General features: G+C 49.8%; 50 protein-coding genes (2 of these 50 running past the window's edge). 12 read left to right on the forward strand and 38 right to left on the reverse strand.

Annotated elements, in window-relative coordinates; all coding sequences use genetic code 11:
- Window positions 1-439 carry the beginning of an exo-alpha-sialidase gene (locus tag QUE64_RS06560; protein ID WP_286225038.1) on the reverse strand. It extends 836 nt beyond the left edge of the window, so 439 of the gene's 1,275 nt are visible here — the first part of the coding sequence; the start codon lies at window positions 437-439; its stop codon lies beyond the left edge, outside the window.
- Complete coding sequence (locus QUE64_RS06565) at window positions 430-2,127, reverse strand: ArnT family glycosyltransferase (protein ID WP_286225039.1); 1,698 nt, start codon at window positions 2,125-2,127, stop codon at window positions 430-432. Before QUE64_RS06565 ends, QUE64_RS06560 begins: the two co-directional genes overlap by 10 nt.
- 220 nt (window positions 2,128-2,347) lie before the next feature.
- Here QUE64_RS06565 and QUE64_RS06570 point away from each other — a divergent pair, with 220 nt between their 5' ends.
- Complete coding sequence (locus QUE64_RS06570; protein WP_286223277.1) at window positions 2,348-2,686, forward strand: c-type cytochrome; 339 nt, start codon at window positions 2,348-2,350, stop codon at window positions 2,684-2,686.
- A gap of 14 nt (window positions 2,687-2,700) precedes the next feature.
- Entirely contained in the window at window positions 2,701-3,978 is a 1,278-nt protein-coding gene (locus QUE64_RS06575; protein ID WP_286223278.1) for an NAD(P)/FAD-dependent oxidoreductase, read from the forward strand.
- A gap of 48 nt (window positions 3,979-4,026) precedes the next feature.
- Here QUE64_RS06575 and QUE64_RS06580 read toward each other — a convergent pair whose 3' ends face one another.
- Genes QUE64_RS06580 through bchF form a run of 15 tightly spaced genes read right to left on the reverse strand, consistent with a single transcriptional unit; the run spans window position 4,027 to window position 18,259 of the window.
- Window positions 4,027-4,524 carry a TspO/MBR family protein gene (locus tag QUE64_RS06580; RefSeq protein WP_286223279.1) on the reverse strand — a complete coding sequence of 166 codons (498 nt, stop codon included), beginning with the start codon at window positions 4,522-4,524 and terminating at the stop codon, window positions 4,027-4,029.
- Window positions 4,521-5,726, reverse strand: coding sequence for a geranylgeranyl diphosphate reductase (locus tag QUE64_RS06585; protein ID WP_286225040.1), 1,206 nt, complete (start codon window positions 5,724-5,726; stop codon window positions 4,521-4,523). Before QUE64_RS06585 ends, QUE64_RS06580 begins: the two co-directional genes overlap by 4 nt.
- On the reverse strand, window positions 5,723-7,081 hold the full coding sequence (locus tag QUE64_RS06590; protein ID WP_286223281.1) for a BCD family MFS transporter: 1,359 nt from the start codon (window positions 7,079-7,081) through the stop codon (window positions 5,723-5,725). The genes QUE64_RS06585 and QUE64_RS06590 overlap by 4 nt, the downstream gene beginning before the upstream one ends.
- A gap of 1 nt (window position 7,082) precedes the next feature.
- Window positions 7,083-7,991: a chlorophyll synthase ChlG gene (chlG, locus tag QUE64_RS06595; RefSeq protein ID WP_286225041.1), complete on the reverse strand. Its 909-nt coding sequence runs from the start codon at window positions 7,989-7,991 to the stop codon at window positions 7,083-7,085.
- Window positions 7,967-8,728 (reverse strand): putative photosynthetic complex assembly protein PuhE, encoded by a 762-nt coding sequence (gene puhE / locus QUE64_RS06600; protein ID WP_286225042.1) that lies wholly within the window; start codon window positions 8,726-8,728, stop codon window positions 7,967-7,969. The genes chlG and puhE overlap by 25 nt, the downstream gene beginning before the upstream one ends.
- Window positions 8,729-8,734: 6 nt before the next feature.
- Window positions 8,735-9,823: a magnesium-protoporphyrin IX monomethyl ester (oxidative) cyclase gene (gene acsF, locus QUE64_RS06605; protein WP_286223284.1), complete on the reverse strand. Its 1,089-nt coding sequence runs from the start codon at window positions 9,821-9,823 to the stop codon at window positions 8,735-8,737.
- A gap of 14 nt (window positions 9,824-9,837) precedes the next feature.
- Window positions 9,838-10,293 (reverse strand): photosynthetic complex assembly protein PuhC, encoded by a 456-nt coding sequence (gene puhC, locus QUE64_RS06610; RefSeq protein ID WP_286225043.1) that lies wholly within the window; start codon window positions 10,291-10,293, stop codon window positions 9,838-9,840.
- Entirely contained in the window at window positions 10,290-10,985 is a 696-nt protein-coding gene (puhB, locus tag QUE64_RS06615; RefSeq protein ID WP_286225044.1) for a photosynthetic complex putative assembly protein PuhB, read from the reverse strand. Before puhB ends, puhC begins: the two co-directional genes overlap by 4 nt.
- Before the next feature lie 5 nt (window positions 10,986-10,990).
- Complete coding sequence (gene puhA / locus QUE64_RS06620) at window positions 10,991-11,761, reverse strand: photosynthetic reaction center subunit H (protein ID WP_286225045.1); 771 nt, start codon at window positions 11,759-11,761, stop codon at window positions 10,991-10,993.
- A gap of 26 nt (window positions 11,762-11,787) precedes the next feature.
- A complete protein-coding gene (locus QUE64_RS06625; RefSeq protein WP_286225046.1) occupies window positions 11,788-13,218 on the reverse strand; it encodes a BCD family MFS transporter in 1,431 nt (476 codons plus the stop codon).
- Window positions 13,219-13,226: 8 nt separating this feature from the next.
- Window positions 13,227-13,925, reverse strand: coding sequence for a magnesium protoporphyrin IX methyltransferase (gene bchM / locus QUE64_RS06630; protein ID WP_286225047.1), 699 nt, complete (start codon window positions 13,923-13,925; stop codon window positions 13,227-13,229).
- Between the two features lie 13 nt (window positions 13,926-13,938).
- On the reverse strand, window positions 13,939-14,844 hold the full coding sequence (gene bchL, locus QUE64_RS06635) for a ferredoxin:protochlorophyllide reductase (ATP-dependent) iron-sulfur ATP-binding protein (protein ID WP_108508824.1): 906 nt from the start codon (window positions 14,842-14,844) through the stop codon (window positions 13,939-13,941).
- 18 nt (window positions 14,845-14,862) lie between these two features.
- A complete protein-coding gene (bchB, locus tag QUE64_RS06640; protein WP_286225048.1) occupies window positions 14,863-16,461 on the reverse strand; it encodes a ferredoxin:protochlorophyllide reductase (ATP-dependent) subunit B in 1,599 nt (532 codons plus the stop codon).
- An 8-nt stretch (window positions 16,462-16,469) separates the two neighbouring features.
- A complete protein-coding gene (locus tag QUE64_RS06645; RefSeq protein WP_286225049.1) occupies window positions 16,470-17,774 on the reverse strand; it encodes a ferredoxin:protochlorophyllide reductase (ATP-dependent) subunit N in 1,305 nt (434 codons plus the stop codon).
- Window positions 17,771-18,259 carry a 2-vinyl bacteriochlorophyllide hydratase gene (bchF, locus tag QUE64_RS06650; RefSeq protein ID WP_286225050.1) on the reverse strand — a complete coding sequence of 163 codons (489 nt, stop codon included), beginning with the start codon at window positions 18,257-18,259 and terminating at the stop codon, window positions 17,771-17,773. The genes QUE64_RS06645 and bchF overlap by 4 nt, the downstream gene beginning before the upstream one ends.
- 284 nt (window positions 18,260-18,543) lie before the next feature.
- Between bchF and QUE64_RS06655 the strand changes: the two genes are divergently transcribed.
- The 5 genes from QUE64_RS06655 to QUE64_RS06675 are packed head-to-tail and all read left to right on the forward strand — an operon-like array spanning window position 18,544 to window position 23,978.
- Window positions 18,544-19,440, forward strand: a complete 897-nt coding sequence (locus QUE64_RS06655; RefSeq protein WP_286225051.1) for a cobalamin B12-binding domain-containing protein — start codon at window positions 18,544-18,546, stop codon at window positions 19,438-19,440.
- 25 nt (window positions 19,441-19,465) lie between these two features.
- Entirely contained in the window at window positions 19,466-20,881 is a 1,416-nt protein-coding gene (ppsR, locus tag QUE64_RS06660) for a transcriptional regulator PpsR (RefSeq protein WP_286225052.1), read from the forward strand.
- A gap of 1 nt (window position 20,882) precedes the next feature.
- Window positions 20,883-21,569 carry a spheroidene monooxygenase gene (locus QUE64_RS06665; RefSeq protein ID WP_286225054.1) on the forward strand — a complete coding sequence of 229 codons (687 nt, stop codon included), beginning with the start codon at window positions 20,883-20,885 and terminating at the stop codon, window positions 21,567-21,569.
- The gene (gene crtD, locus QUE64_RS06670) at window positions 21,562-23,109 is read left to right on the forward strand and encodes a 1-hydroxycarotenoid 3,4-desaturase CrtD (protein ID WP_286225055.1); all 1,548 of its coding nucleotides are present in this window, start codon (window positions 21,562-21,564) and stop codon (window positions 23,107-23,109) included. The genes QUE64_RS06665 and crtD overlap by 8 nt, the downstream gene beginning before the upstream one ends.
- Window positions 23,110-23,135: 26 nt before the next feature.
- Window positions 23,136-23,978: a carotenoid 1,2-hydratase gene (locus QUE64_RS06675; RefSeq protein WP_286225056.1), complete on the forward strand. Its 843-nt coding sequence runs from the start codon at window positions 23,136-23,138 to the stop codon at window positions 23,976-23,978.
- A gap of 11 nt (window positions 23,979-23,989) precedes the next feature.
- On the opposite strand, the gene QUE64_RS06680 is transcribed toward QUE64_RS06675, so the two are convergent.
- From QUE64_RS06680 to QUE64_RS06745, 14 genes are all read right to left on the reverse strand, one after another.
- Window positions 23,990-25,057, reverse strand: coding sequence for a phytoene/squalene synthase family protein (locus tag QUE64_RS06680; RefSeq protein WP_286225057.1), 1,068 nt, complete (start codon window positions 25,055-25,057; stop codon window positions 23,990-23,992).
- Complete coding sequence (locus QUE64_RS06685; RefSeq protein WP_286225058.1) at window positions 25,054-26,583, reverse strand: phytoene desaturase; 1,530 nt, start codon at window positions 26,581-26,583, stop codon at window positions 25,054-25,056. The genes QUE64_RS06680 and QUE64_RS06685 overlap by 4 nt, the downstream gene beginning before the upstream one ends.
- Window positions 26,584-26,647: 64 nt before the next feature.
- Window positions 26,648-27,709 (reverse strand): photosynthetic reaction center cytochrome PufC, encoded by a 1,062-nt coding sequence (pufC, locus tag QUE64_RS06690; protein WP_286225059.1) that lies wholly within the window; start codon window positions 27,707-27,709, stop codon window positions 26,648-26,650.
- Window positions 27,710-27,718: 9 nt separating this feature from the next.
- Window positions 27,719-28,717: a photosynthetic reaction center subunit M gene (pufM, locus tag QUE64_RS06695; protein WP_286223301.1), complete on the reverse strand. Its 999-nt coding sequence runs from the start codon at window positions 28,715-28,717 to the stop codon at window positions 27,719-27,721.
- A 21-nt stretch (window positions 28,718-28,738) separates the two neighbouring features.
- On the reverse strand, window positions 28,739-29,563 hold the full coding sequence (gene pufL, locus QUE64_RS06700; protein ID WP_286223302.1) for a photosynthetic reaction center subunit L: 825 nt from the start codon (window positions 29,561-29,563) through the stop codon (window positions 28,739-28,741).
- Between the two features lie 79 nt (window positions 29,564-29,642).
- Window positions 29,643-29,849 (reverse strand): light-harvesting antenna LH1, alpha subunit, encoded by a 207-nt coding sequence (pufA, locus tag QUE64_RS06705; protein WP_108508839.1) that lies wholly within the window; start codon window positions 29,847-29,849, stop codon window positions 29,643-29,645.
- 10 nt (window positions 29,850-29,859) lie between these two features.
- Complete coding sequence (locus QUE64_RS06710; protein ID WP_199908496.1) at window positions 29,860-30,084, reverse strand: hypothetical protein; 225 nt, start codon at window positions 30,082-30,084, stop codon at window positions 29,860-29,862.
- Window positions 30,085-30,114: 30 nt separating this feature from the next.
- Window positions 30,115-30,264 (reverse strand): light-harvesting antenna LH1, beta subunit, encoded by a 150-nt coding sequence (pufB, locus tag QUE64_RS06715; RefSeq protein ID WP_108508840.1) that lies wholly within the window; start codon window positions 30,262-30,264, stop codon window positions 30,115-30,117.
- Window positions 30,265-30,375: 111 nt separating this feature from the next.
- The gene (bchZ, locus tag QUE64_RS06720) at window positions 30,376-31,854 is read right to left on the reverse strand and encodes a chlorophyllide a reductase subunit Z (protein WP_286223303.1); all 1,479 of its coding nucleotides are present in this window, start codon (window positions 31,852-31,854) and stop codon (window positions 30,376-30,378) included.
- Entirely contained in the window at window positions 31,854-33,389 is a 1,536-nt protein-coding gene (bchY, locus tag QUE64_RS06725) for a chlorophyllide a reductase subunit Y (protein WP_286225060.1), read from the reverse strand. Before bchY ends, bchZ begins: the two co-directional genes overlap by 1 nt.
- Window positions 33,390-33,393: 4 nt before the next feature.
- The gene (locus tag QUE64_RS06730) at window positions 33,394-34,416 is read right to left on the reverse strand and encodes a chlorophyllide a reductase iron protein subunit X (protein ID WP_286223305.1); all 1,023 of its coding nucleotides are present in this window, start codon (window positions 34,414-34,416) and stop codon (window positions 33,394-33,396) included.
- The gene (bchC, locus tag QUE64_RS06735; protein ID WP_286223306.1) at window positions 34,413-35,363 is read right to left on the reverse strand and encodes a chlorophyll synthesis pathway protein BchC; all 951 of its coding nucleotides are present in this window, start codon (window positions 35,361-35,363) and stop codon (window positions 34,413-34,415) included. Before bchC ends, QUE64_RS06730 begins: the two co-directional genes overlap by 4 nt.
- Before the next feature lie 147 nt (window positions 35,364-35,510).
- Entirely contained in the window at window positions 35,511-36,695 is a 1,185-nt protein-coding gene (locus tag QUE64_RS06740; protein ID WP_286225061.1) for a methyltransferase, read from the reverse strand.
- Window positions 36,682-37,602 (reverse strand): polyprenyl synthetase family protein, encoded by a 921-nt coding sequence (locus QUE64_RS06745; RefSeq protein WP_286225062.1) that lies wholly within the window; start codon window positions 37,600-37,602, stop codon window positions 36,682-36,684. Before QUE64_RS06745 ends, QUE64_RS06740 begins: the two co-directional genes overlap by 14 nt.
- 131 nt (window positions 37,603-37,733) lie before the next feature.
- On the opposite strand from QUE64_RS06745, the gene bchO reads away from it, so the two are divergent.
- A complete protein-coding gene (gene bchO, locus QUE64_RS06750) occupies window positions 37,734-38,606 on the forward strand; it encodes an alpha/beta fold hydrolase BchO (protein WP_286225063.1) in 873 nt (290 codons plus the stop codon).
- A 6-nt stretch (window positions 38,607-38,612) separates the two neighbouring features.
- On the opposite strand, the gene QUE64_RS06755 is transcribed toward bchO, so the two are convergent.
- Both QUE64_RS06755 and bchI read right to left on the reverse strand, forming a co-directional pair.
- The gene (locus tag QUE64_RS06755) at window positions 38,613-40,412 is read right to left on the reverse strand and encodes a magnesium chelatase subunit D (RefSeq protein WP_286225064.1); all 1,800 of its coding nucleotides are present in this window, start codon (window positions 40,410-40,412) and stop codon (window positions 38,613-38,615) included.
- A gap of 3 nt (window positions 40,413-40,415) precedes the next feature.
- Complete coding sequence (gene bchI, locus QUE64_RS06760) at window positions 40,416-41,435, reverse strand: magnesium chelatase ATPase subunit I (protein WP_286225065.1); 1,020 nt, start codon at window positions 41,433-41,435, stop codon at window positions 40,416-40,418.
- A 95-nt stretch (window positions 41,436-41,530) separates the two neighbouring features.
- Here bchI and QUE64_RS06765 point away from each other — a divergent pair, with 95 nt between their 5' ends.
- From QUE64_RS06765 to QUE64_RS06775, 3 genes are read left to right on the forward strand one after another with little or no spacing between them, the layout of a single operon-like run.
- Window positions 41,531-41,989 (forward strand): phosphate-starvation-inducible protein PsiE, encoded by a 459-nt coding sequence (locus tag QUE64_RS06765; RefSeq protein ID WP_286223312.1) that lies wholly within the window; start codon window positions 41,531-41,533, stop codon window positions 41,987-41,989.
- A 2-nt stretch (window positions 41,990-41,991) separates the two neighbouring features.
- Window positions 41,992-42,720, forward strand: coding sequence for a class II aldolase/adducin family protein (locus tag QUE64_RS06770; protein ID WP_286225066.1), 729 nt, complete (start codon window positions 41,992-41,994; stop codon window positions 42,718-42,720).
- 28 nt (window positions 42,721-42,748) lie between these two features.
- Window positions 42,749-42,937 carry a 4-oxalocrotonate tautomerase gene (locus QUE64_RS06775; protein WP_286225067.1) on the forward strand — a complete coding sequence of 63 codons (189 nt, stop codon included), beginning with the start codon at window positions 42,749-42,751 and terminating at the stop codon, window positions 42,935-42,937.
- A gap of 48 nt (window positions 42,938-42,985) precedes the next feature.
- Here QUE64_RS06775 and QUE64_RS06780 read toward each other — a convergent pair whose 3' ends face one another.
- Window positions 42,986-43,201 (reverse strand): addiction module antidote protein, encoded by a 216-nt coding sequence (locus tag QUE64_RS06780; RefSeq protein ID WP_286225068.1) that lies wholly within the window; start codon window positions 43,199-43,201, stop codon window positions 42,986-42,988.
- A gap of 78 nt (window positions 43,202-43,279) precedes the next feature.
- The gene (locus QUE64_RS06785) at window positions 43,280-44,254 is read right to left on the reverse strand and encodes a cobalamin B12-binding domain-containing protein (protein ID WP_286225069.1); all 975 of its coding nucleotides are present in this window, start codon (window positions 44,252-44,254) and stop codon (window positions 43,280-43,282) included.
- A gap of 250 nt (window positions 44,255-44,504) precedes the next feature.
- Here QUE64_RS06785 and QUE64_RS06790 point away from each other — a divergent pair, with 250 nt between their 5' ends.
- Window positions 44,505-48,323: a magnesium chelatase subunit H gene (locus tag QUE64_RS06790; RefSeq protein WP_286225070.1), complete on the forward strand. Its 3,819-nt coding sequence runs from the start codon at window positions 44,505-44,507 to the stop codon at window positions 48,321-48,323.
- A 12-nt stretch (window positions 48,324-48,335) separates the two neighbouring features.
- Here QUE64_RS06790 and QUE64_RS06795 read toward each other — a convergent pair whose 3' ends face one another.
- The 3 genes in view from QUE64_RS06795 to QUE64_RS06805 are tightly spaced (at most 29 nt apart) and all read right to left on the reverse strand, a layout consistent with a single transcriptional unit that may run on beyond the window.
- Window positions 48,336-49,175, reverse strand: coding sequence for an aldo/keto reductase (locus QUE64_RS06795; RefSeq protein WP_286225071.1), 840 nt, complete (start codon window positions 49,173-49,175; stop codon window positions 48,336-48,338).
- Window positions 49,176-49,182: 7 nt separating this feature from the next.
- A complete protein-coding gene (locus QUE64_RS06800) occupies window positions 49,183-49,995 on the reverse strand; it encodes a peptidylprolyl isomerase (protein WP_286225072.1) in 813 nt (270 codons plus the stop codon).
- A gap of 29 nt (window positions 49,996-50,024) precedes the next feature.
- Window positions 50,025-57,671, reverse strand: partial view of an autotransporter-associated beta strand repeat-containing protein gene (locus QUE64_RS06805; protein ID WP_286225074.1) — the end only. The gene runs 38,370 nt beyond the window's last position; only the last 7,647 of its 46,017 coding nucleotides appear in the window; its start codon lies off the right edge, out of view; it ends in the stop codon at window positions 50,025-50,027.

Genomic DNA, 57,671 nt, shown 5'->3' on the forward strand with positions numbered 1-57,671 from the left:
CAGGATTACCAAGCTTGGCAATGTATCGTCCGAGACTTGCTTGCGCGCCCTCTCGATCGAGGACCACGCTCGCTGGACCCCATTGCTTGTTTGTTGAATCCCACACCGCACTCTGAATCACCACATCGGCCGCGCCCTCTCGCGAACCAGCAAACCAAAACGCACGCCAGTTTCCGTCTTTTAATGGAATGACACTTGCCGCATGCACCGAGGGTCTTGTGGTATCAGGTAACCACTCCGCTAAGCCCTGCAATGTGGGCGCATTAACGATGGTCTTCGTTTTCGATGGGCTTGGAATGGACGATAGGATTGGATCGGTATTGGTTAACTCGGTAGGAACTTGAAAATCAGCCCAAGCCGGATGATCGTCCAACTGAAAATACGCCATTGCGATCGCAACCACTAAGAATACAAATGCCAACACCCGCATCATCGACATGCATCTTTCTCGGTGGAGGTATCTTTACCGATATTGAATGGGGCAAACACGATGTACTCTTTCACAAAGAGATTGTCGCTCACTTGGCCCAACAGCATCGCCTTAATCTCATCAGACGAGTGTCGAGCACGCATCTCAAGGCGCTCACCAATGACCTCACAATCAGGGCATGGGGCAAACTTGGTATTCACCGGGGCCTGAACTGCAAAATAGGCATAGCGATTAGCCAACTGGGTGAGATTTTTAGCCTCGCTCGCGGGATAGCCCTTAATTTCAGCGCCTGGAATCAAAAAGCGATACTCCTCGTCTTTAGCTCGAAAGTCGCAAGGGAACCACACCGTTTTACCTTGGAGTGCGGTAATGGTTTTGGTATCAAACCGCCCTGCCACGCCATCAAGCGGCATGATGCTACTACTTAAACTCAGCATCGTGAGAAAACAAGCCAGTAATGTTGCTGTCTTGGTAAAACGGGTCTGAACTAGCCCAGCTAGAACGATGCCGATTGCACCAAGCAGTAAGAACCAATGCCATACGGGATAGGACCAAAGATAGATGTTCCAAGAGAGCCATGCCAAAGCCACCAAGACAATGCCCTGTAATACCAAGCCAATCCATAAGGTCCAGCGATTGAGTTGCTGCCAATGAATAGCCAGTAAGATCGCAATCGCTGGCATGATCGGTAGCAGATATCGGCCTGAGCGCTGACTTGGAAGAGAAAAGATAATGAAGAACACTGCGATCCAAATCCATAGTAACTTCTCTTCGGTGCTCATTGGCTTGCGATCACGGATTGCCAGATAAAAGAGGTTGAATACCGCGAATGTTAAAAATCCGGCATTAGCTACTCCCGTCACTAAGAGCATGCCTACACTATCACCACCCCAGACGAAGTCTTTTAAATAACTCGTATTTCTGGCTGCGAACTTACCTGCATTTTCACCAATCACGAACTCATTCCAGATCGCCAGCGGGTCCGGATCCAACACAAACCACAGTGCAAATAAGCCTAATGCAATCAGGCCAATCGAGATCACTTTGAGGAGGTCGCGCTGGATGCACTCCATCACCCGACGATCGCGCCATTGCCAGTACCACAGGGATAATACGAGGCAGGCAGGAACAATGTAGGCCACCGATTTATAAAGCAATGCGCAACCAAAGGCAAAGCCCGTGATTAATGGGAATAAGAATCTAGAGTCAGCCAGTCTTTTGCCAACGATGAGTAACAGAAAAAATGGAAGGGAGAGCCAAAAGATCTCTGGGGGCTCGGCCAGGTAGGGGCGCCCATAGCGATAGGTATTAAAAAAGGCAAGCCAAATAACCCCTGCCAATACTCCAGCCGAGAGATTTTTACTCATTGCGACTGCACTCAACACAATTAGGAGGGTAGTAAGTGCGGTGTACACCAAACTGGGCCAGCGCAAATTAAATAGCGACCATGCATTGCCATGCTCGCTTGAGAGCATGCCCTGCCAGAACAACAATGGCGGCTTGGTATTTTTAATACCGATCATTTCTGATTGCAGCGGCAACCATGCATCGGATGCATTGGTCATGCGGACAATATGGGTATAAGGGTATTCATCGCCATTCTTGGGAGCAAAGCGACTATCAACCCCATACAGATAAGTAATGCATGCTAGAACGAGCCCAAACAGAATCGACGGAATAGAAATGGGCGTTTGCATAGTCGCTAGTTTATTAGTCTGGCGTATAGGCCTCTTCATTTCCCAAATAGATTTGCACAAAACCTAGGGAAAACCTTAATCCCAGGGGATCCCTTGGGTTATATCATTATGACTAATAAGTATTGAATTCGTGAGACATTCTTTTAAATATTGCCCATCAATCATTTAATATCACTAAAGCTTTTTGTTGTTCGCATTAAAACCAATGGAGATTATTAAAATGCACTTTCCATCTGCACGTCAGCTCAAGCTCGTAGGGCTTAGCATTGGCACCACAGGTTTGCTGACCTTTAGCGGTATTGCCGCGAGTCAGACCAGTCCAGCTAATATCAATCAACTTTCCTTGGCAGCTACTTGTGCTAATTGCCACGGCACCAATGGCGTTGGCGTACCCAATGCAGGGATGCCACAAATTAATCATTTAACGCCCGATGCGATGTTCACCCAACTCAAGGCCTTCAAGAGCGGCGCCAGAACTGGCACCATCATGCATCAGTTGGCCAAAGGCTATACCGATGAGCAACTTCAAACCATTTCCAATGTACTTGGCAAAAAATAATTGAGGATAAAAAAATGGATCGTCGTCACTTTCTAGGTGTTAGTTCAGCTGCTTCTCTCGGCGTATTAGCCGGTTGCGCAAGCAGTCCTCCTGTCAATATCAGTAAAGCCAATGTGGTCGTGGTTGGGGGTGGCTATGGTGGAGCAACCGCTGCCAAGTATGTGCGGATGTTCTCAAACAATACCGCCCAAGTTACCTTAATTGAACCCAATCCTGAGTTCATTTCTTGCCCACTCTCCAATCTCGTGATTGGAGGCCATACCACCATCTCGAATATCTCAACCCCCTATGACAACTTGACGAAGCGTCACGGCATTAAGGTTGTGAAGGATATGGTGGCCGCCATTGATCCAAAGCAAAAGACTATTCGTCTTGCCTCCGGCGGCTCAATGAAGTATGACAAGCTAATCCTGTCACCTGGCATTGGTCTCATGATGGATACCATCAAAGGCTTAGATAAGGCCAACCAAGAAGGGGTTACGGTTCAGGCATGGAAAGCTGGTGCTGAAACCGTCCTGCTTCGCAAACAACTGGAGTCTATGAAAGATGGTGGCGTCTACGCAATCTCCATCCCAATGGCACCCTATCGCTGCCCTCCTGGGCCTTATGAGCGGGCCTGCCAAGTGGCCAGTTACTTTAAGCAATTTAAGCCCAAGTCCAAGGTATTGATCTTGGATGCGAATGATGATGTGACCTCCAAGGGCGGTCTATTTAAGAAAGCTTGGGCATCGATGTATCCCGGCATGATTGAATACCGCCCCAAGCACAACGTGGTTGAGGTTGATAGCAAAACAAGGACTCTCAAATTTGATGTACAAAACGATGTTAAGGCTGATGTATTGAATGTTCTACCCCTCATGCGTGCAGGTGATATTGCGGTGAAGACCGGCATTGCCAACTCGAATGCCCGTTGGGTCAATGTGAACTACATCAACTTTGAATCCACTGCCGCCAAAGATATTCATGTTCTTGGTGATTCGATTCAGATTGCGCCAGCAATGCCTAAATCAGGCCACATGGCGAACTCGCATGCGAAGGTTGCAGCAGCAGCTGTGGTTGCTGAGCTCGGCGGCTTTGAGATTAATCAAGCACCTGTACTCACCAACACCTGTTATAGCTTCGTCAATGCAGACGAGGTGGTCCACGTTGCTAGCGTCCACCAGTACGATGCTAAAGATAAGACCTTCAAGACTGTTCCTGGGTCTGGTGGCTTATCGTCCGAACCCACCAAACTTGAGGGTGTTTATGCCTGGGGTTGGGCTCGTAATATTTGGGCGGATAGCTTGGGTTAATAAGTACCCTGCCCCGAGAAAAGCCAAGCGCAATGCTTGGCTTTTTTATTAACCCCGACCAAATGGGCCGTTTAATTGAATCGTGGTCCAGTTCAAAAGCATGGCCACCGAGACCCAAGCCAAGTATGGCAATACTAAGAGGCTAGAGATCGGCGAATACGAACGGGTGGCCAGCACAATCGCTAATACAGAAAGCCATAACCCAACCGCCTCAATCAGAGCCCAGTCCGGTCGTTCCATCCGAAAATACAACACGCTCCAGATGAAATTAAATAAGCCATTCACAATAAAGAGAATGACCAACATGCGAATGGTCTCTTGATTAGGAGCTCGGTGATAGGCCATCACAAAAGCGATGCCCGCAAGAATAAAGATAGTCGACCACATGGGACCAAATACCCAATCGGGTGGTTTCCAGGCGGGCTGCTGAAGACTTTTGTACCACTCACCGATATCGGTAGCCCAGGCCCCAGCCAATGCGAGCACTAAACCCCAAACAACAGCAAAAATGATCGGCTTATAGTGTGCAAACCACTCCGCACTCATACCTTAGCCATACCCAATAGGTGGGCCATGTCTTTAAAGAAGATTTTGATGTGGGCCATGGGGTCTTTGCGGACTAATTTCTTATGCATGTACGACTCAAAAGTTAGACGTTGAACGTCTTTATCTTCGCACATTTTGACAAAACGCTCACGCCGCTTATCGTTGCCGTACCAAAAACGTTGCATGATCCCAAGTACCAAAAAGACGGTACCGTGCTCTTTCATGAAACGCTTACGTGCTTGGGCTAGTGCTTTGACATTTCCTGTCACCAATAACTCATGCACCGATTCTGCGGCTAGGCGGCCACCCACCATGGCGTAATAGATCCCCTCTCCGGAGGCGGGAGCAACGACTCCAGCGGCATCGCCAGCTAAAATCACATCCCGATTGTTATCCCATTTTTTAAGTGGCTTCATCGGTAACGGTGCACCTTCATGACGAAGAAGCTCGGTGTTCTCTAAATTGGTCAATTTCTTTAATTGGCCAACGGCACCACGCAATGAAAACCCTTTGTCAGCACTGCCGGTCCCAATGCTCATGGTATTGCCATGAGGAAAGATCCAACCATAGAAGTCAGGGGATAGCGTCCCTTGATAAAACACGTCGCAACGCGATCCGTCATAACCTTGAGGAGGTGCCTCGGGTACTCGAACAATCTCATGGTAGGCAAACACATAGTCCACATCTTTGGCCCCAGGGATGGCTTGACGCCCGACTCCTGATTTCGCGCCATCAGCACCAATAATCGCCTTCGCTCGGACTGCGCCGGTCTTCTCTGGCTCAGATCGATTCGTTGAGTGAATCCGATAGTGAACAATTGCAGTGCCATCGGTATCGCGTGTAATCTTCTCAAAAATACCAGTGCGACGCCTAGCGCCATCATTGGCTGCTCGGACTCGAAGCCATTCATCGAATTGATCGCGATCGACCATTCCCACAAAGCCACCCTCAATCGGAATATCCACTTGATTATTTTTGGGAGAGATCATGCGGGCCGAGCGGGCTTTAGCCACCAATAACTCATCGGGAATCTCAAAGTCTTTAATCAGACGGGGTGGGATTGCACCACCACAGGGTTTGATACGCCCTGCACGATCGAGTAATAAGACGGTATGCCCCATTTTGGCAAGATCGCCCGCAGCAGTCGCCCCCGCGGGCCCGCCACCAACGACCACTGCATCAAAGGTTTCTAGGGTACTCATGATGATCCTCCATGGGAAATAAGCTGACGAGGGATTGATGATTCAATCGACTGGGACTTGGTAATTCGTTCAATTGGTCGGATATAAAAGGACAAGATGGCAGCAGCCATAAATAAAATGGCTTCAATGAAAAACACACTCGCGTAGGCGGTCACTGGGTCGCCTAATAAATAACGCGCAAGATCACTCGCTCCAGTTCCTAAAATACCACCCAGACCAAAGGCAATCGCTTGCGCTGCGCCCCAAACTCCCATTCGCACACCTTCGCGACGCTCCTTGCCCATGCCAGCAAATTGCATCATGGAGCCAATCGCAGCGATTGAAAACGCACCGTTGGATACGCCCAATATAAATACCGTGCTAAAGAATGGCCAACCTGGGCCCACTAATCCAGACATCACCAAACTCAACATGGCGAGTGACGAGGCGATACAACCGCCTACCGTCCACATCCGCAAGGACGATAAGTTGGGATTCTTACTTCTACTCGTAACAAATCCACACAAAAGCATCCCGCAAAGCACGCCTGCATGCTGAAGGCCTGATAGGCTTGTCGTTTCTCCAGGCGTTAAACCAAACGCAGTACCTGCAAATGGCTCTAAGATCAAATCTTGTGAGCTATATGCCAACATCGAAATGAAGACGAATACGGTAAAGCGGCGCACCCGGGACTCTTGCCACACTTCGGCTAAGGCCTCTTTAAAGCGCAGCTTGGGTTCATTGGCGTTTTGTGCCGCTTGCGCCAATGATTTAGGCTCAAGCCCATGCAGCGCAATGAAGCTGATGACTAAGGCCAAACACGACACCCCAAGCGACACCATGATGAGGCGTTCAAAAGAAAATGGGTCGAGCAGTTTTCCGCTAATTCCTGCGGTCATGGCAAAGCCAAAGATCATCATCAGCCAAACACAACTTGCGGCCGCGGCTTTACGTTTCTCATCCACGCGTTTTGCCAGGAGTACCAGTAAGGCAGTACCGCTTGCACTCACTCCCAAGCCAATCATCATGAAGGCAATAAAAGCAAGACCAATGCCCCAACTGACATCACGACTCATGAGAGCGACAGCACTTGCTGCTAACACACCCCCACTCGCCAGAACTAACATCCCACCCTGAATCCAGGGCGTTGAACGACCGCTGCGATCCGACCCAAAACCCATACGGGGTCGGATAAATTGCACCAGATAGTGCATCGCCACTAGCAATCCAGGTAATAAAGCAGGAAGCGCGAGTTCAATGACCATCACTCGGTTCAAAACCGATGTGGTTAATACCACCACCGCACCCAAGGAGGCTTGCACCAGACCTAAGCGAGCGATTCCAAACCAATTGAGGGTGGTCGTATGTGACGTCATCTTATCGACCTACTGCAAAGGCACTGACCATCATGCCGCTCACAAATAATGGGACACCAAAACCGCTTAGGAATAAAGCGCGCTTTACGGGGTCCTCCAAGAAATACTTCATCATGAGCAATTGCGCAATGATTAAGACCAGGATCGCCAATGCATGAAATGAACTGCCATGCCAATACAAGAATCCAACCACTAGATATTGCGGGATGATCATCATCAAGCAGGCATTCCAAGCCGCTCCGTTGATACCCAATTGCACTGGTAATGAACGCACACCCATTTGGCGATCACCCTCAATCGACTTAAAGTCATTTAAGGTCATGATGCCGTGTGCGCCAATGCTATAAAGCAAGGCTAAGATGATCGATGCGGTTGAGGGAAACACGTCCCCCAACATCACCGCGGAACCGGTGAACCATGCAAGACCTTCATACGATAAGCCGCAAGCTGCATTGCCCCACCAACCATTTTGTTTGAGGCGTAACGGTGGCGCACTATAAGCCCAAGCTAAGAATAGGCCAATTAAGGTAGCAACAAATGCCCAAGGACTTATCCACCAACCCACTAGAAGCGATAATCCAGTCCAAAGAATGGCAATGTACAGACCCCAACGTCCAGGCATACGTCCCGATGGAATCGGACGATTGGGCTCATTAATCGCATCCACATGTCGATCAAACCAGTCATTGATCGCCTGACTAGTGGCACACACCATCGGACCAGCTAGCAATACACCAGCGAGTAATATCTGCCAACGCTCGGTGATGGCGACACCAGTTGCAATCACTCCGCAGGCAAATGCCCACATGGGTGGAAACCACGTAATGGGCTTGAGCAACTCCAGAATTGCAAATGGAGTTGGCCAAGACCGTTGCGAAGTTTGGTTTAAGACCGAAGTCCCCATTTCCATAATCCGTCAGTTGAAAATGGTAGGACCATCATGATGTGCTCCAAGATGGCAAGCGAGAGTAAGGTCGCCAAAATGGTCGAGGACGCAATTTGATATGCATTGGCATTAATGGCAAACGCATGCTGCCAAAGTGGTAAGGCCACTAAACCTGCCAAGAGAATTGAAATCGGTAATAAGGGGTTCATAGACCGCTTGGTAAAGTAGCTATGCATGTATTGCAGATGCACAGGCAAGAACTTCTCATTTAGATTCAATACCCCTAAAAACACATTGAGCTTGGCGCTTTGCCGCATCGCCCAGAGGATGAGAAAGGTCCATAAACCGACTAAATTACTGCCACCCCATGTAGCGACCGCAACAGCAATTCCGAGAATGATGAGAGCCAACTCATGATGCGAGATGGTCTGAAACGCATAAATCGCTTTGCGTACACCCCTGCAATCGGGCGGGCATGGGCTTCGGCGCGAGCCAGTCACATACCCTAATAAGAATCCAATCTCTTGCCAAGCCCAAACCAATAAAGCGCACGTAAACCCGCAATACGCTCCAGCCACTGTATTGAGATTAGCACTGGTCTTTAGGCCCACTAAAGCAAACAGCAAAACCATGCCGCTCATCCAAAAGGTCGCCTGATGGGTTGAACGCGGACGTTGATTGAGTAACAAAATGATTCCGGTGCCAAACCACCATAAGAAGATGGTGTAGAGCATTGGAAAAAGAAAGCTACTCAGACTCATCGTTCGTTACCAACTAGGGACCAAGCGGACATTACGGGGTAGCTCATGGTTGTGTACGGGTAAGAAATAGGCGCGGGCAAAGACTAGACCAGCACGCACCCCTAAGAGCGGCACCATCACTTTTGCTATGAAACCTCCGCGGGCTTTATACACATCCATTTTTTGGAATAAGGCCAGCATGCGGTTCATGCACTCATAAAAACGGGGGTCATCTAAGTTCAGGGAGATGGGGAATACTTGTTTGGTAATCTCATTGGTAATTCGCAAGACCTTTTTGTCATAGTCAGTGGGTGAAATTTGCATCGCTTTATACAACTGTGGTCGTGAATGATCACGGACATACATCGTGCTGTAGACCGCTAAGCAGAAGAACCGAATCCAATACTTATTGAGCCCCGTTAATAAGTGGGGGTTGGCGCGCATAATTAATGCAAACGCTTCGCCATGGCGAAACTCGTCGTTACACCATCTCTCAAACCACAAGAAGATCGGATGAAAACGGAGTTCTGGTTTTTTCTCAAGCTCTCGAAAGATCGTAATGTACCTGGCATACCCAATCTTCTCTGAAAGGTAGGTCGCATAGTAAATAAATTTGGGCTTGAAATACGTGTATTTTTTAGCCTTCGCTAAGAAACCAAGATCAATTCCGATATCAAAATCTTTTAACCACTGATTAATAAAGCCAGCATGGCGCGACTCATCTCGCGCCATATAGCCATAGAGCAATTTCATATCCTCATTCTTGACCTTACGCTTGATCTCGGCATACAAAATGCATCCTGAGAACTCCGAGGTAATCGAGCTAATCAAGAAATCAACAAACTCGTCATAGAGCTCCGGATCCACATTGGAATAGTTCTTGCTCATATCAGCAGGCCGCTGAAAGTGATCAGAATTAATATCGGCTGCAAACTCAGCCATTAGAACATTCCACTCCGAGCGCAATGCATCAATATTAGTCCGATCCACTTCGGCAAAGTCGGTGGTGTAAAAACGCGGACTCAACATGGCATCTTGCAATGCCTTCTTCGTTGAATCATTAATTTGCGGGGTCGCCGGAATCTGGTCTCGTAATAGGCTTTCTGCGGATTCCATCTAGTTCTCCAATATCAACGTTGTTGGGTTTGATTTGCATCCGTCCGAAGAAGGCGTGCAAAATGCTGTGAATTAATAACCCCAAAAGATTCCAAATCAATCATGCGTCCGGTGCTGGGGTCGGCAAGGGTTAAGCGCCCATCTTGACGGGCAATTAACTCAAAAGGTGGCTCGCTTCCGATCTCGCGACGCTTGCGCTCTTGCGCCAAGGTCCGTAATGCTCCGCGCACAAAGCCAGCCTCCCCAATAATCACATCAACTTGCTGCTTCGATTGATAGTCGACTACCGCAATTGAGCCATCGGGACGATCTTCAAATCGGAGTTGCTTAATCATTTTTGCTGGCGCATCGGGATAGCGCGCGATCTGTTGAGACTGCGTAATCACCCAAGCAATGAACGCGGCAAACACTCCGAGTGCGAGCATCAGAACCGTTGTTTTGCTGAGAAGGGGTGACGATGAGCGGCTCATGGACGCGATTGGGATACCTTTGCGATCGCCATTCCCTGTCCATAAGAACTTGCGGACGACTCGGGCTGATTGATGGGTTGGGGGCGCAACTCAACTTGATTCATGGTTGCCCAGGTATCTGCAAATAACTTAGCTACCTTGGCACCGTCCGGTACGCATCGCATCATGGGCTCGGGATGCGCCAACTTCCAAGCGCGGGCATGGGGCCATAAATGCAAGAATGGGATTTTGTCATCCGCATTGAGTTTGATGGGAATATCCGCACTACCATCTGGATAAATGTGGACACCTGCTTGAGCCAAACGCTTGAGGGGTAAGTTAAATGTAATCGTCAGCACAATCCCAATGCGCATCACTAGACGTCGATTAGTTAAGGTATACATCGTTGCATTCACCGACCAATAGGTGAGCAAGGCCAACAAGGTCAATGCGCACAGAGACAGTCCCAGAGCCCAGGCAAAGCCAGGCCATTCCTCAGCCCATCCGCCCGTAGAGCGACTAATCGCAATAATCTTGAGAACCACCATGGCAGAAAAGTAAAGTGCAAACCATTGCAAATGTGCCGCATGAAGTGCAAATGATTTGAGGTCTGGCTTTCCTTGCCAAAGAATACGCTCATCTTGAGGCAATGGCTCGGGCAATCCGGGCTGTGCCTCGAACTCATGCTCTGGGGATTGGTAGATGGTGCTCATTCCAATTACACCAGTGGCTCACTGCGCTCAGGAGTGGCGTACAAGGTACCTGCCCCAAAGTACGCCATAATTTTTTCCTCTTCGAGCAAGGTGATTTGCTCCATGCTCTTGGTCGCGGGTACTTTAGCAAAGTGCTTACCCAAGACTGCTTTCACAGATACCTGATTGCGACCGACCCGAGCAAAGTTCATGGGCAATAGCACACGACGTGCACCTGCTTCAGGGGTGGTCTCAAGCTCCAGATACCGAATCATCATCTCGAGGCGATCAACCCAAATCTCTTTAATGGTGCCACCACGTACGCCATCGGCACCCACTACATTGAGACCACGCGGATCAATGTCTTGTCTGGCTACACTGAAGTCACCCAACAAGCGCATTGGGACAATGCGCGGGCCGCCTTCTGGCATGTGATCGGGCACATCAGCGCGATTGGCATATGCGCCTGGGCCAATACCATCGAGCATTGGGTTGCCGGTTGGCTCAATCGGTGCGCCATTCATCCCGTTTGCTGGTCTAGCAGCCAAACGTTCTAAGGGCTCATCTCGTGGCACCGTGACATCGCCACCAAATTGGGTCTTAAAGGTTTTTGGCTTAGGCATCGCTGCAATGCCTTCGGCACGACGCACCTTGCCGGCTTGATCGTACTCAAGCGGAAATCCCTCACGCTTACTCTCAATGGTGAGGTAATAAATGAGGATGGCGAAGAAAACCCAAAATGCATACAGGGCTAATTGCGCGACATCCACGTATTGTGTAATTGCTCCAGTTCCCATAACGTACTCCCCTCTTTAACAATGAATTAGCTTGGAAACTCTGCTAATCCAAACTTCGAATCTGACAGCGATGGCTTTGGACGTTTCATCACAACCAAAGGACCAATCGCAACTAAGGTTGCAAACAACAAAAACAGTTCAATGTGATAGACAAAGCTGTACCCCGTTCCCGGTGAGACCAAAACGGATCCGAGTGACCCAGATACTGCTAAGGTCGAGACCACATCCCGAATCACCCCACCAAGTCCAATTGCTAGACCAGCTGCAGTAGCGCTCACCGCACCCCACGCACCAATGACCAAACCATTCATGCCCAAGGAATCAAAACTCATGGCGGTTGCGAGAGTGCTAACTGCGAACAATCCCCCACCAAAACCAATCAAGAATGCGCCGACTCGAAATAAATTAGGCGCCAGTAATGGCTCAGAGAAGATGACGCAAGTAAAGGCAAAGATCCCGCAGAGCGCCCCAATCGCAGCTAAGCGATGCGAATCAATCCGACGATTTAAGACCTTGGCCGCCAACATAAATGCCAATAAGGCTCCAATCGAGGTCAAGCCGGTTAACAAGGTGGTAGCGCTCACTGATAAGTGAAGTACTTCCGCTCCATAAGGCTCCAAAATGATGTCTTGCATGCTAAAGGCTGCGGTTCCCATCCCTAGCGCAACCAGGAATCGAATCACCTTGTCTTGCTTGGCAAATCGGCTCCAAGACTCTTTAAAGCGAGTGATTGGCTCTTGATTGAGCTGCTCCTTAGTCTTTGGTTGGCGTGCCTCTTGTTTCCACAGCGCCATCAGATTCAGTACCATCGTTAGGGCTGCGGCGCCCTGCACCACTTGAATCAAACGCAGTGGTGAGAAGTTTGTTAGCAATAGTCCAAATATCACGCTACTAAAGACCATACCGATTAGAAACATGACATACATAAGGGCTACCACCCGTGGACGGGATTCTGTCGTTGCTAAATCGGAGGCGAGCGCTAAGCCGGCGGTTTGGGTAATTTGCATCCCAGCGCCCACTAATAAAAATGCCAGCGCTGCGGCAATGTAACTAAACCAATGAGGCCAATTGGAATCCCCTGACAACAGAATCAGAGAGAATGGCATGATGGCGAGACCGCCAAACTGCAACCAACTACCCAACCAAATGTAAGGAACGCGCTTCCAGCCCAAAAAGGAGCGGTGGTGATCACTCTTAAATCCCACTAAAGCACGAAACGGGGAAAACAATAAAGGTAGCGCCACCATCAGCGCGACCAGGCTCGCGGGTACACCCATTTCAACAATCATGACGCGATTGAGGGTACCAATCAGCATCACAGTCGCCATCCCCACCGATACTTGAAACAATGCCAAGCGTAGCCATTTACTTAAAGGCAAATCCTTGGTTGCCACATCAGAAAATGGCATAAACCGTGGCGAGATTCGTCGCCAGGCCGAGAATAGATTAAGGTTCATCACTCGCATCATCGACTTAGCACCATCGCCTGCGAAATATAAAACCCGCGTGCAATCTTTTGGGTCGCATCAATCTTCCAGGTACTCAGATCAGGCTCGCGTGTAATTAACTTCGCCAGCGTTTGCTCAGCAACTGGCTCAATAAAAGGTGCACGATCACCGCGTGGAAATAAACGTCCAACGGCAATCATGGTGGATAAAAATGGGTTCTTAGGCGCAAAAGTAAATGCAATCCGTTGCCGCGTCCGTTGCGCAAGCCCCGCTAGTGCCTTGGTAATATCGCGGCGATGGTAATGAATCATGGAGTCCATACAAACCACGTGATCAAAATCTCCCAAGGCCGGATCTAACATATCGCCAGCAAAGAACTCGATTGACCCCCGACCCAAATCGGTCGGTAAGCGCTCGCGTGCTAGATCAATCAAGGTTGGTGAGATATCGGTGGCCATCACTTGCGCGCCGCGCTTGGCTAACTCGACCGCGAGTGCACCAGTCCCGCAACCCGCATCCAGAACCCGCTGTCCATGAAGATCATTAGGCAGGTAGCCTAAAAGGACATTACGCATCTCATCGCGCCCTGCCCGTACCGTTTTACGAATACCACTTACCGGTGCAGTGGACGTTAATTTTGCCCAAGCGTCAAAGGCAGTTCGATCAAAGTACTGCTGCAACTGACTGCGTTTTTCGAGATACGAATGCTCTTGCATGCTGATGCCTTAATTAATCAAATCCCAAGAGATCAAAAATGTCACGATCCTTCATGGGTACTGCTGGCAGGGGATCTGCGCCCGCCCAGAGGGCTGCCGCTAAACGGAGATACTCTTGCTGAACTTTATCGAGCTCTGGCGATTGCTCCATCTCAAAGAGCGTTGATTTTTTTAAGCGACTGCGACGGATCACGTCAAGATCTGGAAAATGTGCCATTGTCTTAAGGCCCACTTTTTCATTGAACTTATCAATCTGATCGGTACCAGCGCTGCGATTAGCAATCACGCCGCCTAAACGCACGTTATAGTTTTTGGCCTTAGCTCCAATCGCTTGCACAATGCGATTCATCGCAAAGATCGAATCAAAATCATTAGCGGTCACAATCAGTGCACGATCCGCATGTTGCAAGGGTGCTGCAAAGCCACCACACACCACATCACCCAAGACATCAAAAATCACCACATCGGTGTCATCGAGTAAATGATGTTCTTTCAGTAGCTTCACGGTCTGGCCTACCACATAGCCGCCGCAGCCCGTACCTGCCGGAGGGCCACCGGCTTCGACACACATAACACCGTTGTAGCCTTCATAGACAAAATCCTCGACGCGCAATTCTTCCGAGTGAAAGTCAACCTTCTCTAAGACATCAATCACGGTCGGCATTAATTTTTTGGTGAGCGTGAAGGTGGAGTCATGCTTTGGATCGCAACCAATCTGAATCACACGCTTTCCTAACTTAGAGAACGCCACCGAGAGATTCGAGGAGGTCGTGCTCTTACCAATTCCACCCTTGCCATAAACCGCAAAGACTTTTGCCTTCCCAATCTTTAAATTAGGATCAAGTTGTACCTGAACACTGCCCTCTCCGTCAGCTCGTCGTGACTTCATCTCACTTACGGGAATATTGACTACGTTCATAACATGGCTCCAGTGCGCTTAGCGTCCAAAATGGGCTTTTGCGTCATACAAAGTTTCTAAAGAAATCGTTGATAAACCGCGCTCAATCGCAAAGCGCTCGGTATTGCGCTTGGCTTTACCGCGCACAAAGAATGGGATCTTATTGAGCTCTTTCTGTGCTTCTGGCTCCCACACACTCTCAGTAACAGGGGCGCCATTAGCTACTGCCACCTCAGGAACCGGTGTGGGCTCAGACGCGACATTCGCCTCATTCGCGGGGGTGCGCTGATGTCCATGGCCCAAATGAGATGGAGCTGCGCCATCATGAAACTCAAAGTCTTCGCGGAACATACCAATCAAGTGCTCTTCTAATCCCATCATCAATGGATGGACCCAGGTATCAAAGAGAACATTGGCTCCCTCAAATCCCATTTGTGGCGAGTAGCGTGCTGGGAAATCTTGCACATGAATTGGTGCTGAGATAACAGCACATGGAATCTTAAGGCGCTTGGCAATATGGCGCTCCATCTGACTACCCAGAATCAACTCAGGCTGTAGTTCGGTAATGCGTTGCTCGACCTCTAGGTAATCATCCGTAATTAAGGCTTCAATGCCATACTGACTTGCGGCCTCTCGCACTTCCCTGGCCAACTCTCGGCTGTAGGTACCAAGACCAACGACCTGGAAGCCCATTTCTTGGGATGCAACTTTTGCAGCCGCAATTGCATGAGTTGCGTCACCAAAGATGAAGACACGTTTATTCGTTAAATAGGTTGAATCCACCGATAAGGCATACCAGCGTGCGCGTGAGCGTTTTGTCAACTCATCGATATCGCAATGGATTTGCGCTAGGGTGCATACCTCTTCGATAAAGGCACGTGTTGCATTAAATCCGATTGGGATGGTTTTAGTACTGGGCTGCCCAAAGTTTTTACTTAACCACTGGGCTGCACTATTAGCCACCTCGGGATAGAGCACCACGTTAAAGTCTGCCTCATGCAGTCGTGAAATGTCTTCAGGTTTAGCGCCCAAGGGTGCGACAACATTGACTCTCACACCAATCTGTCGTAGTAGCTTCCGAATTTCCACCAAATCATCGCGATGCCGAAATCCTAAAGCGGTTGGTCCCAAAATATTGCAACTTGGTGGCAATCCAGCAGGCCGTGGTTTACGTTTCTCTCCAGGGGATAAAACGTAGTCTTTACCTAACAAACGTACCATTTGATAAAAAGTTTCTGCGGCGCCCCAGTTTTCTTTCTTCTGATAGGCGGGCAATTCCAATGGCAATACCGGGACTGACAGTTGCAATGCAGCCGCTAATCCACCCGGATCATCCTGAATCAATTCAGCGGTACATGACGCACCCACCATGAGTAAGTCGGGCTTAAAACGTGCGTAAGCAGAACGCGCTGCATCTTTGAACAACTCAGCGGTATCACCACCAAGATCACGTGCCTGAAAGGTGGTGTAGGTCACTGGTGGGCGCTTGTTCATGCGCTCGATCATGGTGAAGAGCAGATCTGCATAGGTATCGCCCTGTGGTGCATGCAAGACGTAATGCACGCCCTCCATTGCCGTTGCGATACGCATCGCACCAATATGAGGCGGTCCTTCGTAGGTCCAGAGCGTTAATTTCATGAGCTCTCCTAAGCCGCAAATTTAGTTCTGCGCACCAATGGCCGCGCAAAGAGTTCAGCCAGATCAGCCGCTTGATCAAACCCTTGAATCGGTGTGAACACCAACTCAATCGACCACTTGGTGGTCATGCCCTCAGCCTCCAATGGATTTGCCAAACCCAAGCCGCAAACCACCATATCGGGACGATAATTACGACAGCGATCGAGTTGCTTCTCCACATCCTGCCCCTCGGATAAGCTCACTTCAGCTGGCAGTAAAGCTAGTTCCTCCGCCAGATGTTGGCGATGGATATAAGGCATCCCGATTTCAGTAAGCTGCATGCCCAGTTCGCGGTGCAAAAATCTCGCCAGCGGGATTTCCAATTGTGAATCTGGAAAGAAAAAGATTGAGCGGCCATTGAGTACTTGCCGTTGGCGCTCAAGCGCCAGGTTTGCGCGTTGACGTTTAGGTGCAATCACCTTCTCAACATGATTTGGATCAATTCCAAATGCCTTCGCTGCGGCAGCAAACCACCCCTCTGTACCCTCCACACCAAGTGGGAATGGGGCTGGAATTCGCTTTGCGCCCATATCATCGAGGACTCGAGCAGTTTCGGTTAAAAATGGTTGTACAAGCAAGTACCGAGTATTTGGTCCTAGGCAGGGAATATCACCAGACCGTCTGGGCGGAAAGAATGCATATGACTCAATGCCCAGCTCATTAAAGATTCGGGAAAACTGATCTTCCACAACATCGGCTAAGCAACCAACAATCAATAGATCCACTTCCCTCTGTGCCGGATGATCTTGTGCATGCCGCGGAATTTCTTTGGCAAGTGCGGCCAGGCAAGCATCCTCACCCTGTGTGAAGGTGGTTTCAATGCCACTACCCGAGTAGTTGAGAATACGCACGCGTGGCGTATAGGTTTTACTTAAACGCTCAGCAGCGCGTGAGAGATCGAGTTTGATCACTTCCGATGGACATGAGCCGACCAGGAAGAGCATTTTGATATCGGGTCTGCGAGTGAGGAGCTGATCAACCACGCGATCGAGTTCCTCGTTGGCATCAGCCAATCCCGCCAAGTCATGATCATCGATGATCGCCGTAGCAAAACGGGGTTCCGCAAAAATCATCACGCCCGCAGCCGATTGCACCAAGTGTGCGCAAGTTCGAGAGCCAACCACTAAGAAAAATGCGTCCTGGATTTTGCGGTGCAGCCAAATAATGCCGGTTAGACCACAAAATACCTCGCGTTGACCACGTTCTTTGAGGATTGCGCGATCTTGCGAATCGCACGCAGCGGCAGCGGACTGTAAAGGGATGACACGGTTCATGCCATCACCCGCTCTGTTCCTTGACTTGACTCTTGCAAACGAGCCTGGCGCAGTTTCCATAAAAACTGGGCGGCATTAATCACATACGCCAAATAAGCCGATAAGGCCAACACCATCAGTGCGCGGGGCTCTAAAACACCAAATACAAGCGCGATTAAGTAGGCAGTGTGCAATGCCAAAACCAGCATGCTGAACACGTCCTCCCAATAAAAAGCGGGGGCAAAAAGATACTTACCAAATACCTCTTTCTCCCAAATGCTGCCGGTGATCATGATCGTGTAGAGAATCAAGGTCTTAATCACGATCGAGACATTGGCGGCAAACTCGCCCTGCCCCGTGATTAAAAATCGAATCACGAAATACAAACTCACCAAAAAAATGACAAATTGCACAGGCGCCAAGATCCCCTGAACCAAGGTCCACTTCGAACGATCTCGTCGAATTCGCTCTTCGGGTGTATAAAGGGGGTGAATTTGACTTGCCATGTGCTTTTTTCCTTACGCAGCCTGGCTCCTATATAAATATGTAAACCTAAGTTTACGCTTTTTTATGTAGACAAATCTAGGAATAAACCCTTATATATGTCAAATTATTTTGACAGTTTAGACTCCTAGTGGTAAACCTTAGGGAAATTGGTCAAAAAAGGAAGGTTTTTGGCCTGGATTAGCCTATTTTTAGTTGGATTTCTGAAAGGAGTCATCTAAAAAAAGGTGCTTGGAATGCGATAAATATTGCATCGCAACATATGTAAATGGCTTAGGGGTTAAGAGTGGATCAATTTAATCTACCGAGAAACAATAATCAGGCATCAGAAGGCAAGGAAGGCCAACCATGGCACGAAAAACCGCGCTTCAATACCAAGATTTCCCAAAAGGTGGATTCGCTACCATCCCATGAACTCAATAATCTACTGAATAAAACCATCGAGGCACAAATTATTCCCCGCCTTCTGATGCAGCACGGCAATAAGCACACGGACCTTGATTCCGGAAGTGCTGAGGAGCCAATATCAAGCGATGAGGTGAAACACTTTGCTGAATTGCTCATTCATAGCTCGAATGATATTTGTCTTGGATATATTCAAGCCATGCGCCTTGAAGGTCGGGATTTAAACGAGATCTATCTTGATTTAATTGCACCAGCCGCAAGGCGCTTAGGCTGTTATTGGGAACTCGATGAGCAAAGTTTTACAACCGTGACCCTTGCCCTCGGTCGAGTTCAGCGCATCATGCAAGAACTTAGCCCTGATTTTCGAAACACTCAAAATGAGCAGCAAGGTCTATCCGGAAGAGCGCTACTGTTTGCAATGCCCCACTCCCAACACACGATGGGGGTATTAATGTTGAGCGAATTCTTTATCCAAGCAGGCTGGGATGTCACAACAGTAGCCAACCCCTCTGGTGAGGAAATCCTTAGGCTTTGCCGCGAACAAACATTTGATATTGTTGGGATCTCAATTTCGTATGAGCTGCAATGGGACGCCATGCAGGATTTGGTCCAAGCGATTCGGAAATGTTCAGCTAACTCCCAAATTGGGATTATGGCTGGGGGCGCACTCTTTAATGCTAAGCCAGAATTAATGGATCAATGCGCTGCAGACATTTGCACTTTGAGCGCCCCAGATGCGGTAATTGCCGCTGAGAATATCTTAAAATCGCGAGTTTAAGAAAAACGAATAAAAGATCGAGACCGTGACCAATATTGCCAGCACCGCTCACACTTTTGGGCAGCTCAACCCCGAAGAGATTGCCAATCTCATCGAGGCTTCGGCAGATATCTCGCTCACCCTGAACTCAGAGGGTGTGATTCAAAGTATTGCGTTTGGTAACCCCGATTTACGAAGCCCCAACTTAGAAAACTGGGTTGGTAAATCTTGGATCGATGTGGTCACTGTAGAAAGCCGTCCGAAGATTCAGGCGCTCTTAACGGATGCCAATGAATCCTCCCTCTCGCGCTTTCGGCAAATTAATGTTGCGATGCCGGGCGCCAGTGATTTGCCCCTCCTCTGCGCAACACTGAAAATTGGAAGTACAGGGCAGATTATTGCGCTCGCTCGTGATTTACGCGAGATCTCCCTCCTACAACAACGCTTAGTCGACGCACAGCAAGCGATTGAGCGTGATTACACTCGCCTGCGCCAACTTGAAACGCGGTATCGCGTTTTATTTGAAATGGCCTCCGAGGCCGTATTAGTGCTTGACGCAAATACGTTCAAGATTGTTGAGGCCAATCCCCGTGCTGCTAATTTGTTAAGCGAGTCTATTAGAAAGCTCAATGGCCGTTCCTTGATTGATTATTTATCGAAGGGCGATCGCATTCAGGCTCAGTCATTACTGAGTAAAGTTGCGTATACCAGTACTGCGGCTGACCTCAATACCCACCTACTTAATGGCCAAGAGGCATTTTTATCAGCCGCACCGTTTCGCAATGAAAACCAATCCCTACTATTAATCACGATTAAGCGCTCGGGTGAATTTGTTGACCGTCAAGATGCAGGCGCACAATCATTAGTGATTCAAGCGCTCGAAAATGCGCCCGATGGCTTTATTGTGACCAACTCAGCCGGGAAAATATTAACAGCGAATCAAGCATTCTTGCGTCTGATCATGGCTGATAAGCTCGATCAAATCTTAAATGAGCCTCTGGAGCGCTGGCTTGAGCGTTCGAGTGTCGATTTACGTGTCATGCTCTCCAATCTTCAAGAAAAGGGATCTATTAAGTTATTTGCAACCTCGATTCGAGACTCGTTTGGTACTTTGCATCCGGTTGAGATCTCTGCTGTATCGGTTGCCTACCCACATGCATGCTTAGGATTTACGATTCGTGAGGTTGGCTCACGCATTCGCTCAAAGATCCAACCCGAAGAGTCAATTACACGCTCGAGTGAAGAACTCACACAACTGGTTGGCCGCTTACCTTTAAAAGAAATTATTAACGAGACGACTGATTTGATTGAGCAGCTTTGCATTAAAGCCGCACTCGAGCTCACGCGTGGCAATCGAGTCTCTGCTTCTGAGATGCTTGGTCTCTCTCGGCAAAGTCTCTACATTAAATTACGTAAATATAATCTGAGCGATCAAAGCAAAGATAGCGACATCGAGGAATAAGATGTCTTCACAGGTAGCAGTCATGAGCTTGGTCAGCATCCAACCGCAAGCCAAACTCGCCGGCATTGCGCGTCTGATGTTCAACCGATTTAGCACCTATCGACCAAGCGGCTTATTGCTCCAAAAACACATGGGGTCTGGGAAGAATGCCGGGTTCTCGGTGAGCCCCAGTGGAACCCATCAAGGTTTATTTAGTCTCTTTGATTCTTTGGAGCATGCAAATGCATTTGTTCGCGAATCCCCCTTGCTAAAGTGGTATCAAGAACATGCCCATGAACTATTTACCGTCAAACTGCGTGCTTATTCAGTTAAAGGCCAATGGTCTGGCCATCAATTGAGTGAGTCGATTGCTCCACCAAGCTCAGGGCCAATCGCCTCACTTACGCGGGCATCGATTAAGCCCTCAAAAGCAATATCGTTTTGGACCAAGGCACCACCTGCAGAAGTCGATTTATTGCATACCGAGGGTTGCCTAATCTCTGCAGGTATTGGTGAGGCGCCGATCTTACGGCAAGCAACCTTTACCATCTGGGAATCTCAGGCAGCGATGGATACTTACGCGCGCTCGGGCGCACACTTGGCAGCCATCAAATCCGCCATGCAAGGTCAATATTTTTCGGAATCCATGTTTGTGCGCTTTCAACCATTTGACGCAACCGGTTCATGGAAAGGAAGAACGCTTGCCTAAATCCCTTGGTAATCAACCCATTGTGGTGATCGGTGGCGGCATCGGTGGCTTAGTGAGCGCTCTTGAACTTGCTAGCGCCGGTCTAGAGGTCATCGTGGTTGAGAAAGAGCAAAGCCTTGGGGGCAAAATCCGACAGATTGATTGTGCTGGTCATGGAGTGGATTCTGGGCCAACCGTATTTACCATGCGCTGGGTCTTTGACGGCATCTTTGCCAATGCAGGCACACGACTAGAAGATGTGCTGCGAATAGAACCTCTCAAAATTTTAGCCCGCCATGCATGGAGCAAATCCGAGCGTTTAGATCTTTTTGCCAATCGTGATGAATCGGCTAAAGCAATTGAAGATTTTGCCGGTGCTGCAGAGGCAAGGCGCTTCATTGATTTTTGCGAACAAACCCGCAAACTCTATCGCGCCTTAGAAAAACCCTATATGTTGTCGCAACGGCCCTCGATGATGGGCATGATGAGTGATTTAGGACCAACTGGCTCAAAAGCACTGTATGAAATTGGTTTATTTAATGATCTTTGGAAAAGTCTAGGTCGCTACTTTAAAGACCCGCGCTTACATCAACTCTTTGGGCGCTACGCCACCTATTGCGGTTCCTCACCGTTTCAGGCGCCTGCGACCCTGATGCTCATCGCAGATGTGGAAATGCAAGGAGTCTGGGCCGTGCAAGGCGGCATGATCGCCATTACTCAAGCACTTTCAGATCTGGCGCGCTCCAAAGGAGTACGCTTGATCTGCGGCATGAACTGCGAAGAGATTATGCAACGCAACCGAAAGGTCTCAGGGGTGCGTTTAAGTAATGGCGAAACGATTCAGACGCAAGCCGTTATCTTTAATGGCGATGCCATGGCACTACAAGCTGGCTTATTGGGCGAAGCCAATCGTCAAGCCTCTCCAATTACCCAAACCACCCGCTCGCTATCCGCAATTACCTGGTCGATGTTTGCGAAGCCTCAGGGTTTCCCACTGATTCGGCACAATGTATTTTTTGACTCAGACTACGATAGCGAGTTCACGGATATCTTCTACCGCAAGCGTTTGCCACAAAAGCCAACGGTTTACATTTGCGCCCAAGATCAAACCGACCATCATCTTTCGCACCCCGAAGGAGAGCGACTCCTATGTTTAGTCAATGCGCCAGCCACTGGTGATCACCAACAACCCACTCAAGCCGAGATTGAATCATGTCAAGAAAAATCCCTTTCCCTACTCGAACACTGTGGCCTCAATCTCTCCTTAGCGGATGCAACGGTAACGCGCACTACGCCACAGGACTTTCATCGCCTCTTTCCGGCAACGGGTGGGGCTCTTTATGGCCAAGCCAATCACGGCTGGATGGATACCTTTCGTCGGCCAGCAGCTCAAACAGCGATACCGGGTCTTTATCTAGCGGGGGGCAGCGCGCATCCGGGGGCGGGAGTGCCCATGGCGGCCCTCTCAGGTCGTATGGCGGCCGCAACCCTGATGGGTCACCTCGGTTTGACCAAGCGGTCGGGTCGGGTGCTTATCTCTGGTGGTACGTCGATGCCTTAAGTGATGATGGCCAGCATGGTCTGGTCATGATTGCATTTGTGGGGAGCGTGTTCTCCCCATACTATGCCTTAGCACGCCGTCGCCATGCCCATGTTGATCCAGAAAACCATTGTGCGATTAATTTAGCGATCTATAGTCCGGGTAATAAGCGCTGGACCATGACCGAGCGCAGCGCAGCGAGTATTTCTCGCAATCAAACCGAGTTTGTAATTGGGCCTAGCAGCCTCCATTGGAATGGTGACCATTTGCGGGTTGATTTTGTGGAACGCGCCGTCCCATTTGGTCAACGCGTCGTTGGGCACTTCAAACTATACCCAAAACAATTATTTAATTTCTCAACCCATCTAGATGATCAGCATAAGCATCGCTGGGGACCCTTAGCCCCTGCCGCGCGTATCGAGGTTGAACTAGAGTCACCCAACATTCAATGGAAAGGTAATGCTTATTTTGATTCTAATGAGGGAGATGAACCGATTGCAATTCCGTTTAAAGATTGGGATTGGTCACGTGCACAATTAAGTGGTGAGCGTACTGCAGTCATCTATGATGTGCGCCAGCGTAATGGGATAGAACGAGTCTTGGGGCTCATTTTTACTCCGGATGGTCGCATTGAGCACTTTGAACCCCCTCCTCGTCAAGCTCTTCCCAAAACAGGTTGGCGGATTCAGAGGCAAATGCGTAACCCGAAGGATGCCCAACTCAAGATCTTGGAAACACTGGAAGATACGCCTTTTTATGCACGCTCGGTTCTCAGCAGCGAGCTACTCGGTGAGCGTGTGACTTCATTTCATGAGACGCTCGATGTTCCAAGACTCTCATCTTGGGCAGTGCAGTTTATGCTTCCTTGGCGGATGCCGAGGGTGAAGTAATTGATTCGCGGTTAACGCAGTGGTTGAATAAAACGATCGGCCACAGTCATTTCCGCTTCTCGCTTTCGCTCCTCAACTCGCTCGAGTAGATCAACGACCCAAGTCAGTCTTTCGTGAATAGTTCCACCGTAATGACGGATGTGCGGTGTTTTATTCACCGCCTCAATCAAGAACTGAATCGAGGGATGTGCTTCTGGGTTAAAACGTCGGATCGAGAACTTCGCAATAATGGCTGAAGTGGCATGGGTTAATAAGACCAGTTTGCGTTGCTTTGAGACCACCGCCCGAACTGATACAGAATCCAGGTTCAAGCGCTCGACTTCACGACCAATCTCCGCATAAATCAGACGTGCTGCAGCAATCGCTGGGCGACAGTCCCACGGCAAGTCACTAATTCCGATCTCGGCTTGCGTATAGAGTTTGTCGGCCTCTTTGAGAAGCCGCGCTACTACGCGTGAGATTGCCTCATTAAATTGTGGGTTTGCTAACCACTCCTTGGGTTCAAGCCCCTCCTCCCTCATCCACTCGATGGGCAGGTAGATCCTGCCGTTCATCGCATCTTCACCCACATCACGCGCAATATTGGTTAATTGCATCGCAAGGCCAAGTTCACAAGCACGCGCCACGGTCTCGGACTCACGCTTTCCCATGATCAAACACATCATGGCGCCAACCGTACCAGCGACGCGTGCACAGTAATCGAGTAACTCATCAAAGGTCTCGTAGGTGCGGTACTGCGTATCCCATGCATATCCCTCAATCAATGCGAGTGGTAACTCTTTAGGGATATCAAAGGCACGCACCACCTCTGCTAGCGCCCGATCAGCCGCCTCATCAATGGGTTGACCTAAATAGATGACATCTAATCGCTTTTGTAGAGTGATAATCGATTGCTCAGTAGCGTCTGCTGCATCGGCAATATCATCGGTGATCCGACAAAATGCATACAGAGCCGTAGCAGGATCCCGTACACGACTGGGCAATACACGCGAGGCAGCAAAAAAGGATTTGGAGCCATCGCGCATGGTTTCGACGCACTCACTGAGGTCCTGATCAAAGCGCTTCGAGCTGCGATTCATTGCGCATACCCCTTTGCCACATTAATGGGATGGGGAACCACTGACATTAAAGCCTTCGCAGATGACAAAACACCCGGAATTCCGGCGCCAGGATGGGTGCCGGCACCCACCATATACAGTCCTTTTACATCCTCGCTACGGTTATGCGGTCTAAACCACGCACTTTGCAATAAGAGCGGCTCAAATCCAAAGGCAGCACCTTTGACTGACAACAACCGATCCTGAAAATCCTGCGGTGTGGTGCAAAACGAGGTAGTGACATGTTTTTGAAAACCAGGCAGTACTGATTGATCCAGATACTCTGCAATCGCCTGGCGATAGGACTCTGCAGTCTCTTGCCAGTTTGTGCCACTGTCTAAGTTTGGCACAGGTGACAAGACATAAAAGGTGTCATGACCTGTGGGCGCAAGACTCGGATCGGTCGCGGTTGGGCGATGTAAATAGAGACTGAAATCTTTCGCCAGCACTTTACGTTTGAAGATATCTTCCAGCAACTCGCGGTAACGCTTGCCCAGTAAAATCATATGGTGGGGGATGTCAGGATATTGCTGATTAGTTCCAAAATACCAAACAAACAAACTCATTGAATATTTGCTACGAGCTACTTTCTTATCGGTCCAAACCTTGCGATGCTGCGGTTCAATCAGCTTCTGGTAGGTCCAAGCGGCATCAGCATTCGAGACCACGATATCGGCTGGCACAAAATTACCATCTGCTAGCGTAATACCAACGGCTTTGCCATCACGCACCTCAATGCGCTTTACCTCCTGGTTGCATTGCACATCCACCCCTAAATCAGCCAATAAACGAACTAAGCCCTTAATCAGGGAGCCGGTACCGCCCATGGCTGAGAACACGCCGTGCTTGCGCTCCAAAGAATTAATGAGCGAGTACACCGCCGTTACCGAAAAAGGATTGCCGCCGATGAGAAGCGGATGAAAACTCATCACTTGGCGTAACTTGTCGTTCTTCAAATGTCTTGCAACCAGTGTGTAGATGCTCTCCCAGGCCTTCATCTTCACCATCGATGGGAATGCCTCGAATAAATCACTTAGGGAGTCAAAGGCGACATTACTGAGTTCTTCAAAGCCCAGTTGATAGCATTTCTCGGCCTCAGCTAGAAAACGATCATAGCCCGGCAAGTCTGCTAGACTAAACTTAGCAACCTCATCACGCATGCGCGCCAGATCGCCTGTGTAATCAAAATGGCTGCCATCATCAAACCGAATTCGATAAAACGGATCCATCAGCCGCAGATCAACATCATTCACAAGTTTTTCACCGCATAGCTCCCATAACTCTTCAAGTAAAAAGGGAGCCGTAATAATGGTGGGCCCGGCATCAAAGGTATAACCGTCGCGTTGATGTACATAGGCGCGCCCACCGGGCTTATCGAGCTTCTCAAATACCTTCACGCGGTAGCCCTTATGCGAAAGCCGAATCGCTGCAGCTAAACCACCAAAACCACTCCCAATCACCACCGCAATCGGGCGGTCATCACTGGGCAGATAGGTTCGTTTGAGCATGGCTTCCTAATTTAGAAAAAAATGGCGCCACGAAGGACGCCATAAGTACCGGTTACATCATTCCTTACTTCATCGCTACAGTATTACTCTTCTCAGCAGGCTTTGGTGCAACGCGCGGTGCAGGCGTGCCTGTTAAGAATGGGTAATCTTTGAGCATCGAAACTCCGTAGAGAGGCTTATAGGCTCCCTGATGACAGGTTGCGCAATTCGCTTTTGCCACATCCCCTTCGGGTCCCAATCGATGGGCCGGGAATACATTGGTAATCGGCACCATGTAGTTGTTATTAATGTCACGCGCCATCCGAATGCCATACCATGCGGTCATCCGCTGCGGTGGACTTTGCGACCACTCAGGCATTGCGCGGGTATTGTGGCAATACGCACAATTCACACCCAATGAGTTCGACATATGCACCATCAAGCCAAATACTTTTTCAGTATCCTGGATGCTGTTCTTATTGCCAGTGGGTAAAGCCGTTGGTCCATTCATGCGAATGTTTTCAGCTTTTAATAAGTAAGGGGTGAATGGGTCATAGGGCAAATCACTCCCGCCCACTGATTGTGAGGGGGTATTTTGGCCATTCTTGCCCGTTAAGAACCCACTGCCCTGTTGCTTAGCAGGATCGGTAAACCAAACGTTTTGTGGAATGTTGTTTCCACGGTGGCAAGTGTAGCAGGTCACCCCAGTATCCGCCACGTGTGATTTCCATTCCACGTTAATTCGTTGGGTCATCTGAATCATCTTGCGCGAGACAATTTTTGTGTAATTCGAGTCTTCAGCAAAATTTGCGACGTTATGGCAGTAGGCACAACCTTGCTCAGGGGCAACCCAGCTGGTCATTGCCACCATAAAGTTGGTGAACTGGGCAACGCTCAGATTTCCTAAGACCTTGACGTTTTTGTAGACAGCGCCAGCTTTTGGACCATCCGCATCAGCAGGAATCGATACCGGTACCTGATTCTTTTCTGCCTGCGCCTCTAACGTACGTGGGTTGTATACCATTGCCATACCGGTGCCACGGAAACCACTCTGCACTGAGTCCACTGGCGGGCGTTCACATGCCGTTAGAAATAATGTGGCTCCGGCCAGAGCAGCAATGCCCAATATGCGTTGAATTGAGTTCATGATTGCTCCTTATTTCGCAACAGGTGGAGGTGGCACAAATGTTGCTGCTGGGTCAACCGTGGGGATACTATAGACATCAGGGTATGCAGGTGCAACCCCATGCTTCACAGCCCACAAGTACCAGTTATCAACCACAGTACCGGTTAATAAAATGCCGATGCCGCCAGTGAGTGGCACTAGCACGGCAAACCACCAGGCCCAACGGTGAATCGACTCCATCGTGGCGTTAAAGCCCATGGTCCATCTCCAGAATAATCCGGCACGCTCCGATGCAGTACCGCGATCCACAATTTGCTCAATCTCGCGCTCACCACCATAGCGACCAACCGCTAGGATGGTTGCGCCATGCATGGCAAATAACAGTGCTGATCCATACAGGAAGGCAATGGAGAGCATATGAAATGGGTTGTAAAACAAATTACCGTAACGCAAAGAGAATGCAGCAGTCCAATCCAAATGCGAGAAGATACCAAAGGGCACGCCTTCACTCCAGCTGCCCACTAATAGCGGTCTAAAGAAGCCTAAGACGAGGAACAACCAAATTGCTGACAAGAAAGCCCAAGCAATATGGGTACCCATACCAAGTGCAACCGCACGTCGGTAGGTTCGCCACCACCATAACAGTACCGATGCAGTTAAGAATGCACCGGCCATCATCCACCAACCGCCTTCAGAGAGCGGCATGATGAAGTTCAGGCCATGCTTCGGCAAGGGCGGATCAAGCGATAACCAAAAGAGTTGGCGCACAAACTGGATGGGATCCCAGTTCACCGAGGCCAACATATTCCAGCCAATGATCTGAAAGCCGATCATGCCAAAGAATAAGGAGGCAATCCCAATCGTTCCTAAGTAAATAGGGCCAATCTGCGCATTGCCTAGACGCCCAAATAAATGGACTAAAAAGGGTTTGCCAATCCGCTCGCGCTCATCCTTTCTGGGATTAAGTGGTGAGCCATGATGCGGTTCAGCAACCACCTGAACCTGGGTAAATAAATTTTGATAGTCCATATTCTTATCCCTCGATTCTTTTTATGACCAAATGGGGAGGTTTAACCACCAACCCCACCACTCTGGCCAACCACGAGTCCAAAATGGCCCACTAATAACAATGCAAACGGCACTCCAAAAGACCGCCGCCAATGCCAAAAACAAACCAAGTCGGTGGATTCCTAAGGTACCAACGGAGTAGCCAATCAAATCTCGAAAGAAGGTATCTTCGTGCTCGGGGGTTTTAACAAACTCGCCTTTTTGCGGATTCGTTGACGACAGCACTAATGCACCGTGCATAGCAAGTGCAAGGGTCGTCGTAAAGAATAAGGTGATCGCAATCATGTGCGCGGGGTTGTAATGAAAGTGCAAGTATTGATAGCCGACGTTTGAGACCCAATCGAGGTGACTCAAGATACCGTAGGGGAATCCATGCCCCCAAGCGCCCATCAATACGGGACGAATCACAACCAGCGTGAAATACCCAAAGACCGCGACTGAGAAGGCGAATGGCACATGAAAGCCCATACCTAATTTGCGACAGATCTCGACTTCACGAAGTGCCCATGATCCAAATGCGCCTAGCGCACAAATCGTAATTAACTGCCACAGTCCTCCCTCCATCAGTGGAGCGGGTGCTAGGCCGTATTTCAAATCGGGCGGGGCGATATTAATCTGCCACAAGTTCCAAGTTGGTCCTTGCGATGCGCCCCACAAAATGAGTGCAGTGCCTAAAAAGGTAAAGAAGATCGTGGTGATACCAAAAAATCCGACATAAAAAGGGCCCACCCAAAAGTCGAATAAATCTCCGCCAACCAGGGTTCCCCCTCGTACTCGGTACTTTCGTTCAAAGCTGAGCATGGCCATTTTTTAGTCCTTCCTTTAATTGGTAGATAAGACTCGATATGTAGTCAAGTCCTATCCACCACGGTTTTCATGATGCTTACTACTTTGCTGCTGGTACTGCTGGTGGTTTAGCTGCTCCACTGTTACCAGTTTGTTTTACATACTCAGCCTGACTTAAACCATCAAGCCAATTAAAACGAACTGTGCTTAGCAGAATCAAATGAATCATTGCTGCCAAACCGAACAGGAAGATTCCTTGAATAGCCATAGCCCGTAATGGGTCATATAGTTTCCAAATTCTCCACATGGTATTTCTCCTAAGTTAAATACGACATAAAGCTATAAACCGCAGACCTTACGCCGTCGATCATTGACTTCTCTTCTGATCCTGGTAACCAGGATCTCCACTGACCCGGTAAGAACACAGTAAAGAGCGCGAGTACAAAACACACCACAAAACACAAGACAAAAATCGTCTTGAACGTGATTGAATCGTTCTTAGCGATTTCTTGTACCGAGTGGTTTAAATGGATATCTTTCATATCGTTACCTTTACGTTGTTACTTCCGATTTCAGTAGAACCAAGGACGCCAAGCCCACACCAAAATGTGAGCAATGACCGCTATTGCAGTAAACCCGACCAAACCTTGGACATAAAACTGGTGAAATTCTTTCGCCTCGTCGTCGGTAAGACCAGAAATAGAGCCTCTGTGATCACTCATTCGAGATCCCTCCTTCAAAATTAGCCTTTCGGCTAGCACCGCGCAAAGCCCGCGCGACAAGGGCATATGGCATGGAACTGCCACATTGGGGATGGAGCAAAGTAGTCAGATTCATACTTTCTCCGATATGGGGTTGGGTGTTTTCTCTTGCACAATCTCAGGACAAGACAGGCGCACGCGCTCTGCAGTGACTCGTGCTTCACCTGAGGATTCGGTATCGCGCTCGACGCGATCACGTAATTGCTTGGCTGCCGAGATTTGCACTAAGACCGGTTGTTTCTGAACATAATTAGCAACCATGGTTTGTGCGTCGCTATCCCACAAGAAGGCATTCGCTGCTTGACCACGTGCCAAGGTGGAGTCGACCTTATCCATTTCAGTACCTAAGGGCAAGATATGGAACAGTGCATCAAACAGCCCATTGCAAAACTCTTGGATTAAATAGGTTGCGCCGGCGTATCCCATGAATGGCGTGCCAGTATGGCGCCGAATAATTGCGCCAGGAAATGATGCAGGGATATACATACCCTTACCACCCGCTTCGGCTAGATACATTCGTTCGTTGTAACTACCAAATAATACGAGAGGTGCTTTTTCTTTTACCAATTTACGAATTTCTTCACTATCGGTTTTCTGACCAGGCTTACGTGAAATGGCAAAGCTGCATGGCAGCCCCATCTCCTCGCTCAAGAAATGAGAGATCCCGCGCGTGTAGGTCTCGTTTGCAACAATTGCAAAATTTGCGGTCCCAAAAAAGTCCTGCGTCACCGAGCGCCACAGATCCCAAATTGGCTTAATCGTGGTGTGCTTCTCACGCTCAATAAATGGCTCGGGATCAAGATCAAGCAACTCACCTAGTTTGCGCAAGAACTTGGTCGTACTATGAAGACCAATCGGTGCCTGTAAATAAGGGCGATCAAGGGCTTCGCAGAGCATGCGCCCAAACTCGCGGTACATGCAAATATTGACATCGGCTTCGACTAAACGCGACACATCGGCTAAGTGACTACCGAGTGGAAACACCATATTGATCTCAGCGCCAATTCCTTGGACCAAACGGCGGATCTCAGCCAAGTCGCTCGGCATATTAAACGTGCCATAAGCAGGACCAATAATATTGACGCGCGGCTTCTCACCTTCTTTGCGGGGCTTACGGGCCGGCACATTCTTAATGCCATACTCAGACCATAACCAATACATCGCGCGATTCGCGCACTGCCATTGGTCTTCATCAATGGTGCGCGGTAGGAATCTTGCAATTGCTGTACCTTCAGGTGTAACACCACCACCAATCATCTCGGCAATTGATCCGGTTACAACTACTGCGGGTAAATCAGGATCTAAGGTAGCATGAGCGCGCTTCATCGAACCTTCGGTACCCTCGCGCCCCAATTGCTCTTCTGCTAATCCGGTGACTACGATGGGCAACTCATGCGGCGGTAAGGCATCGGTGTAATGCAAGACCGAGGTAACGGGTAAGTTCTCACATCCTACTGGCCCATCAATAACCACCTGCAATCCCTTGATGGCCGTGAACACATATACGGCCCCCCAGTAGCCGCCAGCACGATCGTGATCAATGACGTACATCAGATCATCTCCTCGGCTTTGCGCTTCTTGATCGCTTTTTCTAACTTGCGACGGGTCTCGGCTTTGAACTCAGGACGATCTTTGGGAACGCTTTCCCAAACACCGGCATTATGGCTCGCACCCACTTCACCAAAGAAGGCTTTCATCTCATCAAAGCGTGCTTGATTTCCAATCGCGGCATTAATTACTTGCGCTAGCGATCCAGCGCCTGCAGGCCCCATTAAAGGACGTGCTGAAATGAGGTTCGTGAAATACAGACTAGGAATCGATGCTTGCTTGGCTGCTTGTACTACCGGCGTGGTACCAATGGCTAAATCGGGTTGATACTCGGCCATCGCTGCTAAATCCTGCTCAAGTGAGGCGCGGAACTGCACTTGCACACCTTTTGCTTCTAACCATTCCCGATCCGCATCACTCCAGACTGTGCGGGGACAGGCAGATCCAACATACCGAACATCTGCACCACTCTCAATGAGTAAGCGTGCGACTAGAAGTTCAGAGCCTTCGTAACCACTTAAGGTAATACGACCTTTAATCGGGGTTGCGCCAAGCACTGCTTTAATCGCTGGCAAGATTTTGTGTTTAGCGGCATTAATTCGGTCTTGCGGTGTATTGGTTACTTTGCCAATCGCTTCTAACCATGCAGCAGTTCCCTCGTAACCAACCGGCGCAGATCCAACGATGGGTCGACCTGCGGCTTCAAACTCCCGAACACTGGCTGTATAAAACGGATGAATCGCTGCGACTGCTTTGCAATCGAGCGCTTGATACAACTCACGCCATTCACGCGTTGGTACTGTAGCGCCTACCGCAAGATCCATCGGCTCCAACATGGCGCCAATGACTGCGGGATCGGCTGGGAACATCTCTCCTAAAAGCGTGATGGTCGGTTTGGTTTGCACGCCAGTACGCGGCGCTTGCACGGGACCAGCCATGATTTCATGGCGGGCGTATTGCAACATGGCACCGGCTAGTACATCTTTTGCCTCAGCATGGGTTGGCACACCAAAGCCTGGCACATCAATACCAATAATACGTACCCCATTAATTTCTTTAGGCAGCAACTGCAGCGGTACGCCACTTGCAGTGGGGACACATAAATTAATAATGACAATCGCATCGTACTTGCTGGGGTCGGCCTGTTCGTGCACCGAGTCCCGAATATCTTCAAAGAGTTTTCCAGTGACCAGGGTCTCGGAATTAAATGGCACATAACCCACGCTACGACGCGCACCATAGAAATGCGAGGTAAACGTTAAGCCATACACACAGCAGGCAGAGCCCGACAAAATGGTAGCGGTGCGACGCATGCGCAATCCAACCCGCAATGATCCAAAGGCTGGGCACATACTTTGTGGTTGATCGTGCGGCCCTTTGGGATAGTCCTGTGCATAGCGTTGCAATACCTCCGCTTTGCCCGCAGACTTTGCTGCATCCATCATTTGCTTTTCACCCGCATGGCATCCCACGCCATCCCCTTGGGATGGATCGTTGACCAACTGCTCGGGCACGATGGGAATGATAGGCTTTGTCATGGATTTAAACTTTGTCGTACACCACTTCAAGGGTTTTCTTGACGACCGCGTCTTTGCCCATCATGTCAACTTCGGTAGCGGGCTCAAGTACGTAGTCACGGCCAGTAATGTCTGATGAGAAGAGCCCTAAGAGATCGTCTTGGCTGAGCGGCTTGGGTCGTACCGGCGGTGCATCGGCAACATTGGTCGCCAACTCTTCAAACAGCGGTCCCCACTGCGTACCAGGACGGCCGATGATTTCATAGCTAGCACTCTTACGCCGAATATCCTCATGCGCAGGAATCGCTGCCAAGACCGGAATGCCTACTTTTTCTGCGAAGGCTTGGGCTTCACCGGTGTTGTCATCCTTATTGATCACCATGCCTGCGACACCGACATTACCGCCCAGCTTACGGAAATACTCTACGGCGGAGCAGACATTGTTGGCAACGTAGAGGGATTGCAAATCATTGCTACCCACCACGATCACTTTTTGACACATATCGCGTGCAATCGGCAATCCAAAACCACCGCACACCACATCGCCTAAGAAATCCAAGAGAACGTAATCAAATCCCCAATCATGAAAACCCAACTTCTCCAAGGTTTCAAAACCGTGAATGATGCCGCGACCACCGCAACCGCGCCCTACTTCAGGGCCACCGAGTTCCATCGCAAATACGCCATCGCGTTTAAAGCACACATCGCCAATCGATACAGAATCACCCGATAACTTTTTCTTCGAGGAGGTTTCAATGATCGTTGGGCAGGCTTTGCCTCCAAACAATAAGGAGGTCGTATCACTCTTCGGATCGCAACCAATCAGCAATACTTTCTTACCTTGCTGCGCCATCATGTAAGAAAGATTGGCGAGGGTAAAACTTTTACCAATTCCGCCCTTGCCGTAAATGGCGATGATTTGGGTTTCTTTGGTCACCGGTCCTTTGTGGACTGGGTCTGGTTCCATGTCAGCCTCTTTTTTGAGATTGACAAATTGCACCGTTGCTTCGGCTGGCACACCTTCTAATTTTGCGGTTGCTGGACTCATTGCAAGGTTCTCCAATCAAGGACCATCTTTAAACAATCTTTATCGCTAAACGCTTGGCGATAGGCTTTATCCGCATGCGCAGGTGATGCATGATGCGTAATTAATCCATCTAGTGAGAGTCGACCTGACTCGGCTAAATGTTTCACGGCTAATAAATCCTTAGGCTGCCATTGCGCTGCCACCCGAATGCGGGCTTCGCGCATAAATGCTTGTGGGAATGAGAAGGTCATGGGTGCGTCATAAAAGCCAGCCAGGACAATTTCACCACCGGGCGCCAAACACAAAATCAAGGTATCCAGTAATGAAGCGTCGCCACTCACATCCACAATCGTTTTGTAATACCGTTTTTGGTCTGCCTTTGGATCAATCACTTCATAGCCAATTGCTCCGGTGCGACGATCAGCATCGGTTTCCCAAACCACTGGGCTTTTTCCAGCAAGTACGGCAATCCGTGCAATCAGGCGGCCCAAAACACCATGGCCAATAATCAGATCAGGCTGTTGACTGCCTTCAGCCGATGTGACGTGATGCGCAGTTGCTGCCAATGCAAACAAAACGGCTTCTGCGCCTAATTTGTTGTCCACGCCAATCACCCGACTGGCCGGTACCACTACGCGTGATGCTGCGCCACCGAAGAGACCTTTCACATCACCGAAGCAACGTGCTCCTGGAACAAATACGCGTTGGCCAGGCTGATACCCTGACCGAATCCCTGCTTGATAAATTTTGCCGACGGACTCATAACCCGGAACGAGTGGATAACCCATGCCCGGGAAGTGGGGCATGCGCCCACTCCATAGAAGTTTTTCAGTACCTGTACTAATACCGCTCCATTCAATATCAACCACAACATCCGTCTCTGTGACGGGTGATAACTTCAGCTCACTCAAGACAACGCTCTCGGGCTTCTCGAGCACGATGGCCTTTGCTTGATAGATTGTGTTCATAGTGTCATTTCTTATTTACATATTTTATGTGTAAATATTTATTTACATGACTCATTCTTCACCACTTTAGGGATAATTCATCTAGGGGTTTCTACTAATGACCCCTAGTATTTACAAGGCTTTTGGGCAAAAATTGGCTTTTAAACTCTAACCCACTGAAATCATTGGCTTTTTACAATGCAAGATCTGTGCATTCAAGGGGATAGCGGATGGCAATAGGCGAACAGCCTCAAAGCCGGCCTCGATCAGCATTTGGGTAATTTCCGCTTGGGAACGCGGTCTACCCCGACCCATTGCGAGCAAATAGAAGCCAAAGTAGGCATCCCCCATCGCTTCTTGCCCCGGAGTATTAGCCATTGGTTCTGCCAAAATCAAGCTCGCTCCTGGCTCTAAGGCATTGAAAACATTACGTAATAAGATTTTGACCCGGGAGTCATCATGATCAAAAATGACTCGAATCAGGGTGGCTACGTCGGCGCCCTTGGGCAATTCACCATCAAAGAAATTCCCCCCAATCGCTTGGATACGGTTTGATAGATCCGTTTTAGCAATCTGAGTGGTGGCCAACTCAGCCACGCCAGGAAGATCAAAAATCGTGCACCTCAACTGCGGATAAAGTTTTGCAAGTTGAGTCGCAAACGCGCCCTGCCCACCACCAATGTCGAGTAATTGGCGGTGCTTAGCAAACGAGTAGGCATCTATTACCTCGGCGGTGACTAAAGGTTGAGTGTGCGCCATGAGCTTTGAATAGTTCGCAACGCGCTCGGCCGATAGCGATTCTGGTTTGGGATCGTGGGCATGATCGATATAGGGCCAATACTCGGCCATCGCCGCTTTCCCAGAAATATCACCACGCAAGAGTGCTAACGGATCTTGCAGATCACGATAGAAATCGCCGTGATGAATAATCATATCGACGAGTGCGCGATTACCAACTAAAGGCGCCCCCAGCATGCCAAGTGCATAGTGCTCGTTGTCTCGTTTTGTTAAAAGACGAATGGCAACTGCTGCGTCGAGTAAACGATTGAGGCCTGCGGGCGGTAACGCAATGCGCTCTTGCAATTGTGCTTTAGACAAAGAGCCGTTTGCGAGCAACTCAAACAAATTGACTTTGACACAAGCCAATAAAATTTGGGAATACACAAAGCCCGCCATCACATCAAAAAGTGCGGAAGCCTGACCCCGCACAACCCAGCGTGTCAATGGAAAGTGCGCAGCCCAGCGCTGAAATCGGGGTGAGGCAATGACACTATTACGCCAATCGGCGAAGGTGTCTTTCAATGAGCGGTGATGGGTTTGCGTGTCTTCGGACACACGCTCAGACAGTGGCATGGTGATGCAGCGGTCGACTCGTATTGATAAACCATGCTTCCGGAATCAAGCGTTCTGCCTCTTTCGCTACTAAAGCGCGCAGCATCTTCTCGCCTTTACACGACGGTATCGAATGAATTGCTTTGTAGACCAACTCATCAAAATGCTGAACCGCGCCCACCAATCCAAGATCTCGCGCAGAGCTTGGTCGATCATGAGCTAAATCTTGACCTTGTGGTTTACCCATCGTCGCTTGATCAGCCAATACATCACGAATGTCATCAGCCACTTGATAGGCTTCACCTAACCACTCACCGAGTGGTTTCCAAGTATCGGCATCCGCTCCTGCGGCTTGTGCGCCCGCTGCGGTTGCCGCCTCAAAGAGTGAACCGGTTTTTTCTTTTTGGTATTGCGATAGTTGGACTTTGGATTCGCACTCCCACGCTTGACCCGACACAATGCCGTGCGGCGCACCGACGGATGCAGCAATCGTTTTTAGAAGTGGTGCTAAGCGTAATGGCGAGCGCATGCTGCACGAAGCCATGTACTGAAATGCCAACACAATCAGTGCATCACCCGCAAGCACGGCAATGCGCTCACCAAATGCGGCATGTACTGAGGGTTGGCCACGGCGCACCATGGCATTATCAAAACAGGGCAAATCATCGTGCACCAGGGATGCGCAATGCAATAGCTCAATCGCGCCCGCAGCTGCAATCGATAAATCCGGATCGTCATCGCCGCAGGCGGCAGCGACCGCTAAACACAGTTGCGGCCGAATGCGCGCACCTCCTGGGAACACGGCGTGATGCAATGCCCTTTGTAAATTTTGTGGGGCTGTCTTAGACTCTGCGATGGCAAGCGCTTGATGCAAGCCCTTTTCAATGCGTTCTTGCATCGCTTGACTGGGGCTGATTTTTGAGCTCATGGCCGGCTTTCAGAGTTAATCGGGTCGCAATACGGGTAAAAAAGTGTAAATATTTTTTTACACTTATCATGATGATGAATATAGACAGCTAATGCAAGAGGGTCAATCAATCATATCTAGGGAAAACCCTAATGAGTTCCATTAATCGCATTCCCTACGACTGGCCAAACCGCCAAATTAGCCGCTCCGTCACCGTGGGCGACCTCACCTGGCACATCCAAATCTCAGGCAAAGGGCCGGTAATTTTGTTACTGCATGGCACCGGTTCCTCCACACACTCTTGGGGCGAGCTCACGCCTTTACTCAATCAAGAGGCGCAAGTTCTTAACGTCGATCTACCAGGGCACGCCTTTACTCTGGGAGCTTCAGTGGACTCCTTACGACTCGAGCAGATCGCAAGTAATTTGATTGCACTGATTGGCGAACTCAAAATGGGATGGCCAACCATCGTCGTTGGTCATTCTGCTGGCGCTCCCCTAGCACTCGCCTTTGCTAATCTGGCACCCACCAAACCACAAGTGATTATTGGTCTAAATCCCTCACTAATTCCGCCGCCGCCGAGCTACACCCAATTTTTTGGACCCATGTTGGGGCCAGTCACTAAATCAGCAACGCTGGCATCGATTCTGGCAAAGCTTGCACCACTCTCAGGTATGACCGATCGATTACTAGATTCCACCAATACCAATTTGCCAGAAACGAATCGCAATTACTATCGGCGCCTCTTTCAATCACCCGAGCATGTGCGCGGTGCCATGAACTTTATGGCCTCGGCCAATATCGATCAAGTACTCAAAGCCGGCTCAAACCTTTCAAGCAAGTTAATTTGGGTGATTGGCGAGAGTGATCAATGGGTCCCAGAAATGGGCTTGAAGAAAATCATCAGCCAGTACTTTCCTAAATCCACCGTGATCTATTGGCCAGGTGGTCACATCATGCACGAAGTGGAAACTGCCAAGACCGCTGATCTAATCTTGAGTGAGCTGCGCGCCCTGAAGAAGTAATTGGCTCTAGGTATGCAAAACACCTAAGACTGCTTGCGAGAGTTCGTGCGCGCGTGCATGCGGTAAGGGCAAATAGTACGAACCAATCAGTCGGGCAATATGCCCCCCCTCCTCGCGCGCTTGCGGCGAGGTATCGATCCATAAACTGCGTACCTTGATCTGTGATGCTAGCTTTGCGGATTGCTCAGCATCAACTTGCGCTTGGGTGCGACCTGGTGTGCCGTCGCGTGCAATATTGGCGCGACCATCGGTTAAGAACACCAAGGTGGGGGTCATGCCTTTTTTAAGTGACCCCTTCGCCAGTGCAAAAGCTGTATCAATCGCAAGGGCTAGCGGTGTGCCGCCCCCACCAGGCAGTGACGCTAATGAGCGCTTCGCTCTAACCAGGGAACGGGTTGGGCTTAACAACAGTTCTGCTTCGCTTCCCCGAAAACTAATGAGTGCTACCTGATCGCGTCGCACATAGCACTCTGCAAGCAGTAACTCCACTGCACCTTTTGCTTCGGCTAAACGATTGATCGCCGCAGAGCCCGAGGCATCGACCACAAAAGTGGTGAGTGTTTGATTACGCTGTCGATAGCGTTTGATGCGCAGATCATCCTTACGAATGAGGATTTTTGGCTGAGACGGATTCTGACTACTCTTAAGTTGGACTTGACGAATCCGCTGCCAGGGTACTGCAGCGCGCAGAGTATCCATCAAACTCAATCGTTGATTACCAGAGGGCATACCGGGCTTTGAGCCCATTGGTCGACCACGCTGATGACTCAATTGACTCGCGCCTGCCTTACCAGCTGAGTGATTTTTTTGGCGTACCAACGCGAGTTGAGTGAGTCGATCAAGCAGCTCGCGAGGGATCGCTGCCTGTGCGGCTTCTAATACTTGATCTTCAAGAACTTCTGTCTCTTGATTCCGAGATGAAGTCTCCTCTGAATTAGCTTCCTCGTTTTCTTCGGTGTCTGGTTCAGGATTGGGCTCATCCTCAGCTTGAGTCTCGTCGGTCGTATTGGGTAGTTGGGTTGCTCTCGGCAGCAGTACCAGGGTCACCGCGCGCTCAAGATGTTCTTTGCTTGGCTCACTCTCATGCCATTCGAGATCCATCGCGGCCAAGTACCTCGCAGCTCTTGCTGCAAATTGCACCGCGCGCAAGGAAATAATGCCTAACTGCGCCGCAATTCCGACAAGTGCCACGTATTGCTCATCACCGAGGGTGATTTGCTCAACCCGCTCTTGAATATTTTCGCGATCGAGATCAATGAACTCCGCATCGAGTTTGGCATCGGGTAGGTCATGCCATGCGATCGAATCTAAATCGATATAAAACGCGCAGCGCTCGATCAATTTTGGATTCACACTCTCGTCTTCTTCAATACTTTCATCAAGAGCGATCACTCCCATCGCGCAGGCAATGCGTTCTCCATGACCATCACGCTCAACCTGAATGGCGCCATGATCGAGGGCGGCTGCAATACGTGCCACTGTGCCTGCTTCCACTCGCTCAGCCATTGGCAAAATCACGAGGCTTTGATCGCAGTGACTTAAGAGCCCCGGTCGAAAGATTGGCTTACCTGCAATGATGGTGGCTTCAATATCCAAACCACCTAGTAAGTTCTCATCTGAGATACCGCTGGGGATCTTCCGTAATGGTGTTGCTAAACCATGATGGCGTGCAAGCTGTTCAAGGGTTTGTAACCAGCGCTCGCGCACAGGTCCTGAGCGCGCATGCACAATCACCCCACCAAATTCATGGGGTACGAGAGTCATTAACTGCGCAACGTGCAGGCAAGTTAACCAGTAAGGGTTCATGCCTTAAGCAAATAACTCATCAAGTGCCCGTTGCACACGCGTTGCCGAACTGGATTCGTCGAGAGGGTTGCGACGCAAGCGATGTTGTAGGGCAGGCACTGCAATGCGCTTGAGATGATCGCGCGTGACCTTATTCTTTCCATCGAGGGCAGCGACTGCGCGTGAGGCGCGCAAGAGTGTAAGCTCACCACGTAGGCCATCGGTACCAAGATGGGCGCACAGCGTACTGGCATCGTGTAGCAATTTGTCATCAACCTTGACGCTGGCTAGTTTCTTGCGCGCATTGGCCATCATCTCCCGAATCTTCGCGTCTTCTTTATCCCAGATCTTCATGAAGGCCTCGGGGTTACGCTCAAAGGCATCACGTCGTTTAATGATCTCGACACGGCTGGGCATATCGCTTGGGGTTTTCACCTCCACGGCTAGGCCAAAACGATCTAAGAGTTGGGGGCGCAACTCGCCCTCCTCGGGGTTGCCACTGCCCACCAATACAAATCGGGCAGGATGGCGCACACTCAAGCCTTCGCGCTCCACCACATTTTGTCCCGAAGCAGCGACATCAATGAGTAGATCAACTAAGTGATCATCCAACAAATTAACCTCATCAATGTATAAGAATCCGCGATTGGCTTTGGCTAACAAGCCGGGCTCAAAGGCTTTCTCACCAAGCGTTAAAGCTTTCTCGATATCCAAGGCCCCAAGTACTCGATCCTCGGTTGCCCCCAAGGGGAGGTCCACCACGGGTACGGGGCGCAGCTCCGTTTTGGGTTTGGTTTTTGCTCCCGAACTACAAATAGTACATAGGCCTGCCATCGCTTTTGGATCGCATCCATACGCGCAGTCTTTCACAACGGTCATGGTGGGTAAGAGTGCTGCGAGACCTCGAACCGCAGTTGACTTCCCGGTGCCGCGATCTCCCATCACCAGTACACCGCCAATACTAGGCTCCAATGCAGCTACCAAAATAGCAAGCTTCATATCCTCTTGGCCCACAATGGCTGAGAAGGGGTAGTTACGGGTCATGCAAGCGCTCCTTGAATAAACTTTATTGGTTTGTCGCCAAATTAAGGTTAAATATAAGGCATCTAACGGGCAATGAGCCCAATTGAGGAAAAACGATGAGCGATAAGACCCCAAAGAGCATTAAAAGCGTTGAAGAGCGCATCGAGTCTTGGTTTATTCCAACTGGCAATCTGTTTGTTTCCCTGTTTCATCGTATTGCCCTCTTTGCAATTGGTGCGGCTACCGTATGGGCCGCTGGGATGAGCTTTCTGGAAATGATGCATAAGCCCTATGCCTCAGTTCAAGATTTACTCCTTCTATTTATTTATCTAGAAATTGGTGCAATGGTTGGCATTTACTTTAAGACCAATCACATGCCTGTGCGCTTCTTGATTTACATTGCCATTACTGCCGTCACGCGGCTGATCATCGATCTGGTTGGCACGAAGCACGAAGCCGACATGGGCATCTTGCTAATGGGCCTCACCATTTTCGTCTTAGCACTCGCCAATGCTCTCGTACGCTATGCCTCCAATAAATTTCCCAGTAAAACCGATCATCCGGGTGGTGATTAAACGTGAGTCCTACTGAGCAACAAACCCGGATTGATTTAGCGGCCTGTTATCGCTTGTGTGCATTTGAGGGCTGGGATGATCTCATTTATACCCATATCTCAGCAACGGTTCCAGGAGAGCCCAATCATTATCTGATTAATCCGTTTGGCTATCAGTTTGATGAAATCACCGCATCGAATTTGGTAAAGGTCAATACCCAAGGTGAGATTGTGGATCCCAACTCACCCTACCGCGTTAATCCCACCGGCTTTGCGATTCATGGGGCAGTGCATCGCGCCCGCCCCGATGCGAACTGCGTGATGCATCTACATAACACCGCTGGGATTGCGGTATCAGCGCAGGAGAACGGTTTATTACCCCTTTCGCAGCATGCCATGCGCTTTATGGGACATCTGGGATACCACGATTACGAAGGTGTTGCTCTCACCGAATCCGAAGGAAAGCGCCTTACTGAATCCCTGGGTAAGCACCCTGCCATGCTATTGCGTAACCACGGCACGCTCACCGTAGGTCGTACCATCGGTGAAGCCTATGTGGTAATGGCCACCCTGATTAAAGCCTGCGAGATTCAGATTGCCGCTCTATCGAGTCCACAACTGCATCTACCCAAGCAAAGTGTGATCCAAAAAGCTGCCGATGAGTTACATGATGGCGGTGCCGAAGAAGGAATACTAGAGTGGCCCGCCCTACTACGAATGCTCGATCGCTTTGATGAGAGCTATAAAGATTAATTAACTAAATCACAGACAAGGAGTTGATATGCCCACATTCAATGTGCAAATGTTTGAAGGAAGAACAGTCGAGCAGAAACGAAAATTTGTTGCTGAGGTAACTCGTGTCACCTGCGAGACCTTGGGATGCAGCCCTGGATCGGTTGACATCATCATCACCGATGTCAAGAAAGAAGACTGGGCTAGCGGTGGGAAGCTATGGTGTGATGCGGATTAGGCATGAACCGTAATCCGTAAAATAGTTTTAAAAAGTTGGCAAATGGGTCTACCGTTTTACCCCTGAAGACCTTGAAGTAACTGATATTCCTTTTGCGCGAGCAATGTGACCTAGTGCAGCAGCCAACTCTGCATCATCACCCTCATTCATCACTTGATTTAAATACTCTGTCATTGCCCGTTTACTTTTCAGTAATCGGGCAATATCAAACTCACGAATATCATGTTGTTTGTTTTTAGGATTTTTCTTCATCATATTTGCCATCGCCCACTATGTTAATCGAGCAAATCTGAGGAAACTACCCCGTATGATGCTTAGGGGATTACTTTTAGAACTTTTTACCTAATGGTGTTGATTTTTCTCTAAGAAGAACTCCGCCTGCGCTAAGGCTTCCTCTGCATCAAGCCCCACAATATCGGCCTGCACTTCCTGTTTGAGCTCGGGTCTTGCATTAAAGATCGGGCCGCCTACCATGACCCCAATCGTTGGATTCAGTGATTCGGCTTTGAGTAAGTTGATAAAGCGATGTAAGGCCGGTAGTTGATCCTCGGTACTGACTGAGAGCCCAACTAAATCGACATGCTGCGTCTTCACGGCAACAACGATATCGGCTTGCGTTGCCGCCAACTCACCCCACACCTTCCATCCGGCTCTTCGGAAAAACTCTGAAACCATAAAGAGGCCTAAAGTGTGTTGCGATCCGGGTAATGGAACCAATACTGCATGCGGTGCTTGATCGTCGGTGCGCGCGAACTCCTGAAAGAGCGGACTAAAGTCATAAATCAATTGTTTGATACGCCAAATACCAGTAGTCACTTGAGTAAAGCTAGCACTATCCTCTACCCACATCACACCTAAACGCCTAGCGACTGGAGCCAATAAGCGAAGGTAGATTTCATCGAGGGGTACACCTTGCTCGTAGAGAGCTTGCACGAACTCAGCGGCTTTCGTTGCATCGTCACGCAATACTAAGTGCGTAAGTTCATCCACTCGTTGCGGATCGTTGAGTCGAACATTCATCAGAGGCGAACGATTGGCCTCAATCGCACTGCTATGAGCCACCAATAGACGTGGGATCACATTGGTCTCAATGGTTTGCATCAACCAATCCGGATGTTCCTGCGGCCCTGCTTTGAGACTTAATGGCTGATTTCCAATATCGACCGCTAATTGCTTGACGCGCTGATCGTGAGAATGACTTAGGTTATCTTCTGCGCAAGCATCCCATTCAGCCCTTTGGGGGTTGACCTTTTGTTGCTCCTCACTTTTGGAAAATAATTTTTCCTTAATGAGGCCGGCATATCGCCTTAGGGGCATGCGTTCTCCGATTTTCTATCTGTGGCGCTTCCATTTAGGCTAGCCAAGCTGCACTGAAAATCAGGCCTATTTTTTTGCGTCGTTATCTACGGTTTCTTTATAGATCTTTCGGGTAAATGAAGCCATGAATGTTTACTTTTAAGGGTTAACCCTAGTTTTAATAGGTAATACAGAACTAAGTGTCAATATAAGTTGACACATTTAGCACAATTCAATATAAAAAGAGGAGTCCCACCCGAGTTAGGCAGCTATGGCCGTTCAATCCAAGTCCAAGAAGGAAGCCGTACCCATTCGTTTGGTATTGGTGACCATGGACACGCACTTAAATAGTGCGGCACGACGCGCCCAATTTCAGCTCCAACGCGCCATTCCAGGTCTGTCCTTGCAGATTCATGCCGCTAGTGAATTTACCGGCAATCCTGAGTTAATTGAGAAGGCAGTGCACGACATTACCCATGGCGATATTGTGCTCGCCACCATGTTATTCATGGAAGATCACTACCTTCCAGTGTTTGAAGCTTTAAAAGCGAAGCGCGATGATTGCGATGCGATGGTCTGTGCCATGTCAGCTGGGGATGTGGTGAAGCTCACCAAGATTGGTAAGCTTGATATGAGTAAGCCCGCCAGTGGGCCGATGGCAATCCTCAAGAAACTGCGCCCCAAACCCAAGACCGAGGGCGAGAAGCAAACCAGTTCGGGCGCCAAGCAAATGAAAGTGCTGCGCCTCATTCCGCAAATCCTCAAATGGATTCCGGGGACGGCGCAAGACGTGCGGGTGTATTTCTTAACCCTGCAGTATTGGTTGGGTGGTTCCGAAGAAAACTTATTCAATCTCTTTAGTTACCTCATCAACCGTTACTCCTCTGGTCCGCGGGAAGTCCTGCGTGGTTTAGCAAAGCCCACCGATCCGGTGGAGTATCCCGATTTGGGTGTTTATCACCCGCGCATGAAAAATCGTCTGAGTGAAAAACTCTCTGACCTTCCTAAAGTAATCTCCGATAACAAGCGCCGAGGACGTGTTGGTCTTCTACTACTGCGCTCCTATTTGGTCTCTGGCAACAGTGGTCACTACGATCCTGTGATTGCTGCATTAGAAGCCCATGGCTTGCAAGTGGTGCCCGCTTTTGCTGCGGGTCTTGATGCGCGCCCTGCCATTGATACCTATTTCATGAAAAACAATCAGGTGACGGTCGATGCGGTGATCTCCCTCACCGGCTTCTCATTAGTCGGTGGCCCAGCGTACAACGATGCCAAGTCGGCTGAAGAGGTACTTGCGAAGCTTGATGTGCCTTACATCGCTGCTCACCCCGTAGAGTTTCAGACGCTCACGCAATGGGGTGGTTCCGATCGTGGTTTGATGCCAGTCGAGAGTACCATCATGGTCGCAATTCCGGAATTGGATGGCGCGACCCAACCGATGGTGTACGGCGGTAGGCCCGGTGCAGCAGGTACCACCTGCACCGGCTGCCATCAACGCTGCACCTTTACCGAAGACCACAACCCGCAAGATATGTTTACCTGCGTCGAGCGTACTGCCATGCTCGCATCTCGCACTGCTAAGTTGGTGGATCTGCGCAACTCGGATAAAGCCAATCGCAAAGTGGGTCTGGTGATTTTTAACTTTCCTCCCAATGCGGGGCATACCGGTACCGCCGCTTATCTCAATGTCTTTGAGTCCTTACACCAAACCATGTTGGGACTCAAAGCCGATGGTTACACACTGACCGTGCCAGAAACTCCAGAAGCCTTACGCAAAGAAATCATTGAAGGCAACGCTCAGCAATATGGCGCAGAAGCCAATGTGCACACCATCATTAGTGCGGATGATCATGTCAAGCGTGAGCGTTGGCTTGGCGAGATTGAAGCGCAATGGGGTCCTGCTCCTGGTAAGCAATGGAGCAATGGCTCGGGTATTTTTATTTTGGGTAAGCAATACGGTAACGTCTTAGTGACCGTGCAGCCCGGCTTTGGATTTGAGGGTGATCCGATGCGCCTACTCTTTGAAAAAGGCTTTGCGCCAACGCATGCGTTCTCCGCGTTTTATCGCTACTTGCGGGAAGACTTTGCTGCCAATGCTGTTCTGCACTTCGGCACCCACGGCGCCCTTGAATTTATGCCGGGTAAGCAAGCAGGCATGAGTGGTTCGTGCTGGCCCGATCGCTTAATTAACGATCTACCCAACTTTTATCTCTATGCATCCAATAATCCTTCCGAAGGCGCGCTGGCCAAACGCCGTGCAGGTGCCACACTCATTAGCTATCTCACACCACCTGTGACCCAGGCAGGGATTTATGCAGGACTTGCCGATCTCAAAACCTCGATTGAGCGCTGGCGCGGTCTCTCGCCCGAGCAACGTGGTGAAGAAGAGGATCATGATTTGGCGGCACTGATTCAGGCACAAGCGGCGCAGATGGATTTGTGTAAGGCAGAGCCGCTATGGGATGTGCGCGATGCGAACTTCATCCAACAGCAAATCACCAAACTCTTTGAGCAGATTTTGGAGCTGGAGTACACCTTAATCCCGCATGGCATGCATGTGGTCGGCTCCACCCCTAGCGAATCCGAGCGTGTGGATTTATTGAGCGCCATGGCAATTGGTTCGTTTAGTCAAACCTTACCGAATTCAGCGATTACGCAATTGGTGCAAGGTAAACCCATTCAAACCATCGTGAATAAGAATAAAGACCTTCAAGAGCTCGCTCGAGAAGAAGCGATTGCGATCTTGGAGAAGCTCCAACACTGGGATCGGCAGATCCAAGAAGAGACAGAGATCCCCAGTATTCTGAAGGCGCTTGATGGTCGCTTTATTCGTCCTGCGCCGGGTGGCGATGTGATGCGTAACCCCGAGGTCTTACCATCGGGGCGCAATTTGCACGGCTTTGATCCTTTCCGCATTCCAAGTGCTTTTGCGGTCAAAGATGGCGCCAAGCAAGCCCAGAAGATTTTGCAACGGCATATCGATGATGCCCAAGCCCTCCCTGAATCGATTGCTCTTGTGCTGTGGGGCAGTGACAACCTCAAATCCGAAGGTGGGCAAATTGGTCAAGCCTTAGCGCTTTTAGGAGCACTACCACGCTTTGATGGCTACGGACGACTTGCGGGTGCTACCCTCATTCCACTCGCAGAACTTGGACGCCCCCGCATTGATGTGGTGATTACTCTCTCTGGGATCTTTCGCGATCTGATGCCCTTGCAAATTAAGCTCTTGGCTGAAGCAGCGTATCTGGCTGCTGCTGCGGATGAGCCAATCGAGCAAAACTTTGTTCGCAAACACGCGCTCGCTTATATGGCAGAGCACGGCTGCGATCTTGAAACTGCATCACTACGGGTCTATGGCAATGCCGATGGTACCTATGGAGCGAACGTGAACCACTTGGTTGAGCATAGCGTGTGGGAAGAGGACGATGAACTTGCCGAGACCTATATGCGTCGCAAGGGTTTTGCCTATGGTAAATCCGGTAAACCGGTTTGCAATAACGCTCTTCTGAAAAGCGTCTTAGCGGATGTCAGCATGAGTTATCAGAACTTGGAGTCGATGGAACTCGGGGTGACTACCATCGATAACTACTTTGATACCTTAGGTGGCATTACCAAAGCCGTGAAACGCGCTAAGGGGGGTGAAGAGATCCCGGTGTATATCGGTGATCAAACTCAAGGTGAAGGGGTGGTGAGAACGCTCTCCGAACAAGTATCGCTCGAGACCCGTACGCGTATGCTTAATCCCAAATGGTTTGAGGGGATGCTGAAGCACGGTTACGAAGGTGTGCGTCAGATTGAGGTTCACATCACCAATACCATGGGTTGGTCCGCGACAACGGGGCAAGTGCAACCCTGGGTCTATAAGCAACTCACCCAGACGTTTATTCTGGATCCGAAGATGCGTGAGCGCTTAGCGCAACTCAATCCCACCGCGTCTGCCCGCATGGCCAATCGTCTCATGGAAGCATCCAATCGCAATTACTGGCAGCCTGATGATGAGATGCGCGCTGCGATGAAGCAAGCCAGCGAAGAACTCGAAGATCGCCTGGAAGGCGTCTTCGAAAATCCTGCCATGCAGCGCGCTGGGTAATCCCACTACCCCTTAAATTACCATTAGCGGTTTTTTCTGAATGGGTGGCGCAAAAATTTGATCAAGCGCCTTGAGTAAGGCATCATCCAGCACCAGATTAGCAGCATATAGATTTTCTTTAAGGCGCTCGGAATGAACCGTTTTCGGAATCGCCACTGCGTTGGGTTGGCGCAAGACCCAAGCGAGAGCCACTTGCGCTGGGGTCAAGCCAGCCTCTTTAGCTAGTACGCTAAGTTGGGGATGGTGCATCAGAGCACCAGCGCCCAGCGGGGAATATGCCATTAATGCCATACCCTTCTCTTGCAGAAATGGAATCAAATCGTATTCAATGCCACGGGCATTCAAGGCGTAATAGGCTTGATTGCATACCGTTTTGTAGGGACTGCCCACATTACGTTCAGCTACGAGCCAATCGTTTACATCAGGCGCATCAAAATTACTGATGCCATAACTACGAATCAGGCCTCGCTCTTGAAGTTTGATGAATCCCTCGAGTGTCGCCTCATACGAATAAGAGCCTTGCCAATGCAAGAGATAGCAATCCAGATAGTCACACCCCATCCGCCTAATTGAGCGCTCACAAGCCGTGATGGTTCCTTTGGTGCTCGCGTTACTGGGTAATACTTTACTGACAATTTGGAGATGGTCACGCGTACTTTTACCAACGCGTTGTAATGCTTTACCAATTAAGGTTTCAGCTTGACCAGAGCCATACATCTCGGCAGTATCAATGAGTTGATAGCCCATTTCAATGGCGGACGCAATCGCAGTGATTTCTTGGGCTTCAGAGCGAGCGCTCTCCCCCATTTGCCAGGTGCCCAGTCCAAGGCGACACTGAAACTGAAAACTCATACCACCCTTACATCACAATTTTGGCGTTTTGACGCAAGCGCCGCACGGTCTCCGTCAAATACTGCTGCACAATCGCTTGACGCAATTGGGGTTTGGATTCTTCAAGGGTCGGGATCTTCATGGCACGCTTATCATCCAAGCGCACAATCACCCAGGCGCTCCCAATCTGAATGGGCTTTTTGGCAAACTCGTTTTTATTGAGAAGGCGCAGAGTTTGTAAAACATTCGCATTCATCTGCGAAGCATTAACCCACCCCACACTACCCCCCTCTTTTTTTGTGGCTGCATCGGCTGAGAACTCGCGCGCCAACTGGGCAAAGGAATCGCCCTTTTGTAAGCGACTCATGAGTAGCATCGCTTCGCTCTCTTTAGCAGTCACAATCTGGCTAAAGCGGTACTGCACTTCGCCCCCCGTATCCCCAATTAATTTCTTTTGGCGCTCATACTCAGTTTTTAATTGCTCGTCCGTGATGGGATTTTTTTGAAAGTGTTGATCAATATAGAGTTGCAATAAGAGAGTTTGCTCAAATTGATCGACCTGTGTAATGAATTCAGGGGATTTCTCAAGACCCTCTTTCTTGGCTTCTTGGACTAGGAGCTCGCGATTAATGAGCTCCTCCTTAATAGCTTGCCGCAGTTCGGGCGAATCTTTAGCACCCCGTTCGATGGCATTTTTAAGTGCCATGTCAAAGAGTTGTTGTGAAATCGGGGTGCTATTAACAGAAGCAACAAAGGCTAATTCACTCTTATTCTGAGCGTTTATTAAAAAGGAATAGCTAGTAAGGCCCACAAAGCAAAGCAAGCGTATGAATTGTTTCATCTAGAAATCTCTCAATTGTATGAGATCGATTATCGCGCACAAGCGAGTTGTGTCGACCCTTCTTCGCACTCTTCACCATTGGCCAGCTGATCTCTCACTTGAACAGATTCATCCATGGCAACTACCACTTCGCCTGTTGTCCCAGTATCCTCATTGAGTCTGAACAGTTTATTAACCTTTAAGGTGGTTGTTAAGGCACTCTTATTAGCGGCTGCTGCGGCAGCGGCAGCGGCACGAGCCTCTTGTACCGGGAAGCTCACTCCGGTTAATCCAATGCCAGAGCCTGTAAAGTTTGTTTCGCCATCAATGATCATGCGACCCGTGCCATTCACATTAAATTGTCCGCCAACCTGCGATATATCAAAGTTAATCATTCCCGTTTGCGATGATTTAAAGGTGGTTGCGAGCGTTGTGGAATCAGCCACAATATTCATGCGATCGGTACTGTAGTTTTGATCAGTAGCGGTTTGTACACCGCTGGTGACATTAATAATGCCGCCAATGTCCAAGCTGGTGCTTAAGCGATCTCTAAATTGCAAAGTCTGAATGTTAGCCGAGTAGAAGGGATTAATCGATCCTACAGCCCCATTAAAGCTGACAATTGGGTAATTTGGATCCGCATCAGTTTCTGCAAAACCATTAAAGATCGAGGCTACTAAGAGCGAGTAAACATCTTTGGCATCGCCATCGACCTTATTATTAAATTCAACAAGAGGATCCATCGACATAAAGGTGCGTGTCTTCACCCGTGAAATCATACGGAACTGTTCAACCGGCTTCGTATTTCTTGTAAACGAGTCGTACAAGAATCCTTCACGACCATTATCACTAATCGTGACATCACCAAAATAAAGTTGCTGCAAGAGCGTAAGCACATCGCCCTTGATGATAATTTGACCAGCACGCACCTCCAATCGACCTAAAGGATTAATCGAACCCACGCTATCGCCCAGCGTGACGGTTCCGGTACCCGCACTCACCGTCAAGTTACTAGACGTTACTTTCGCAGTGCCGTCTAATAATCCATTAAAAGTAATGTTGGCATTCGAGCTCGTGAGCGAAATCGTCGAACCAGTCTCCGGATCAATTACTACATTGCCGTCATAGAGTTGGGCTCCAGTGGTGCGGATATCCTTGCGAATACGGATCGAACCACTCACCCGCAATGAGGTGAGCGTTACGCCATCCGCCAGTTTGAGCTGACCAGCATCGATTACCAAGAGTCCACTACCTAAGGCATCGGCATTACCAAGATTCAAGACAGAATTATTGATCACGGTATTACCCGAATAGGTATTCGCACCCGACAAGGTCAACTCACCGGAGCCTGTCTTAATGAGTGATCCAGTGCCGCCCAAGGGTCCTGTGAAATTGCTATCTAAATTGGTACCACCAATCGTTAAGTTGGCATTAAGTGCTACCGTTCCAGCGCCCAACAAAGCAGCGATACTGTCAGCAGTATTGACGTTATACGTTGCACCACTCGCAACTGTCACGGCCGTGCTATCCGATAAGGTACCGGTGACACTTAAGGTACCCGCATCAATGGTGGTAGTACCGGTGTAGGTGTTGTTGCCGGATAGGATTAAGGTGCCGGTGCCTGCTTTAGTGAGGGCTCCAGTACCGGCCATGATGCCGCCATACGTTAAGGTGGTGGCACTATTGGTGTCGATGGTGCCGCCCGAGCTACCAAGGGTAATACCGCGGTTGGCATTGAGCGTAAAGCTAGCGGTGGTATTTAAGGTACCGCCATTGAGAACTAGTTGACCCGTGGTCGCCGATCCAGGTGCGGTACCTAGGTTGGTATCTGCACCAACCACTAAAGTACCGGCATTAATGGTGGTGGTACCGGTGTAGGTGTTGGTGCCACTCAAGGTGAAGGTGCCGTTACCGACTTTCACGAGGTTACCCGCCCCACTCATCACACCGCTATAGGTAGTGCTATTACTATCACCGGTGGTGAGGGTGAAGGAGGTATTGAGGTTAACAGCACCAGCGCCAGCCAAGGAAGCGATGGTGTCATTGGCGGCGACGTTATACGTGGCGCCACTGGCGACTGTCACGGCCGTGCTATCCGATAAGGTACCGGTGACACTTAAGGTACCCGCATCAATGGTGGTAGTACCGGTGTAGGTGTTGTTGCCGGATAGGATTAAGGTGCCGGTGCCTGCTTTAGTGAGGGCTCCAGTACCGGCCATGATGCCGCCATACGTTAAGGTGGTGGCACTATTGGTGTCGATGGTGCCGCCCGAGCTACCAAGGGTAATACCGCGGTTGGCATTGAGCGTAAAGCTAGCGGTGGTATTTAAGGTACCGCCATTGAGAACTAGTTGACCCGTGGTCGCCGATCCAGGTGCGGTACCTAGGTTGGTATCTGCACCAACCACTAAAGTACCGGCATTAATGGTGGTGGTACCGGTGTAGGTGTTGGTGCCACTCAAGGTGAAGGTACCGCTACCGACCTTCACGAGGTTACCCGCCCCACTCATCACACCGCTATAGGTAGTGCTATTACTATCACCGGTGGTGAGGGTGAAGGAGGTATTGAGGTTAACAGCACCAGCGCCAGCCAAGGAAGCGATGGTGTCATTGGCGGCGACGTTATACGTGGCGCCACTGGCGACTGTCACGGCCGTGCTATCCGATAAGGTACCGGTGACACTTAAGGTACCCGCATCAATGGTGGTAGTACCGGTGTAGGTGTTGTTGCCACTCAAGGTGAAGGTGCCGTTACCGACTTTCACGAGGTTACCCGCCCCACTCATCACACCGCTATAGGTAGTGCTATTACTATCACCGGTGGTGAGGGTGAAGCTATTGAGGTTGACATTTCCAGCGCCAGCCAAGGAAGCGATGGTGTCATTGGCGGCGACGTTATACGTGGCGCCACTGGCGACTGTCACGGCCGTGCTATCCGATAAGGTACCGGTGACACTTAAGGTACCCGCATCAATGGTGGTAGTACCGGTGTAGGTGTTGTTGCCGGATAGGATTAAGGTGCCGGTGCCTGCTTTCACAAGATTAGTAGAGCCACTAATCACACCAACAACCTCATTGGTTGCGGATGCTGAATTCACAGATAAGGTGGTGAGATTTGAGACGGCACCATTTATAAGGGCTATACCAGTTCCGCTATTAATGGTGAGTGCAGAGCCAGTTGCGCCACCAGTAATACTAATATTTTTAATGGTGGCATTTAATCCTTCACCCCAGGCGTGAATTGCGCGGCCAATATACAAAGTTTGATTTGCGGGCGATAAGTTTCCAGCAACGCTCATGCTGGCTTTGAGAACATTATCGGTAAAGACGCTTAGTGTTCCAATACCGCTCGGGTTTGTATATGTGACTTTTACTGTTCGATAGATACCAGCAGTTCCGCTGTTGCCATTACCAAATAAATCGATCGCACCATAGTTAGTACCCTTTAGATAGAGGCTGTCACCCCTTCCTTGCGTACGAACTAAGACACCGTCTCTGTAATCACCATACGAGAGGATCGTATTCAATCCATCACCAGACATAGCGCCAACGAGATAATCGGCTTGATACGTCCAACTTTGGCCTAAGTTAATACTATTAATAGTGTATGGATTGCTACCATTTTGAGTGGTTGTCCATGTGGTACCGCCAGTTAAATAAGTCGTGGTTGTACCATTGCTAGCACTCACCCCACCACTGATTGTGACTGCACTATTAGTGGTATTGAGATTGATATCTGTTCCAGTAAGCGTGAGATTGCCGCCATAATTCTGTGTACTGATGGTGGTGATATTGCCATCTAAGGAAGCATCACCACTGGTGGTAAGACTCAAGAGGGCTTGGGTGGCACCTACAGTGCTGCTGAAGGTAGTACTGCCAGTGCCAGTGGTGGTGGTCAGGCTATAGTTATTACCACTGTTGCTATTGACTGTACCACTAAAGGTAATCGTGCCATTTCCAGCACTGGAGTTGAGCGTGGTGTTAGCCCCCAAGGTTGTTGCACCAGTGTAGGTTTGATTACCGCTCGTGATAACCGCACCAGCTAAGGTGGAGGTGCCATTGACGGTTAAGCTTGAGCTGCCGGCGCTATTGGTAATCGTGTTGCCAGAGGCCATCACAAGATTATTGATTGTTACTGCCGTTTGCAAATCTAAGATCGAATTACCACTCATGGTGAGGTTGCTTGTCGCCGCACCAAGGGTGCCAGTGCTGGTAATGACTAAAGTACCGGCATTAATGGTGGTGGTACCGGTGTAGGTGTTGGTGCCACTCAAGGTGAAGGTGCCGTTACCGACTTTCACGAGGTTACCCGCCCCACTCATCACACCGCTATAGGTAGTGCTATTACTATCACCGGTGGTGAGGGTGAAGGAGGTATTGAGGTTAACAGCACCAGCGCCAGCCAAGGAAGCGATGGTGTCATTGGCGGCGACGTTATACGTGGCGCCACTGGCGACTGTCACGGCCGTGCTATCCGATAAGGTACCGGTGACACTTAAGGTACCCGCATCAATGGTGGTAGTACCGGTGTAGGTGTTGTTGCCGGATAGGATTAAGGTGCCGGTGCCTGCTTTAGTGAGGGCTCCAGTACCGGCCATGATGCCGCCATACGTTAAGGTGGTGGCACTATTGGTGTCGATGGTGCCGCCCGAGCTACCAAGGGTAATACCGCGGTTGGCATTGAGCGTAAAGCTAGCGGTGGTATTTAAGGTACCGCCATTGAGAACTAGTTGACCCGTGGTCGCCGATCCAGGTGCGGTACCTAGGTTGGTATCTGCACCAACCACTAAAGTACCGGCATTAATGGTGGTGGTACCGGTGTAGGTGTTGGTGCCACTCAAGGTGAAGGTGCCGTTACCGACCTTCACGAGGTTACCCGCCCCACTCATCACACCGCTATAGGTAGTGCTATTACTATCACCGGTGGTGAGGGTGAAGGAGGTATTGAGGTTAACAGCACCAGCGCCAGCCAAGGAAGCGATGGTGTCATTGGCGGCGACGTTATACGTGGCGCCACTGGCGACTGTCACGGCCGTGCTATCCGATAAGGTACCGGTGACACTTAAGGTACCCGCATCAATGGTGGTAGTACCGGTGTAGGTGTTGTTGCCGCTGAAGATCACGGTTCCTAAACCACCCTTGGTGATGCTGTAAGGTCCTGAGATTACGCCACTTAAGGTGAACTGATCACCAACATTAGTAGCACTAATCGTACTATCGGCGGTTAAGGTGACATTACCAGCTAGGGAGCTAGTGACATCTTTGAGAGTGCCACCACTTAAGGTTATTGCTTCCGCACCGACGGCTACATTCTGCAGATCGAGTGTTGCACCACTGGCAATGGTGGTACCGCCAGCGGTGCTACCTAAACCATTGTTGTGGGTCACTACGACCGTACCGGCATTAATCGTCGTTGTACCGGTGTAGGTGTTGTTGCCCGAGAGGGTCAAGGTACCGCTACCGACCTTCACGAGGTTACCCGCCCCACTCATCACACCGCTATAGGTAGTGCTATTACTATCACCGGTGGTGAGGGTGAAGGAGGTATTGAGGTTAACAGCACCAGCGCCAGCCAAGGAAGCGATGGTGTCATTGGCGGCGACGTTATACGTGGCGCCACTGGCGACTGTCACGGCCGTGCTATCCGATAAGGTACCGGTGACACTTAAGGTACCCGCATCAATGGTGGTAGTACCGGTGTAGGTGTTGTTGCCGGAGAGGATTAAGGTGCCGGTACCGGTTTTGGCAACACCACCCGTTCCTGAAATTACACCAGCTACGCTACTGGAGGCGCTGGTAGTGGTGACCGACAGTGTTGCCAGATTCGAAACCGATCCGCTGATATTTAGTGTTGCGCTAGTCACGGATAAACTTGCACTCACATTAACGCCACTGGTTGCAGCCTGATACTGACTCAATATTGTCGCTGGCGTGAGAACTGTATTGTAGTAAGCCACATTACTAATACCGCCATTAAAGTATTGTGGGCCATAGGTCCTATTACCCACCATCAGTGCTGCACCAGCCCCTGTGGATACCGCTCCAGATATTGGATAGTTTGTTTGGATCGCCGATCCATTGGCATACACATTAAGTTGCGAACCATTGCTCGTCAAGACGATCTGTGTCCATGAACCAGTGGCCGGTAAATAGTTATTGGCGTTAATCCAAGCCCAGCCTGGGCTGGAGTTTGCAATAGCCCACTCAATACGATTACCTTGGATTGCAATCTCGTATTGATTTTCTTTATTCATGATCATGCCATTACCGCCGGCATTGTTCTTCACCCAGGCAACCATCGTGAATGAGCCTGAACCCGGATTTAATGTCGCCTGATTCGGATAAGTTAAGTAACTCGATCCAGGCACATACATCGCAGTGGTATCAGCAAACAATCCGGCTGTTCTTCCTGGGCCACCTGCGGAACTCTCAATGAAATAAGTACCGTTGCCGCCTAAAGTTCCTAAGTTGGTTGCTGTGCTCGAATTAATTGCATCGGTGAGCGGTATGAACACTAACGGATTACTGCTTAATACCTCAGCCTCGTATGAAGCCTGGCTGGCCACCACACCACTTCCCTTAGAAATATTACCTAAAACATTTACATTAGCTGTTCCAGCGTTGACTGTGAGACTCGCACTCAAAACTAAATTGCTATTAAAGTTAATGTCGGAATTCGAGGTTTGCAAGCTAGCGTCACCCGTCACAGAAACTTCGCCCCCATAACTCTGTACTCCCGTCGTGGTCACATTACCAGCGAGCGATGTCGCACCACTGCTGGTGAGGCTTGCTAGAGCTTGGGTAGCACCTACCGTACTACTGAAGGTGGTGCTACCAGTACCGGTAGTGGTAGTGAGGCTGTAGTTGTTGCCACTATTACTGTTGACCGTACTACTAAAGGTAATCGTGCCATTGCCAGCACCACTATTGGAGATGAGGCTGGTGTTCGCCAGTAAGGTGCTTGCACCGGTATAGGTTTGATCACCACTCGTGGTGATCGTGCCGGCTAGGCTCGATGTGCCATTGACCGTGAGGCTTGATGTACCAGTGCTATTGGTGATGGTGTTGCCACTAGCGAGCACCAGATTCGCCACCGTGAGGCTCTTTTGTAGATCCAGCGATGCCGTGCCACTCAAGGTGAGATTGTTCGTGCTGGCACCTAAGCTACCGGAACCACTCACAACCACCGTACCGGCATTGATGGTGGTGCTGCCACCGCTGTAGGTATTGGCACCGGTGAGGTTCAAAGTACCGCTACCGGCTTTGGTGAGGCTATACGCACCACCGATGGCACCCGAGAGGGTTAAGGTACCATCAGCAGTGATGGTGCTATCACTACTGAGGGTGATGGTGCCAGCAATCGCACCCGTACCGGCGGTGGTTTGTAAGGCACCGCCACTGAGGGTAATCGGCTCAGACCCGATGTTGGCTTGGAGATCCAAGATACCGCCACTCACGGTGGTACCGGTTCCCGTACCACCCAAGGCGTTGTCATGGGTAACGACTAAAGTACCCGCGCTCACGGTGGTGAGTCCCGTATAGGTATTGGCGACCGAGAAGGTGGTGCTACCACTACCGGTTTGATTGACGGCACCTGTACCACCGATCGCGTTCGCTACCGTCATGGCATTGCTGCGATTGAAGGTCAAGGTACCGTTATTGGTAACGGCGCCACTGCCTAAGGTACCGGTGGTACT

The organism is Polynucleobacter sp. HIN7, assembly GCF_030297595.1.
Lineage (GTDB): Bacteria > Pseudomonadota > Gammaproteobacteria > Burkholderiales > Burkholderiaceae > Polynucleobacter.

Coding starts and splice junctions, on each gene's coding strand:
- bchC (WP_286223306.1), bottom strand. CDS start 35,363: ATGAACACAATCTATCAAGCAAAGGCCATCGTGCTCGAGAAGCCCGAG.
- bchZ (WP_286223303.1), bottom strand. CDS start 31,854: ATGTACGTCATTGATCACGATCGTGCTGGCGGCTACTGGGGGGCCGTA.
- acsF (WP_286223284.1), bottom strand. CDS start 9,823: ATGGAATCCGCAGAAAGCCTATTACGAGACCAGATTCCGGCGACCCCG.
- puhC (WP_286225043.1), bottom strand. CDS start 10,293: ATGAGCCGCTCATCGTCACCCCTTCTCAGCAAAACAACGGTTCTGATG.
- pufB (WP_108508840.1), bottom strand. CDS start 30,264: ATGAGTGATCACAGAGGCTCTATTTCTGGTCTTACCGACGACGAGGCG.
- QUE64_RS06565 (WP_286225039.1), bottom strand. CDS start 2,127: ATGCAAACGCCCATTTCTATTCCGTCGATTCTGTTTGGGCTCGTTCTA.
- QUE64_RS06590 (WP_286223281.1), bottom strand. CDS start 7,081: ATGACGTCACATACGACCACCCTCAATTGGTTTGGAATCGCTCGCTTA.
- QUE64_RS06765 (WP_286223312.1), top strand. CDS start 41,531: ATGAGCGATAAGACCCCAAAGAGCATTAAAAGCGTTGAAGAGCGCATC.
- puhB (WP_286225044.1), bottom strand. CDS start 10,985: ATGAGCACCATCTACCAATCCCCAGAGCATGAGTTCGAGGCACAGCCC.
- QUE64_RS06680 (WP_286225057.1), bottom strand. CDS start 25,057: ATGAATCGCAGCTCGAAGCGCTTTGATCAGGACCTCAGTGAGTGCGTC.
- QUE64_RS06780 (WP_286225068.1), bottom strand. CDS start 43,201: ATGGCAAATATGATGAAGAAAAATCCTAAAAACAAACAACATGATATT.
- QUE64_RS06675 (WP_286225056.1), top strand. CDS start 23,136: ATGATTGCATTTGTGGGGAGCGTGTTCTCCCCATACTATGCCTTAGCA.
- QUE64_RS06755 (WP_286225064.1), bottom strand. CDS start 40,412: ATGAACCCTTACTGGTTAACTTGCCTGCACGTTGCGCAGTTAATGACT.
- bchF (WP_286225050.1), bottom strand. CDS start 18,259: ATGGCAAGTCAAATTCACCCCCTTTATACACCCGAAGAGCGAATTCGA.
- QUE64_RS06800 (WP_286225072.1), bottom strand. CDS start 49,995: ATGAAACAATTCATACGCTTGCTTTGCTTTGTGGGCCTTACTAGCTAT.
- QUE64_RS06570 (WP_286223277.1), top strand. CDS start 2,348: ATGCACTTTCCATCTGCACGTCAGCTCAAGCTCGTAGGGCTTAGCATT.
- puhA (WP_286225045.1), bottom strand. CDS start 11,761: ATGGGAACTGGAGCAATTACACAATACGTGGATGTCGCGCAATTAGCC.
- QUE64_RS06730 (WP_286223305.1), bottom strand. CDS start 34,416: ATGAGTCCAGCAACCGCAAAATTAGAAGGTGTGCCAGCCGAAGCAACG.
- QUE64_RS06785 (WP_286225069.1), bottom strand. CDS start 44,254: ATGCCCCTAAGGCGATATGCCGGCCTCATTAAGGAAAAATTATTTTCC.
- QUE64_RS06580 (WP_286223279.1), bottom strand. CDS start 4,524: ATGAGTGCGGAGTGGTTTGCACACTATAAGCCGATCATTTTTGCTGTT.
- pufM (WP_286223301.1), bottom strand. CDS start 28,717: ATGGACTATCAAAATTTATTTACCCAGGTTCAGGTGGTTGCTGAACCG.
- bchB (WP_286225048.1), bottom strand. CDS start 16,461: ATGAAATTAACGCTCTGGACCTACGAAGGACCGCCTCATATTGGTGCG.
- QUE64_RS06710 (WP_199908496.1), bottom strand. CDS start 30,084: ATGAAAGATATCCATTTAAACCACTCGGTACAAGAAATCGCTAAGAAC.
- QUE64_RS06575 (WP_286223278.1), top strand. CDS start 2,701: ATGGATCGTCGTCACTTTCTAGGTGTTAGTTCAGCTGCTTCTCTCGGC.
- chlG (WP_286225041.1), bottom strand. CDS start 7,991: ATGGAAATGGGGACTTCGGTCTTAAACCAAACTTCGCAACGGTCTTGG.
- bchY (WP_286225060.1), bottom strand. CDS start 33,389: ATGACAAAGCCTATCATTCCCATCGTGCCCGAGCAGTTGGTCAACGAT.
- QUE64_RS06625 (WP_286225046.1), bottom strand. CDS start 13,218: ATGAACCTTAATCTATTCTCGGCCTGGCGACGAATCTCGCCACGGTTT.
- bchM (WP_286225047.1), bottom strand. CDS start 13,925: ATGCAAGAGCATTCGTATCTCGAAAAACGCAGTCAGTTGCAGCAGTAC.
- bchI (WP_286225065.1), bottom strand. CDS start 41,435: ATGACCCGTAACTACCCCTTCTCAGCCATTGTGGGCCAAGAGGATATG.
- bchO (WP_286225063.1), top strand. CDS start 37,734: ATGAGTTCCATTAATCGCATTCCCTACGACTGGCCAAACCGCCAAATT.
- QUE64_RS06790 (WP_286225070.1), top strand. CDS start 44,505: ATGGCCGTTCAATCCAAGTCCAAGAAGGAAGCCGTACCCATTCGTTTG.
- QUE64_RS06585 (WP_286225040.1), bottom strand. CDS start 5,726: ATGAGTACCCTAGAAACCTTTGATGCAGTGGTCGTTGGTGGCGGGCCC.
- QUE64_RS06745 (WP_286225062.1), bottom strand. CDS start 37,602: ATGAGCTCAAAAATCAGCCCCAGTCAAGCGATGCAAGAACGCATTGAA.
- QUE64_RS06775 (WP_286225067.1), top strand. CDS start 42,749: ATGCCCACATTCAATGTGCAAATGTTTGAAGGAAGAACAGTCGAGCAG.
- QUE64_RS06740 (WP_286225061.1), bottom strand. CDS start 36,695: ATGCCACTGTCTGAGCGTGTGTCCGAAGACACGCAAACCCATCACCGC.
- QUE64_RS06665 (WP_286225054.1), top strand. CDS start 20,883: ATGTCTTCACAGGTAGCAGTCATGAGCTTGGTCAGCATCCAACCGCAA.
- pufL (WP_286223302.1), bottom strand. CDS start 29,563: ATGGCCATGCTCAGCTTTGAACGAAAGTACCGAGTACGAGGGGGAACC.
- pufA (WP_108508839.1), bottom strand. CDS start 29,849: ATGTGGAGAATTTGGAAACTATATGACCCATTACGGGCTATGGCTATT.
- pufC (WP_286225059.1), bottom strand. CDS start 27,709: ATGAACTCAATTCAACGCATATTGGGCATTGCTGCTCTGGCCGGAGCC.
- QUE64_RS06795 (WP_286225071.1), bottom strand. CDS start 49,175: ATGAGTTTTCAGTTTCAGTGTCGCCTTGGACTGGGCACCTGGCAAATG.
- puhE (WP_286225042.1), bottom strand. CDS start 8,728: ATGAGTCTGAGTAGCTTTCTTTTTCCAATGCTCTACACCATCTTCTTA.
- QUE64_RS06645 (WP_286225049.1), bottom strand. CDS start 17,774: ATGAACCGTGTCATCCCTTTACAGTCCGCTGCCGCTGCGTGCGATTCG.
- bchL (WP_108508824.1), bottom strand. CDS start 14,844: ATGAACGTAGTCAATATTCCCGTAAGTGAGATGAAGTCACGACGAGCT.
- QUE64_RS06685 (WP_286225058.1), bottom strand. CDS start 26,583: ATGCTCAAACGAACCTATCTGCCCAGTGATGACCGCCCGATTGCGGTG.